Source organism: Chryseobacterium pennipullorum (assembly GCF_003384725.1).
In the GTDB taxonomy this organism is placed as follows: Bacteria; Bacteroidota; Bacteroidia; order Flavobacteriales; family Weeksellaceae; genus Chryseobacterium; species Chryseobacterium pennipullorum.
In genome coordinates, this window is record NZ_QNVV01000021.1 from 57672 (window position 1) to 99567 (window position 41896).

General features: G+C 38.2%; 43 protein-coding genes and 1 pseudogene (1 of these 44 running past the window's edge). 19 read left to right on the forward strand and 25 right to left on the reverse strand.

Going from position 1 to position 41896, the window contains the following annotated elements; genetic code table 11:
• The 4 genes from DRF67_RS18370 to DRF67_RS18385 all read left to right on the forward strand — a co-directional run.
• Positions 1 to 1078, forward strand: the final stretch of a protein-coding gene (locus DRF67_RS18370) for a M16 family metallopeptidase (protein WP_115929757.1). It extends 1862 nt beyond the left edge of the window; the window shows 1078 of its 2940 coding nt (coding positions 1863–2940); its start codon lies beyond the left edge, outside the window; its stop codon occupies positions 1076 to 1078.
• 146 nt (positions 1079 to 1224) lie between these two features.
• A complete protein-coding gene (locus DRF67_RS18375) occupies positions 1225 to 1857 on the forward strand; it encodes a peroxiredoxin (protein ID WP_089733937.1) in 633 nt (210 codons plus the stop codon).
• A gap of 126 nt (positions 1858 to 1983) precedes the next feature.
• Positions 1984 to 2292, forward strand: coding sequence for a thioredoxin family protein (locus tag DRF67_RS18380; protein ID WP_076355737.1), 309 nt, complete (start codon positions 1984 to 1986; stop codon positions 2290 to 2292).
• The gene (locus DRF67_RS18385) at positions 2292 to 2540 is read left to right on the forward strand and encodes a DUF6952 family protein (protein ID WP_027375263.1); all 249 of its coding nucleotides are present in this window, start codon (positions 2292 to 2294) and stop codon (positions 2538 to 2540) included. The genes DRF67_RS18380 and DRF67_RS18385 overlap by 1 nt, the downstream gene beginning before the upstream one ends.
• A 427-nt stretch (positions 2541 to 2967) precedes the next feature.
• Here the strand turns inward: DRF67_RS18385 and DRF67_RS18390 are convergent, their stop codons facing one another.
• Genes DRF67_RS18390 through DRF67_RS18400 form a run of 3 tightly spaced genes read right to left on the reverse strand, consistent with a single transcriptional unit; the run spans position 2968 to position 5217 of the window.
• Positions 2968 to 3657 (reverse strand): Bax inhibitor-1/YccA family protein, encoded by a 690-nt coding sequence (locus DRF67_RS18390; protein WP_115929758.1) that lies wholly within the window; start codon positions 3655 to 3657, stop codon positions 2968 to 2970.
• A 31-nt stretch (positions 3658 to 3688) separates the two neighbouring features.
• Complete coding sequence (locus DRF67_RS18395; protein WP_228435852.1) at positions 3689 to 4135, reverse strand: peptidylprolyl isomerase; 447 nt, start codon at positions 4133 to 4135, stop codon at positions 3689 to 3691.
• A gap of 47 nt (positions 4136 to 4182) precedes the next feature.
• Positions 4183 to 5217 carry an acyl-CoA reductase gene (locus DRF67_RS18400; RefSeq protein ID WP_115929760.1) on the reverse strand — a complete coding sequence of 345 codons (1035 nt, stop codon included), beginning with the start codon at positions 5215 to 5217 and terminating at the stop codon, positions 4183 to 4185.
• A gap of 59 nt (positions 5218 to 5276) precedes the next feature.
• Here DRF67_RS18400 and DRF67_RS18405 point away from each other — a divergent pair, with 59 nt between their 5' ends.
• From DRF67_RS18405 to DRF67_RS18440, 8 genes are all read left to right on the forward strand, one after another.
• Positions 5277 to 5627, forward strand: coding sequence for a 4Fe-4S binding protein (locus DRF67_RS18405; RefSeq protein WP_115929761.1), 351 nt, complete (start codon positions 5277 to 5279; stop codon positions 5625 to 5627).
• Between the two features lie 109 nt (positions 5628 to 5736).
• Positions 5737 to 6801: a 3-phosphoserine/phosphohydroxythreonine transaminase gene (gene serC, locus DRF67_RS18410; protein WP_115929762.1), complete on the forward strand. Its 1065-nt coding sequence runs from the start codon at positions 5737 to 5739 to the stop codon at positions 6799 to 6801.
• A gap of 112 nt (positions 6802 to 6913) precedes the next feature.
• Entirely contained in the window at positions 6914 to 7879 is a 966-nt protein-coding gene (locus DRF67_RS18415; protein ID WP_115929763.1) for a D-2-hydroxyacid dehydrogenase, read from the forward strand.
• 2 nt (positions 7880 to 7881) lie between these two features.
• Positions 7882 to 9126 (forward strand): DUF1015 domain-containing protein, encoded by a 1245-nt coding sequence (locus tag DRF67_RS18420; protein ID WP_115929764.1) that lies wholly within the window; start codon positions 7882 to 7884, stop codon positions 9124 to 9126.
• Between the two features lie 55 nt (positions 9127 to 9181).
• Positions 9182 to 10588 (forward strand): M28 family peptidase, encoded by a 1407-nt coding sequence (locus DRF67_RS18425; RefSeq protein ID WP_115929765.1) that lies wholly within the window; start codon positions 9182 to 9184, stop codon positions 10586 to 10588.
• A gap of 1 nt (position 10589) precedes the next feature.
• Positions 10590 to 11948, forward strand: coding sequence for a M20/M25/M40 family metallo-hydrolase (locus DRF67_RS18430; protein ID WP_115929766.1), 1359 nt, complete (start codon positions 10590 to 10592; stop codon positions 11946 to 11948).
• Position 11949: 1 nt separating this feature from the next.
• Positions 11950 to 13308, forward strand: coding sequence for a M28 family peptidase (locus DRF67_RS18435; protein ID WP_115929767.1), 1359 nt, complete (start codon positions 11950 to 11952; stop codon positions 13306 to 13308).
• Between the two features lie 831 nt (positions 13309 to 14139).
• Positions 14140 to 14385, forward strand: a complete 246-nt coding sequence (locus DRF67_RS18440) for a hypothetical protein (protein ID WP_123912778.1) — start codon at positions 14140 to 14142, stop codon at positions 14383 to 14385.
• A gap of 866 nt (positions 14386 to 15251) precedes the next feature.
• Here the strand turns inward: DRF67_RS18440 and DRF67_RS18445 are convergent.
• The 5 genes from DRF67_RS18445 to DRF67_RS18465 all read right to left on the reverse strand — a co-directional run bounded on the left by DRF67_RS18445 (position 15252) and on the right by DRF67_RS18465 (position 19738).
• Entirely contained in the window at positions 15252 to 15473 is a 222-nt protein-coding gene (locus tag DRF67_RS18445) for a hypothetical protein (protein WP_115929769.1), read from the reverse strand.
• A gap of 90 nt (positions 15474 to 15563) precedes the next feature.
• Complete coding sequence (locus DRF67_RS18450; RefSeq protein ID WP_115929770.1) at positions 15564 to 16730, reverse strand: retropepsin-like aspartic protease; 1167 nt, start codon at positions 16728 to 16730, stop codon at positions 15564 to 15566.
• A 111-nt stretch (positions 16731 to 16841) separates the two neighbouring features.
• Positions 16842 to 17879 (reverse strand): peptidylprolyl isomerase, encoded by a 1038-nt coding sequence (locus tag DRF67_RS18455; protein WP_228435853.1) that lies wholly within the window; start codon positions 17877 to 17879, stop codon positions 16842 to 16844.
• Positions 17880 to 17960: 81 nt separating this feature from the next.
• Positions 17961 to 18473, reverse strand: a complete 513-nt coding sequence (locus DRF67_RS18460; protein WP_115929771.1) for an FKBP-type peptidyl-prolyl cis-trans isomerase — start codon at positions 18471 to 18473, stop codon at positions 17961 to 17963.
• Between the two features lie 194 nt (positions 18474 to 18667).
• Positions 18668 to 19738, reverse strand: coding sequence for a branched-chain amino acid aminotransferase (locus DRF67_RS18465; RefSeq protein WP_115929772.1), 1071 nt, complete (start codon positions 19736 to 19738; stop codon positions 18668 to 18670).
• Positions 19739 to 19823: 85 nt separating this feature from the next.
• On the opposite strand from DRF67_RS18465, the gene mnmD reads away from it, so the two are divergent.
• Complete coding sequence (gene mnmD, locus DRF67_RS18470) at positions 19824 to 20498, forward strand: tRNA (5-methylaminomethyl-2-thiouridine)(34)-methyltransferase MnmD (protein ID WP_115929773.1); 675 nt, start codon at positions 19824 to 19826, stop codon at positions 20496 to 20498.
• A gap of 221 nt (positions 20499 to 20719) precedes the next feature.
• Entirely contained in the window at positions 20720 to 21136 is a 417-nt protein-coding gene (locus tag DRF67_RS18475) for an NUDIX domain-containing protein (RefSeq protein ID WP_115929774.1), read from the forward strand.
• A 43-nt stretch (positions 21137 to 21179) separates the two neighbouring features.
• Here the strand turns inward: DRF67_RS18475 and DRF67_RS18480 are convergent, their stop codons facing one another.
• Positions 21180 to 21884, reverse strand: coding sequence for a DUF4294 domain-containing protein (locus DRF67_RS18480; RefSeq protein ID WP_115929775.1), 705 nt, complete (start codon positions 21882 to 21884; stop codon positions 21180 to 21182).
• 51 nt (positions 21885 to 21935) lie between these two features.
• Here DRF67_RS18480 and chrP point away from each other — a divergent pair, with 51 nt between their 5' ends.
• Together chrP and rpe are read left to right on the forward strand one after the other, a co-directional pair.
• The gene (gene chrP / locus DRF67_RS18485; protein WP_115929776.1) at positions 21936 to 23009 is read left to right on the forward strand and encodes a chryseobasin maturation metalloprotease ChrP; all 1074 of its coding nucleotides are present in this window, start codon (positions 21936 to 21938) and stop codon (positions 23007 to 23009) included.
• A 115-nt stretch (positions 23010 to 23124) separates the two neighbouring features.
• Complete coding sequence (gene rpe / locus DRF67_RS18490; protein WP_115929777.1) at positions 23125 to 23775, forward strand: ribulose-phosphate 3-epimerase; 651 nt, start codon at positions 23125 to 23127, stop codon at positions 23773 to 23775.
• A 215-nt stretch (positions 23776 to 23990) separates the two neighbouring features.
• Here the strand turns inward: rpe and chrI are convergent, their stop codons facing one another.
• Genes chrI through chrA form a run of 3 tightly spaced genes read right to left on the reverse strand, consistent with a single transcriptional unit; the run spans position 23991 to position 25830 of the window.
• Complete coding sequence (gene chrI, locus DRF67_RS18495; protein WP_228435854.1) at positions 23991 to 24473, reverse strand: chryseobasin maturation helper ChrI; 483 nt, start codon at positions 24471 to 24473, stop codon at positions 23991 to 23993.
• Between the two features lie 36 nt (positions 24474 to 24509).
• Positions 24510 to 25646 (reverse strand): MNIO family chryseobactin maturase, encoded by a 1137-nt coding sequence (chrH, locus tag DRF67_RS18500; RefSeq protein ID WP_165851835.1) that lies wholly within the window; start codon positions 25644 to 25646, stop codon positions 24510 to 24512.
• Positions 25609 to 25830: an MNIO class RiPP chryseobasin precursor ChrA gene (gene chrA / locus DRF67_RS18505; RefSeq protein ID WP_123912779.1), complete on the reverse strand. Its 222-nt coding sequence runs from the start codon at positions 25828 to 25830 to the stop codon at positions 25609 to 25611. Before chrA ends, chrH begins: the two co-directional genes overlap by 38 nt.
• A gap of 208 nt (positions 25831 to 26038) precedes the next feature.
• Between chrA and DRF67_RS18510 the strand changes: the two genes are divergently transcribed.
• Positions 26039 to 27886, forward strand: coding sequence for an alpha-L-fucosidase (locus DRF67_RS18510; protein ID WP_115929781.1), 1848 nt, complete (start codon positions 26039 to 26041; stop codon positions 27884 to 27886).
• A gap of 75 nt (positions 27887 to 27961) precedes the next feature.
• Here the strand turns inward: DRF67_RS18510 and DRF67_RS18515 are convergent, their stop codons facing one another.
• The 9 genes from DRF67_RS18515 to DRF67_RS18555 form a co-directional block, all read right to left on the reverse strand.
• Positions 27962 to 28378 (reverse strand): nucleoside-diphosphate kinase, encoded by a 417-nt coding sequence (locus DRF67_RS18515; RefSeq protein WP_034687444.1) that lies wholly within the window; start codon positions 28376 to 28378, stop codon positions 27962 to 27964.
• 583 nt (positions 28379 to 28961) lie between these two features.
• A complete protein-coding gene (gene rsgA, locus DRF67_RS18520) occupies positions 28962 to 29888 on the reverse strand; it encodes a ribosome small subunit-dependent GTPase A (protein WP_115929782.1) in 927 nt (308 codons plus the stop codon).
• Positions 29889 to 30060: 172 nt separating this feature from the next.
• Positions 30061 to 31143 carry a chorismate mutase gene (locus DRF67_RS18525; protein WP_115929783.1) on the reverse strand — a complete coding sequence of 361 codons (1083 nt, stop codon included), beginning with the start codon at positions 31141 to 31143 and terminating at the stop codon, positions 30061 to 30063.
• Positions 31144 to 31536: 393 nt separating this feature from the next.
• A complete protein-coding gene (locus tag DRF67_RS21855) occupies positions 31537 to 32118 on the reverse strand; it encodes a hypothetical protein (RefSeq protein ID WP_228435855.1) in 582 nt (193 codons plus the stop codon).
• A gap of 32 nt (positions 32119 to 32150) precedes the next feature.
• Entirely contained in the window at positions 32151 to 33236 is a 1086-nt protein-coding gene (gene dnaX, locus DRF67_RS18535) for a DNA polymerase III subunit gamma/tau (protein WP_115929784.1), read from the reverse strand.
• A 97-nt stretch (positions 33237 to 33333) separates the two neighbouring features.
• A complete protein-coding gene (locus tag DRF67_RS18540; RefSeq protein ID WP_115929785.1) occupies positions 33334 to 33960 on the reverse strand; it encodes a TetR/AcrR family transcriptional regulator in 627 nt (208 codons plus the stop codon).
• A 6-nt stretch (positions 33961 to 33966) separates the two neighbouring features.
• Complete coding sequence (locus DRF67_RS18545; protein WP_115929786.1) at positions 33967 to 35223, reverse strand: aminotransferase class I/II-fold pyridoxal phosphate-dependent enzyme; 1257 nt, start codon at positions 35221 to 35223, stop codon at positions 33967 to 33969.
• Positions 35224 to 35824: 601 nt separating this feature from the next.
• Positions 35825 to 36181 carry a helix-turn-helix domain-containing protein gene (locus DRF67_RS18550; protein WP_115929787.1) on the reverse strand — a complete coding sequence of 119 codons (357 nt, stop codon included), beginning with the start codon at positions 36179 to 36181 and terminating at the stop codon, positions 35825 to 35827.
• Positions 36182 to 36276: 95 nt separating this feature from the next.
• Positions 36277 to 37014 carry a response regulator transcription factor gene (locus tag DRF67_RS18555; protein ID WP_115929788.1) on the reverse strand — a complete coding sequence of 246 codons (738 nt, stop codon included), beginning with the start codon at positions 37012 to 37014 and terminating at the stop codon, positions 36277 to 36279.
• 89 nt (positions 37015 to 37103) lie between these two features.
• Here DRF67_RS18555 and DRF67_RS18560 point away from each other — a divergent pair, with 89 nt between their 5' ends.
• Positions 37104 to 37751, forward strand: a complete 648-nt coding sequence (locus tag DRF67_RS18560; protein ID WP_115929789.1) for a DUF1349 domain-containing protein — start codon at positions 37104 to 37106, stop codon at positions 37749 to 37751.
• An 859-nt stretch (positions 37752 to 38610) separates the two neighbouring features.
• Positions 38611 to 39540, forward strand: a pseudogene (locus DRF67_RS18570) (aminotransferase-like domain-containing protein); the annotation flags it as partial.
• Between the two features lie 46 nt (positions 39541 to 39586).
• Here the strand turns inward: DRF67_RS18570 and DRF67_RS18575 are convergent.
• The 4 genes from DRF67_RS18575 to DRF67_RS18590 are packed head-to-tail and all read right to left on the reverse strand — an operon-like array spanning position 39587 to position 41548.
• The gene (locus DRF67_RS18575) at positions 39587 to 40183 is read right to left on the reverse strand and encodes a Crp/Fnr family transcriptional regulator (protein ID WP_115929791.1); all 597 of its coding nucleotides are present in this window, start codon (positions 40181 to 40183) and stop codon (positions 39587 to 39589) included.
• Positions 40183 to 40560 carry a bacillithiol system redox-active protein YtxJ gene (ytxJ, locus tag DRF67_RS18580; RefSeq protein WP_115929792.1) on the reverse strand — a complete coding sequence of 126 codons (378 nt, stop codon included), beginning with the start codon at positions 40558 to 40560 and terminating at the stop codon, positions 40183 to 40185. The genes DRF67_RS18575 and ytxJ overlap by 1 nt, the downstream gene beginning before the upstream one ends.
• Positions 40557 to 41018: a DUF1569 domain-containing protein gene (locus DRF67_RS18585; protein ID WP_228435856.1), complete on the reverse strand. Its 462-nt coding sequence runs from the start codon at positions 41016 to 41018 to the stop codon at positions 40557 to 40559. Before DRF67_RS18585 ends, ytxJ begins: the two co-directional genes overlap by 4 nt.
• On the reverse strand, positions 41012 to 41548 hold the full coding sequence (locus tag DRF67_RS18590) for a YfiT family bacillithiol transferase (RefSeq protein ID WP_115929793.1): 537 nt from the start codon (positions 41546 to 41548) through the stop codon (positions 41012 to 41014). Before DRF67_RS18590 ends, DRF67_RS18585 begins: the two co-directional genes overlap by 7 nt.
• Positions 41549 to 41896: the final 348 nt, after the last annotated feature.

The window sequence follows — 41896 nt, forward strand, 5'->3', positions numbered from 1 at the left end:
CAATGTAAGTGCCGGAAATGAGGAAACCTATGTAACGCTTGAAGGCCTTAATGAAAACTTTGATCAGACCATTGCCTTATTTGAAGATCTGATTAAAAACTGTCAGGCAGATCAGGCAGCACTGGACGCCTACAAAGTACGATTGAAGAAAGCCAGGGCCAATGCAAAACAGAACAAGGCTTCCATTATGGCAGGCTTGAGAAGCTATGCCCAGTATGGTGCTCAAAACCCATTCAATAACGTGCTGAGTGATGCGGAACTTGATGCTGTAAAGGCGGAAGACCTGGTCAACGTTCTTCATGACCTGTTTAATTTTAAACATAAAGTATTGTATTACGGTCCGAAATCAGGAAACGAAACAGTAGCCTCCCTAAAGCCGGTTCACGTTCTTCCTGCCAGTCTTAAAGATCTTCCTAAAACCAAGACGTTCGCTCAGATTCCTACAGATAAAAACAAGGTATTGTTTGCCCATTATGATATGGTGCAGGCGGAGGTATTCTGGGTAAGAAACTCAGATCAGTACAACCCTTCTGTTACCCCTACCGTGAGTCTGTTCAACAACTATTTTGGTGGTGGTATGGGATCGATCGTATTCCAGACCATCAGAGAATCCAAAGCATTAGCCTACTCCACATATTCTTATTTTGCACTGCCAAGCAAGAAAGCAGATAAAGATATGATTATGGCTTATGTAGGAACCCAGGCAGACAAATTCAATGAGTCCACTACTGCGATGAATGAACTTCTGACTACCCTTCCTAAATCTGAACAGCTATTTGAAACCGCAAAGAGCGGATTGAAAAAATCGATTGCTTCCGAAAGAATTACACAGGACGGTATTATTTTCTCTTATCTGAAGTCCCAAAAACTTGGTAATGACTTTGATATGAGAAAGAATGTCTACGAACAGGCACCCAAACTGTCTTTTGCGGACATCAACGCTTTCCATGACAAGGAAATGAAAAATAAGAACTATACCTACTGTCTGGTAGCCTCTCAAGATAAAGTAAATGAGGCCGATATGCAGAAACTGGGCGAAGTTAAAAAGCTTAACCTGACCGAGATATTCGGTTACTAAAATACACAATAAAAGCCCTGTTTTCAGGGCTTTTTCTTGTAATACTGTCAAAAACAATTATAGATTTTATTTATCAACATCTGTTTGTTCGATAGATAAACCTTTGTATATTTGCATCAGAAATTTAAATATAAAAACAGAAAATTATGTCTTTAGTAGGAAAAAAATTCCCGAATTTAACAATCGACGCAATGTCTGAAATGGGTGATGATTTAAGAATCAACATCCTTGAAGAAGCAACCAACAACCAACAAAAAGTTCTTTTGTTCTGGTATCCTAAAGATTTCACTTTCGTATGTCCTACTGAGCTTCATGCTTTCCAGGAGGCTTTAGGTGAATTCGAAAAAAGAAACACCAAAGTAATCGGTGCGTCTTGTGATACCAACGAAGTACACTTCGCATGGCTAAACACTCCAAAAGATAACGGAGGTATCGAAGGAGTAACGTATCCACTTTTAGCTGATACGCACAGACAATTAGCGAATACTTTAGGTATCGTTGATCAGGATTTCGAATACAATGAAGAAGGAGAAGAAGTTTTCACAGGATCTAACGTAACATACAGAGCGACTTACCTTATCGACGAAACTGGAAAAATCTTCCACGAAGCGGTAAACGATATGCCTTTGGGAAGAAACGTAAAAGAATTCTTAAGATTAATTGATGCTTACACTCACGTTCAAAAGCACGGTGAAGTATGTCCTGCAAACTGGGAAGAAGGAAAAGATGCCATGAAAGCAGACAGAACTTCTACTGCAGAATACTTAGCGAAGAACTAATATAATGTGTTAATTTGAAAATGAGATAATTTGAAAATCAATCTCAGGATGGTTAAAAATTATCTCATTTTCTTCTTTACAAAGCATTGACACATTTTCAAATTAACAAATTTTCAAATTAGAATCATGTACACAGAATTAACCGAAGATACATTACAAAATATTGTAAACGATAACGAAAAAGTAGTTGTTCAGTATGGCGCAACATGGTGTGGAAACTGCAGAATCATGAAGCCGAAATTCAAAAAGCTGGCTTCTGAAAATGACGCAATTCCATTTTTATATGTAGATGCTGAAAAACTTCCTGAAAGCAGAAAATTAGCAAAAGTAGACAACTTACCAACTTTCGCAATCTTCAAAAACGGTGAACTGGTCAACCAGGTTCAGTCTAACCAGGCAGAAAGCTTAATTAACCTATTTAACGAATTATCATAATGAAATTACCCGTAATCAGACAGTTTTATCAAAATCAGACCCCTGAAAACCTTGAAAAGACCTTAGAAGTACTGGAAAGTTTCAGCGAATTCAGGGGAACAAGTGAAGAAGACCTTAATGTAGCAGGCGAATTGATTACCAACATCTGCGGCGCTTTGGAGGTTCACGCAAACGTACAGAACGGAATGAGTGAAAAAGATGCTTTAAACTCTTTTGCACAAAAGGTTCTGGGATCAATCGACAAATAATATTTTTCGATTGTTTATTAAAAGATTGTCTACACGACATACAATACCTGAGGTTTTCCTCATTACTATACTTTTTCTTTATTCTTTATTAGCGCTCATATTGATCATCTTCAAAGTCTCATTGGCAGCATGAAGAAAATGGATCGATGATCATAATCAAGAATAACCAAAAAATCCCGGTGAAATTGTCATCAGGATTTTTTGGGCTCTTAGTTAAAAAAACACAGATCCCACGAATACTCCTGCATTAATAGCATAGATATCTTTGGTCAAACAAACAAGTATTATGTGAGATTAAAAAGGATCTGCCAAATCCGCATAATCTGCGAGAGAAATAAAAGACGTCCCCTGGCTGTCCACTCTTTAAAATAAAAAATCCTGATGAAAAATCACCAGGACTATTATGTAAAGCCAAATATATTTCAAATTAACTTCTTCTGCTCATCAGAATACTCAGAATATACCAGAATAAAAGCATAATAGAAGCAAAAAGCTGTAAAGCAGCTCCTACATACTGGTTGGTAGCGAATCCGTCTTTCAGTTTGCTTGTCTGATATAGAATAGTAGCCGAAGCAAGAATAACCATTCCCACTGAAAACCACAGTCCTAGATTAAAACCGAACAACATCCCTCCAACGATCAGCCCGATAGCTATAAATCCGCCGATTACGATGATATTCCTTAAAAAAGAAAAATCCCTTTTAGACGTAAAAGCTACAGCAGAGATCCCCGCAAACATTGCAATCGTTAATGTTGCAGCCTGGAAAATCACATGGGTACCTCCTGTCATATTGGTGGCAATAAAAAGCAGAGGCAAAAAGATAACGGCCTCCAGCAGAATATAGAAACCAAGTCCTAAATACTGGGTGGATTTACTTTGTGAAAGCGACCATTTGGAAGCCAGCACAGAAGCCAGCCAGAAAACACCGATAATCAGCAACCAGATATACCTCTGGCCAAACATCATTGCGATAATTTCTACAGGCACAGTCTTTAATAAAACGGTTTCCACTCCAATGAATGCAAGAATCGACAAAGCAACATGCAAATACGTTTTCTTGTAAAAATTCGCCTTCTCCACCTCCGAAGAATGAGCGACTAAAACATCTGTCATCATAGTTAATATATTTTTATAATCGAAAATAAACTTATTGGTCTTTTTTACCGGGCATTACTCCGACAATCTTTCCGTCATTATCAAACACAGCACTGACAACCTCCTTGGCAGCAGGATCTCCGGCATATTTGTATTTAATATTCGGGTGGCTTACTCCATCCATGGATACATAATACCCTACTTTCAGAACCTCGAATTTTTTCTCGGGATCAACGCCTTCCTTCACTTTTTTAAGAACATCATCAGTCACAATTTCTTTTACTTTATCAGCAAGCAGCGCATCAATGGTTTTCCTGTCAGAAACCTGTACAGCAGCGATAAATTTATAGAAATTATCATTGAACAGATTGATCTTATCTTTGGTTAGTTTGGCAGGAAATTCTTTTTTCATACCATCGTCTGCTTTCAGACCTACCGTTTTTTGTGCAAACATCAGCTGTGCACTTATGATCATAAGACCTAAAAATAATTTTTTCATACTGTTGATTTTATTTCTGGTGAAATCAATGAGGGAAGATACGAAAATCAGACCAGTTCTAAAAATTTCATCGTATCCACATTATCTGCGTAGGTATCAAGCCCCGGATTCTGTGCTTCCCCAAAAGAAATCGTATCCAATCCCAATTCTTTTTTTCCTACTACACACTGGATATTCTCTTCGTTTTCAGCGATAAAAGCTTTAACATCATCCAAAGCTTCATACCTGCTGAAATTGATGACTGAAAGCGGACTGAACAGCTTATCATCTTCTTTAAGCATCACAAAATTATTATCCCAGAATTTTTCCTGGTTTAACAGATAAACAGCCCTGTTGTAATCATAATTGTTGGCGTATTTATGATGATGGATAATATCCTGAAAGTTTAAGAAATTTTCAAACAGGCGGTCGATGACAAAATCTTTCGGAATAAAAATCCGGGTTACATTCCTACATCCCAGCCCAAAATACTGGAAAATATCATTGGCAAGAAGCTGAAGCTCTGCGTCCGTTTCATTACCTTTTAGAACTGCCACAGAAGTCCTGTTTTTCCGGATAATGCTTAAATGATTTTTAAAATAGTATTCAAGATATCTTGCGGTATTATTGCTTCCCGTAGCGATCACAGCATCAAAATTTTGTAATTTTTCAACAAACTCAAACGCAACCTGCCCGTCAGAAAGCTCGTTCCATTTCTTTAATAAAAACGGAATCAGGTATCTGTCCTTCGAAGAAAGTTTAATCACCGGGATATGATTGCTCAAAACTACAGAGATCACATCATGAAAGCCTACCAACGGAATATTACCCGCCAGAATAAGACCTACTCTTTTAGAAATTTTCGAAACTGAATAATTTGCCAACCAGCTTTTGATGTGCTCTTCAGTAAGTAAATCCGCCCACTGCTGCAATGCAAATTTCTGATTATCAACAGTAAACCACGGATTTTCAATTTCAGATTTTTTTAATAATAATTCAATATCACCATCATCTTCATTGTGATTTTCCAGTTTCTTAGCTAAAAACGCTTTTATATAATTGCTTAATTTAATAAGTCCTAAAACTTGATTTTCGGTATTCATAATTACTGTAAAATTGGGGAATATTTTGTAATTTTGTGCAAATTTAAAAAAAATTAGCGATGGCTATTAAAATAACTGATGAATGCATTAACTGCGGGGCCTGTGAACCGGAATGCCCGAACAATGCAATATATGAAGGAGCTGTAGATTGGAAAGCTTCTGACGGTACGGCTCTTCAAGGTACGATAACAATGCCGTCGGGACTTACTGTAGATGCCGATGCCTCTCAGGAGCCTGTAAGTGATGACGTTTATTTCATTGTGACAGATAAATGTACGGAATGTAAAGGATTCCATGAAGAACCACAGTGTGCGGCTGTATGTCCTGTAGACTGCTGTGTTCCGGATGAGGACCACGTAGAGACTGAAGAAGCTCTGCTTAATAAAAAAGCATTCTTACACGGCGAATAAAAAATTTCCGTCTCATTGTTCTTGAGACGGCTTTTTTTTAACCAATAATCAAATAAAACAAAAATAAACAGAAGGAGTTTTACTCCGGAAGTAACCAAAAAATAAAAATATGAACAAAAAGCATAACTTCAGCGCAGGACCATGTATTTTACCACAGGAGGTATTCGAAAAATCAGCACAGGCTATTTTAGACTTTAATGGTATCGGATTATCCCTTCTTGAAATTTCTCACAGAAGCAAGGATTTCGTGGCAGTGATGGATGAAGCCCGCGCCATTGTGAAAAGGCTGATGAATCTTGGTGATGACTATGAGGTACTTTATCTGGGAGGTGGTGCAAGCTTACAGTTTGCCATGGTACCGTATAACCTGATGAAAGAAGGTGGAAAAGCAGCGTATCTGGATACAGGAACATGGGCTGCCGGAGCGATCAAGGAAGCCAAAAAACTGGGATCGGTAGACGTGGTAGGATCGTCAAAAGAAGAAAACTATTCTTTTATTCCTAAAGATTATGCCGTAGGTTCAGAATATGATTACTTTCATTGTACCTCCAACAACACGATCTATGGAACTCAGATGAAATCCTTTCCGGAAGTAGACACCCTGATGGTATGTGATATGAGTTCTGATATTTTCTCCAGACAGCTGGATTTTTCAAAATTTGATCTGATCTACGCCGGTGCCCAGAAAAATATGGGACCTGCAGGTGTTACTTTAGTGGTGATAAAAAAAGAAATTTTGGGTAAAACCGGAAGAGAAAATATGCTTTCCATCCTGGATTACTCTCAGCATATTGCTAAAGAGTCTATGTACAATACACCACCGGTATTCCCTGTGTATGCATCTTTGCTTACGCTTCAGTATCTTGAGAAAAACGGAGGTATCGCTGCAGCAGAAGAGAGAAATGAGGCAAAAGCCAAACTTTTATATGATGAGATCGACCGCAATCCTCTGTTCGAGACATTCTGTGTAAAAGAAGACCGTTCATTGATGAATGTTTCTTTTAAAATTACAGATGAAAGCAAAAAAGAAGAATTTGATACTGCATGGAAAGCGGCAGGGATCAGTGGATTAAACGGTCACAGAAGCCTTGGCGGATACAGAGCAAGTTTATACAATGCCTTAACTATTGAAAGCGTACAGGTTTTGGTGGATGTAATGAAGTCAATAAAATAGCTTATATTAGGCGACCGAAAAAATAAAAAGATTTCAGACAACAGATACCAGATAACGAGCTTACCATCGGAGTTCTGATAGCTTACCTCTAACATCTATAATAAAATAACACATGAAAGTTTTAGCAAACGATGGAATTTCAAAAGCGGGAGAGCGTACATTAAAAGATGCCGGGATTGAAATCCTGGACAATAGAGTGGCTCAGGATCACGTTATTAATTTTATCAACGATAATAATGTTGATGTGCTTCTTGTAAGAAGTGCAACAAAAGTGAGAAAAGACCTGATCGATGCATGCCCGGGCCTTCAGATCATTGGAAGAGGCGGTATCGGGATGGATAATATTGATGTGGAATATGCGAAAAGTAAGGGGATCAAAGTGATCAACACTCCTACGGCTTCGTCAAAATCAGTGGCAGAACTCGTTTTCGGTCATTTCCTTTCGCTGGCAAGATTCCTGCACGAATCGAACAGACTGATGCCCCTGGAAGGAGAGACTCACTTCAATGCCATGAAAAAGTCGTTTAGTAACGCGTATGAACTTTCAGGAAAAACATTAGGAGTAATCGGCTTTGGAAGTATTGGCCAGGAAGTCGTAAAAATAGGAATTGCTTTAGGAATGAAAATAGAAGTACTCACAAGAAGCCCGAGAACGGAAGTACTTAGCCTAAACTTCTTTGACGGACAGACCGTGAATTTTGAAATCACTTCTACCAACGATATGGACGCTTTCCTTCGCAATACGGATTTTATCAGCATCAATACTCCGAAAACGAATGAATATATTATAGACACCCCTCAGTTTGAAAAAATGAAAGACGGGGTCTATATTGTGAATACAGCAAGAGGCGGTGTCATCAATGAAGTGACCCTTATCGATTATATAGAGTCAGGAAAAGTGGCCGGAGCAGCATTGGATGTTTTTGAAAACGAGCCAAGCCCGGAATTACCGTTACTGATGAACCCTGCACTATCCCTTTCCCCACACGTAGGAGGAAATACCGTAGATGCGCAGGAAAAAATCGGTGTCGAACTTGCTGAACAGATTATTAAGCTACAAAAAGAAACTATAAGATAAATATGCCTGTTTTTAAACCTTTCCGTGGAATAAGACCTCATAGAGATATTGAGAGCACTTTCCCTACCCATCCACTGGATAATTTTACCCAGGAAGAGATCACTGAGAAAGCTCAAGTTGAAAATACTTACATCAACATGATTAAACCCTATGTTGTAAGCAAATCAAAAGATATTGACCGGAATCTCCGAAAGATCCGTTCTACCTTTGAAGAACTTCTGGACGAAAAGAAATTGGTCCAGGACAATTCCGCCTATTATCTTTATGAGCAGATCTATCCTAACAAACAGGTGTTCAGAGGGCTTCTGGGGCTGGCAAGCATTGAAGATTTCTGGAACGGGAAAATCAAAAGACACGAAAGTACCATTCCCCAGAAAAAAGAAAAACTCGCCCATTACCTGGAAAAAGTAAGCCTGCAGGCAGAACCTGTATTGCTTACCTACCCTGCCAATTCAAAAATTGAATTGCTGATGAACCACGAAGAGAAGAATGTTCCAATCTTCAATCATGTGGATTCTATTGGTATCAGACATAAAATATGGAGAATAGACAACCGTCTGAAACTGCAGCAGTTTAAAGAAGTGATCGATCAGATCGATTCATTCTACATTGCTGACGGACACCATAGAATCGGCTCTACAGCACTGAATGCAAAACGCCATAAGGATAAAAATAAAAGGCATAACGGAACAGAACTTTACAACTTTGTGTACAGTTTCATCGTTTCCAACCAGTCTATAAAAATCCATGATTATAACAGGATCTTACATGATATGAACGGCATTTCCGGTGAAGACTTCCTGAAGCAGCTTGAACAGTATTTCCTTATTCATGAAAAAGGGGAAACCCCGTACTACCCTTCTCAGAAATTCCATATCTCCATGTATATGGACGGGAAATTCTATTCACTTCACGTAAAACATGATCTGCGTTCCAAAGAAATGTCTCTGGATAATCTGGATCACCATCTTTTAGACAAATACATTTTCAAGACGATATTAAAAATTGAAGACCCGGATAGCTCCGAGCAGATTTCCTATGTAAAAGGAACCTCTAATATCAATGGCATTAATATTTTAAAAGAAAAAGTAGATAATGGTGAAGGTAAAGTAGGTTTCGGAATTTATCCGGTAAGCTTTAATGATATGATTAAAATTTCAGACTTAAAACTGAGTATGCCTCCAAAATGTACGTTCATCGAGCCTAAATTAATTACAGCCCTGTTAATGTACGACATGAAACCTTAAAAAATTCCTATTTTTTCCCTAATTTTATCAATGGAAAAAGAAAGGTAAACCATAAATGAAAAAAATATTCATTATACTTCCACTCTTTTTGAGTGGATTTTTATTTTCTCAAAAAAAACCTCAGAAAAAATCCGCCCACAAAGCGGCTATTCCGGTAAAGCTCAATTATCATGATGAATTTAGAAAGATTTCTGACGAGATCATGACCAATGGGCATGCCTATGAAAATCTTGGAGAGCTTACAAAAGGAATCGGTCCCCGCTTCAGCGCAACTCCCGGCTACACAAAGGCTGTAGAATGGGCTGAAAAAAAGCTCAAGGAAATAGGAATCGAAATGATCTGGAGACAGGAAGCCAAAGTTCCTGTGTGGATTCGGGGAAAAGAATCCTTACAAATAAAAACCGGAAACGGAGACTGGAAAAATATCAGAATGCTTTCTTTCGGAAATTCTCAGGGAACAGGTGGGAAAGACCTGACAGGCGAGATCGTCCTTATTAATTCCACGTCCGAACTTAACGCGATGTCTGTAGGCCAGCTCAAAGATAAAATTGTTTTCGTGAATGTTCCACTCGATCCGAAGATCATTAATACCAACGATTCCTACTTACTCGCCGCGAAATCCAAACTAATATCTGCCTCTGTTATTGCAACAACAGGTGCAAAAGCCTTAATTATAAGATCTTTAACAACAGCTAATGATGATACCCCTCATGCCAAAATGATTTACTATGAAGCAGATGATAAAGTAAAAATCCCAGCTTTGTCCATTGGCGTGAGATCTGCAGATGAACTGGAAAAAATCTTGAAAAAACAAAAAGTCACTGCAAAAATCAACATGACAGCCGAGTCTAAGGGGGAGACAACAAATCCTAATATCATTGCTGAAATCCAGGGTAAAAAAGACTCCAAAGTGATTGTACTGGGAGCCCAACTGGATTCATGGGATTTTGCAGAAGGAGCTCACGATGATGGTACCGGCGTGGTACAGTGTATTGAGGTTCTGAGAGCTTTTAAAGCATTGGGGATCACCAATAATCATACGATACGGGTTGTTCTCTATGCCAACAGTGAAAATGGAGGTCAGGGAAGAGATATGTATGCTTCCTATGTGAAAAAGAAAGACGAAAAACATGTTTTTGCCCTGGGAACGGATTCCGGCGGCTATTCACCGAGAGGATTCTCACTGGATATGTCTCCCCAGAGAAGAAGACAGGTTTTTGAATGGAAAAACTTTTTTTTGCCCTATGGAATTTATGATTTTGACCAGACCAATGCCATACAGGATATTGCTCCTTTAAAGAAACTCGATATTCCTCTGGCAGAGCTGGTCGTAGATACACAACGCTATTTTGATTATCATCATTCGGTGGAAGACAGTTTCGATAAAGTGAATAAACGGGAGCTTTTATTAGGAGCCGTAGCGATGACACAGTTAATTTTTATGATCGATAAAAACTGGTAATATGAAAAAGATGATAGGAACTTCATTACTTCTTTTTGGAGTGATAGCTTTCGGGCAGTCTAAAGAAGACTCTCTCCAGTTCAGAAAAATTTCCACAGAAATTCTGAATAACGGGAAAGGCTATGCCGAATTGAAAGAGCTCACTAAAACCATCGGCCACCGCTTAAGCGGTTCCGAAGCTTATGAAAAGTCTGTACAATGGGCAGAACAGAAACTCCGTGATGCCGGCGCCGATAAAGTATGGCTCCAGGAGGTAACGATCCCGGTATGGGTAAGAGGAAAAGAATCACTACATATCAAAACCTCAGGCGGAACCTGGAAAAACATAAAAATGCTTTCCCTGGGAAATTCGGAAAGGACCGGTGGAAAAGACGTTTTCGGTGAAATTATCATGGTTAAATCTATGGAGGAATATGATCTGCTTCCGGCAGAAAAAGTAAAAGACAAGATCGTTTTCTTCAACTACCCTTTCAATCAGGAGAATGTACAGACCTTTATCTCTTACCGCGATGCAGGCGCTTACCGAAGAACAGCTGCTTCTTTAACAGCTAAAAAAGGGGGTAAATTCGCCATCATCAGATCACTTTCATCAGCGTTTGACGACGTTCCTCATACGGGAAATATGCGCTATGACGAAAATGTTTCAAAAATTCCCGCTGTGACCATCGGGAGTACATCAGCAGATGAACTTGAAAGCCTATTGAAAGCTCATTCAGTAACCGCTAAACTTAATTCCAACTGTGGCATGAAAGGAGAAAAGCTCTCCCACTCCGTCATTGGAGAAATCAGTGGCAAAAAAGATCAGAGCGTTATTGTGGTGGGTGGACATCTGGATTCCTGGGATGTGGGCGAAGGAGCACATGATGACGGTGCCGGGATCGTTCAGAGTATTGAAGTACTGCGAACCTTCAAAAAATTAGGAATCCAGAATAACCATACGATACGCGCCGTCTGCTTTGCCAATGAAGAAAATGGAACAAAGGGCGGTAAACAATATGGAAAAACAGTCAAAGAAAAGAACGAGAAACATCTTTTCGCGATAGAATCTGATGCAGGAGGTTATTCTCCCCGCGGTATATCACTTGAAATGAATGATGATCACAGAAATCAGATCAAGAGTTGGGGGCATCTTTTTTTACCTTACGGAGTCTACAATTTCGAAGGAAAATATTCAGGATCTGATATCGCTCCGCTGCATGAAATGGGTGTACCTACTGCAGAACTGGTACCGGAACCCCAACGCTATTTTGATATTCACCATACTGCAGAAGATACATTTGAAAAGGTGAACCGCAGAGAGCTCCTTCTGGGCGCAACTGTTATGACACAACTTATTTATATGATTGATAAAAATTGGTAACATGAAAAAGATATTAGGAACTTCATTACTCCTTGTCGGAATAATCGCCTTGGGACAGTCCAAAGATGATTCTATCCGCTTCAGAAAGATTTCCACAGAAATTCTGAATAACGGAAAAGGCTATACAGAACTCAGAGAACTCACTAAAACCATCGGTCACCGTCTAAGCGGTTCCGAGGCGTACGAAAAATCGGTAAAATGGGCAGAGCAGAAACTCCGTGATGCCGGAGCCGATAAGGTATGGCTCCAGGAAGTCATGATTCCGGTCTGGGAAAGAGGCAAAGAATCCTTACACATCAAATCATCCGATGGAAAATGGAAAAGCCTTAAAATGCTTTCCCTGGGAAATTCTGAAGGAACCGGCGGAAAGGATATTTCAGGAGAAATTATCATGGTAAAATCTATGGAAGAATACGACAAACTGTCTCCCGAAATCGTAAAAGATAAAATTGTGTTCTTCAATTACGCTTTCAGCCAGTCATTCATAGAAACCTTCAAGGGCTATGGCGATGCTGCCAAATACAGAACAACAGCTGCGAGCCTAACGGCAAAAAAAGGGGGTAAATTTGCAGTTATCCGCTCTCTTTCGTCAGCTTTTGATGATGTACCCCACACAGGGGCAATGCGCTACGAAGACAAAGTCACCAAGGTACCAGCCGTAGCAATCGGCAGCACTACCGCAGATGAACTGGAAGCTCTATTGAAAAACCAGAAAATTACCGCTAAACTCAATTCCAACTGTGGCATGAAAGGCGAAAAACTCTCCCACTCTGTGATTGGGGAAATTACAGGTAAAAAAGACCAGAGTGTCATTGTTGTAGGCGGACATCTTGATTCCTGGGACGTAGGTGAAGGGGCTCATGACGATGGTGCCGGAATTGTTCAGAGTATTGAAGTCCTCAGAACTTTCAAGAAACTGGGCATACCGAACAACCATACCATCAGGGTCGTTTGTTTTGCCAACGAGGAGAATGGTGTTAAAGGAGGAATTCAGTATGGTAAAACAGTTAAGGAAAACAATGAAAAACATCTTTTTGCCATAGAATCTGACGCCGGTGGATTTGCACCCAGAGGCATTGCTCTGGATATGGATGATGCCAAGAGAAAACAAATTCAAAGCTGGTCAAAGCTCTTCCTTCCTTATGGCGTTTACAACTTCGAGGAACGGTTTTCCGGAACAGATCTTTATCCGTTACATGATATGGGAATTCCTGCGGCAGAACTGATGCCGGATTCACAACGGTATTTCGATATTCACCATACCGAAGAAGATACTTTTGAAAAAGTAAACCGCAGAGAGCTTTTATTAGGTGCAGCAGCCATGACACAGCTTATCTATATGATCGATAAAAACTGGTAATCTAAAAACGTACAAATATAAAGTCCATAGAAATCCTTATTGATCAGGATTTCTATGGACTTTTTTATATAAACTGCACAATCGGTTTCATAAGATTGCATTAATTAATTCAGTAGAAACAAACATTTAATCATCTGACAGAATAAAAAATAAATTGGGAGAAATGGTATTCCAAAACTTTATTTTTTCGAGATCCAGGAGATCACTGACACAACTATTAATTATATTTTCTAACTTTCTTTATTCACGTTGTAATATACTATTATTTCAAAGCAGAATATAAAATAAAAGGTTGTACTCTGAAATAAAACTTTTCTTCGTTTAATGAAATAACTCATTTAACCCACTGAAAAACTGCACAATACAAACACATAACTCAAACTGTTAACAGTAGACTTAATCACTTTGGCATGATATTAGCATTTAAAGTATCGAGAAAAAAAATTAAAAAAGCACTAACGATGAGAAAAGAGGTTTTCTGTGGATTTTCAGTTTTCCACTGATTCAAGTTCATATTGATGTATATGAATCCTTTTTTTTCTACGATGCCGTAAAAGATACGGGAACGTGATCAATCAACCATCCGTTGATTCTTCATAGCAATTTTATGCCCCGTATCTGACTGGTATCACTACCCTCGGATCCTATAGCAGGGATTCAAAAAAATTTTGATTTGTTCCGGGTTTATAATCCGGATTAATCATATTGAATAGATAGCAAAGCTGTCATGAACCTTAGCCCAGTAAGAGAGTTTATCCTCTTTTTACCATGACCAGTGTGCTTATTTATTCTGTCTAATTAATTTAATGTATAACCCTTAAAATGTAAGTAATGATGAGAGCCTTTTTTGAAATGATTTTTAAGAGAAATGAAGATGCTGCAAAAATGCATGTATGGAGCCTATTATTGGTGTTGAGTTTTGCTGCCTTTTCTGTATTGGTATACACCTTAAAACCAAGCTTTAACAGCTTAATAATATATCTGACCGCATTTGCCGCTTATATCGGCTTTGGTCTTGTGTTCATCAGTTCCTTAGCTGGAACCAGCATGAAGAAAAGATCCGGCAGAAACATATAACTTTTTAATCTTTCTTTTACTGAAAAACCACCCTTCTACAGAGGGTGGTTTTTTGATGCTTATTTTACCTTAAACCTACAGCTTCTTTAAATGAAATAGGATCAAGTACAAAAATTGTGGGGCCCAGGCAAAAGCTTGAGTTAATATGAATAGAAAAAATAATATAAGATTGTATACCAATCACTGTTTGACTCCGTAGAAATAACATTCATCGACTGAAGAGAGATAATCTTCGATTGTAGCATATAAGTAAAAAAAATTAACCACAGATAACACTGATTTTCACAGATTTTTGAGCATAAATTGAAAGGAAACTCAGTAGCAGGTCCATGGGAAATAGTTGTAAGTAAACCTTTAACCGACCTAGGAATCAGGAGCGTTAATAAACCTTTAAGGTTCGCCGATTCAAATTAAAATAAAAAATCAGAGGCAAAATTGGTCTTGAATCCGTTAAAAAATTTCCAGTGTCTGAGCATGGCTACCCTATTGAGTCGAAGAACCAATGTTGAATCCATGCGAGTTTGGAAATTTTAGGAGGCAAGGTCAATTTTTAGCGGATGATTCCAGTCTTGAATTTTTGTATACTTTTGCTTTAAGGCAAAAGTATAATAGGAAAAAAAATTCATACATGCTTCAAGAATGAATAGATTTTGGCGCTAAGTCATTTTCTATCACAGGTGAACGGACTAAAGTCCGTTCCTATTGAATATTGGCATCGTGGAGGATCAGGTAGAAAAAATGAGTAGTGCAGATTGTAAAGTATAGATATAAAAAACTCTCCACCACCTTTGTATCTGATCCAAAAAAAGCTGCTCCATCCGGAGCAGCTCTACGATAACACAAGGTTATCATCACATTATAAAAATTTACTCTTTAAAAATATCTTTCATCATCTTATCCAGGAATTGGGTCGTTTCTTCCTCGATCATTTTTTCAGATTTTGCAACTAATTCAAGTCTGAAAGGCTCACAACAGGCTCTTATACCAAATCCCTCCTCAGTTTTTACAAATTCCGGATGCAGATGATGCTCTTTACATGTTTCAGATTCTATTTCCTGTTTTATTAAATCATAATTCAGATCAAACATATCTCTGTTTTGTTTTTAGTGGTTGATAAAGATATAAACAATCAGCTTTATTGGAAATCCGTATTTCTACGGTATTTTAGATCTTAACCATCAACCTTTTATATATATTTTCTTTTTAAGATTCACATTCATTACAGTCCCATCTCTTCTTATTTTCAAATCAATCTCATCAGCGTCCTTTTCTATCCTGTTCAGAAAGTAATGACAGGCCCCTTCTTTATCAAGATGATCCAGATCTACATTATTAATACTGATGATAGAATCACCCACCTTTAATGGAAAATTTTCATCCTGATATATATAGGCTACAGTAGGTTTGGAATCTATGAAACGGTATCCAAAACCAAAGGATTCCAGCTTGTGAGAAGATTCCTTAATTTGTTTCATATAAATTGTATGCCCTTCCCAATCCAGGACAAAAACAAAATTTTTCAGAAAATCATTTCCTACCAAACTTGAATTTCCTGTTACCACAACTTCATTGTTAAAGTTTTTATTTCCAAAGGAAACAGCTGAAGCTTTAAAAATAGATCCAGAAATGGGACTTCCAACTCCGAAAGCTCCTACAGAGCTATTTCCATAAACATCTACCTTCTCGGTTATTTTTTTTACATTGTAATCACTATTTGCGATCTTTATGCTTCCTGAAAACCCTGTATCAAATATAAGGGCCACCTTCTTATCAACAATACGAGCGTTCATAATAGGTGTTTTCTGATCCTTTACATCAAAGGGAATGACAATATCATAGCCTGTAAGATCAAACTTAGAAAGATCCTGAGTAGCTTCCAATGAATTTTTATCATAATTAACCCTCCAGAAGAGTTTAGCCATCTGATTAGAACCCAGAATTCCATCCACTTTAAAACATCCGAATTCAGCTTCTTTAAGATCCATCACGATAACTCCAATATTCTTAAAAGTTAGCTGATCGACCATCATTTCAGGTAGTACTGTAAAGATCTGATCCTGTTTATTTTTTTGCGAGTCTTTAACACTGCTTTTATGCTTCTTTTCAAGGCCTAATTCGGTATAAATTGCAGAAGAAATAACGGTAGGTGCCCCTGTATCCAACAGAAAATTATATGCTTTTCCGTTAATATGTACTTTCACAAAAGGTAAATCGGTGGAATATTTTAAATTGATCTTTTCAACTGCTGACTTTAGGTAAACCTCTCCATTTTCAAAGAATTTTCTTCCCTGGGCTATAAGACTAAGATTAGAAAATATAAAAATAGAATATAAAAATTTTTTCATGAAGTAGTTTTTACTAAAGTAGTCATTTTTAGACCGTAGACAAAATCACCTTTAAAAGGTAAAACAAAAAAGCCGCCCATCAGGGCGGCTTCATATCTTAAAGAAATTCAATTATTTTACTTTTACAAGCTCAACATCGAAAACTAACCATGAGTTTGGCGGGATCACTCCTCCTGCTCCTCTTTCTCCGTAAGCCATTGCCGGCGGGATCAATAATGTAGCAGTTTCACCTTCTTTCAGCAACAGGATTCCTTCATCCCATCCTTTGATTACTCTTCCCATTCCGATTGGAATATCGATCGGCTCATTTCTTTTGAATGAAGAATCGAATTCAGTTCCATCTACCAGTTTACCAGCGTAATGTACAGAAACGTTATCACCTGCTTTTGGAGCTTTACCTTCAGCTGTCTTAGTGATTTTATAGTAAAGACCTGATTCAGTTTTCTGCATTCCGGCTTTTAAGTTTTCAACTAATTTTTCCTGGTTGGCTTTAAACTCTTCTTCTTTTTTCTTTTTGTCTGCTTCTTCCTTGGCGATGTACGCTTTGTTATTGTCAGCAATTTTAGCTTTTCCTTCGTTAAAAGTTTTAGCAGCATCATAGTTTTTGTACTCATCCCCTTTACCGAAGATAGAAACTTTCTCTAAAACAATATCTGTTTTAGGTTTATCCTGAGCACCTTTTTCAACGTTTGCAATCGCATCAATCACATCATTACCTTTTACAACTTTCCCGAAGATGGTATGTCTGCCATCTAGCCATGGAGTTGCTATTTCAGTAATGAAGAACTGAGAACCATTGGTGTTTGGACCTGAATTAGCCATAGAAAGAATTCCTTTCCCTGTGTGTTTAAGGTCATTTTTCTCGTCTTCGAATTTATATCCAGGATCTCCCATTCCCGTACCCTGAGGATCACCTCCCTGGATCATGAAATCTTTGATTACTCTGTGGAAAATAGTTCCGTCATAATAAGGAACTCCCTTAGCCTTAGCTTTGTTGTCGATTTTCCCTTCTGCAAGACCGATAAAGTTGGCTACAGTTACTGGTGCTTTCTTGTCTTCAAACTTCACAATCATGTTTCCTTTTGTGGTTTGAAGATTCGCATAAAGTCCGTCATTAAGACCTTCGTAAGTTTCTTTGTCTACGTTCATTTTTTTATAAATTGGGGTGCAACTCATCAGCGAAATACTTGCCGCTGCCAGAATTATATTCTTGTTAAACAATTTCATGTATTATAGAGCTTTTAATTTTATGATTAATGGAATGTCGTTATCTATTTTCTTTTCATCTCCAAAAGTTCCGTAAGCCAGAGAAGAGGGGACCAAAAGTGTAATTTCCTCTCCGTCCTTTATAAAGCGTAATGCATTTTCTACCACTTTCAGTTCATCAAAATGGCCAAACCTGGCATCTCTCTTTTCAATAGGCTGATCATAAATCTTGGTTTCATCAAAATCATACAGGTCATACGAATAGGAGATCAGTGTATTGTCTGCCCGTTTTTCTCTTTGATCAAAACCATCGACAGTTACCCAATAATTAAGCTGTGTAGGATAGTATTTTACAGACTGTCCGTTGATCCAGTCCTGAATCTGTCCTCTTTCTGCAGAGTTCAGATTCTTCATCCTTTCCCTGGAAACATCCAGATCTTTCTTGCTTAAAACCCCGCCTACCGGAGGGTGAGCTGTCTGAGCATTCCTGTTGCAACCGAACAGGCTTACCAATGATATGAAGAGCAATTTTTTCATAAACTTTTGCGAAAATACACAATTCGTGAATCAATTACAAAACTTGACGAAGAAATATACGAATGCATTACTGCCGTGATAAATTATTATGCCATCTCATCCGTCCCATTACATAATGAAGACGTGGATATAACCAGACCATACAAAAAAAGCCGGGAATACTTCCCGACTTAGTATAGTTTATTTAATTAATTTTAAACTGTTTCTAATACGTGGTCTACCACCACTCTCCATCCGAACGGATCTTCGGAAAGGTTGTTCTGAAGATCTACAAGATCTTTCTTCAGAAGAGCAGCATAGCTTTCATCATCAGATAATCTTGGAAGTGCAAGCTTTTCGCCCTGATATCCCAAAGCCTGGAATTGTGTCGTTACAACCGCTGTTCCTACTCCCCAAACCTCTTTAAGAGAACCGCTCTTTAAAGCTTCGATTACCGTTTTCACAGGAATTGGCTCCACTTTCACTTCGATTCCTCTTTTCTTAGCCAGCTGAATGAAGCTGTCTCTGGTTACCCCATCAAGAATCTTCTCAGATGTAGGCGGCGTGTATATGGTATCATTGATTCTTACAAATACGTTCATGGTACCACTTTCTTCGAAGTATTCATGAGTAGCATCATCCGTCCAGATGATTTGCTCATATCCTTCTTCGATTGCCAGTTGTGTAGGATAGAAAGAAGCGGCATAGTTTCCGGCTGCCTTAGCAGAACCTACTCCACCATTAGCGGCTCTTGAATAATGGTCGGAAATTTTTACAGAAACAGGCTCCGAGTAATAGCTCTTTGCCGGTGTTGCAACAATCGCAAACATATATTTGTTAGACACTCTTGCTTTCAAAGCTTCCTCGGTTGCAAAAATCAGTGGTCTGATATACAATGACATTCCTTCACCCTGAGGGATCCATTCTCTGTCGATATCCACCAACGCTTTTAGTCCGTCTAAAAACATCTCCTCAGTCACCTCAGGCATTGCAAGACGCTTAGCTGACTTGTTGATACGTTCAAAATTCTTTTCTGGCCTGAAAAGGAAAACCTGCCCGTCTTTGTCTTTATAGGCTTTCATACCTTCAAAACAAGCTTGTCCATAATTTACTCCCATCATGGCAGGGGTAAATGGTATCGGACCGTAAGGAACTAATTTTACATCACCCCATTTTCCGTCTTCATACTCACATATAATCATATGATCTATGAAAGTACCACCAAAGGAAAAATTGTTTGGGTCAAATGTAGAAATTCTGGAGTTTTCAGTTTTTTGAATTATCATTTTTTAAAATTTTTACGATGTTCTACAAATTTAATATAATTTTCTAAATATAAAAATTTTAGAGTAAATTTGACAAAAAAATAGCTTGAAAAGAGAAATAAAGACCACCAACGATGGAAGCAAAACATTGTTTATCAATGATTTAAATGAAAACTACCATTCTCATCATGGAGCACTTCAGGAAGCCGAACATGTGTTTATCAAAAATGGACTAAATTTAATAAATGATTACGAAATTAATATTTTAGAACTAGGTTTTGGAACAGGTTTGAATGTTTTGGTGACAATTAATGAATATTTAAAAACTGACAAAAATCATGTCATCAATTATTTTTCGCTCGAAAAATACCCCATAAATGAATCCGAAATTAAGGATCTGGCTTATTTTGAACTTTTTGATAACCCGGAGTTCAAAAATATTTATCAGAAAATTCATCTGGCAGATTGGGAAAAGTCAGTAGAAATTATTAGTGGATTCCACTTAAAAAAGATAGAATGTGACTTTTTCGACCTTAAAAACATAGAATTGCCAAAAATCAATCTTGTTTACTTCGACTGTTTCGGAGCCAGAGTACAACCTGACCTTTGGGAAAAACCTTTATTCGAGCTGGTTTCGGACAAAATGGCCGTTAACGGATTATTAACTACCTATTCTTCTAAAGGAAGCGTTAGAAGAATTCTTCAGGAGCTTAACTTTCAGGTTGAAAAAAAACAGGGACCTCCGGGAAAAAGAGAAATGATTAATGCTATCAAATTGTAGGAAGGAAGCTTGAAGATGGAAGTTGGGGGTTTCTACTCATTATAAAGATTAAGCTTTTGTTTTTTAAACATAATTAAACTCATTATTATATAAGGATAAGCGGATTGGGAAATTTTAGTAATAAAAACAAATGGTATAAAACTTCAGCTTCGTGCTTCCTTCATCCAGCTTTTTCAACAAAATTCCTTACATTAGCTATACAAATATTATACATTATATATATGATAGATAAGATCAACATTAGAGTGTATGCCTGTGCAGTAAAAGATAAAAAAGTTTTAACCTTATTTGAAGAATATGCCGGCGAACCTTTAATGAAATTTCCGGGAGGCGGACTGGAGTATGGTGAAGGTGTCCTGGATTGCCTACATCGGGAATTCGACGAGGAGCTCAATGTCAAAGTAGATATCGTTGAACATTTGTATACTCAGGAAAATTTTCTGGTTTCCCGGTTCAGGGAAAATGAACAGCTTCTTACCATCTATTACCTTGTGAATATTACAAATGAAGGCGATTTTCTTATTCTGGATCCCTGCATTGAAAAAACTGAATGGATCGAGATCGACCAGCCCGGCAACCCATTTCCACTGCCTGTAGATCAGATTGTATTTGATAAATTAAAAGAAAAATTCCTGTAAGCTGACCTTACAGGAATTTTATCCTATTATTATTGTTCTATTTTTATTTTCTCACCTTAAATTCGTTGGCCCCCGGATAAGGCTTCAAATACCCTGAATTCCAGTTAGACTGTAGCAGCGATTCCACAAATTCGTCAGTTCTGTTCTTGTGCGGATTATATTGCTCTTTCAAATCAATGTCCGCCATTTTTCCTTTCACATTCCACCAGAAGGCACTCCATCCTCCTCTCAGTTCTTTTATAATTTCATACACATTTTTGCCCGTTGCCCTGTTCATTAGTTTTGCAAAAACCTGACCTTCGGTAGTCGTAAGATCCCTCAGCTGCTTCTCATACTGATCGGCGAGCATACTTTGCCTCTCTCTCACAAACTTTCTCTTCGCCTTGCTGTCCATATCATTCATATCTTCCTGAATGTCTCTGTATTGCTGTAAAGCAGTGACAAATAAGGGATACACCCTGTACAGCTTTTTGTTCAAAAAATAATAGTAATTTTTATCCAGCTGGTTATTAAATCTCGGTTTATTTACTAAAACCAACTCATCCATTACTACAACAGGCTCTCCATTGACTTCATAGACCTTCACCTTCTGCTGCTCGTCGTAATAATATTTATTGCCAAATTCATCCACTTTAAGGGATTCAGCCGGATACTGATTAAGAGGTTTTGCAACCACAGAATCCTTCTGACCGAAAACACTAACTCCAAAAAAGAAGATAAAAAGGCAGATAATCTTACTAAAATTCATTATTTTTACACTTATAAGAACAAAAATTAAACGCAAAAATCATTCCTTTTTATGAAATTTGAAAAGAAATCTTTGAAATTTTTAGAAAAATACTTAAACACATCATCTCCAACAGGTTACGAACATAAAGGTCAGGAAGTATGGATGGACTATATAAGACCTTACGTAGATAAAATAGAAGTAGATCACTATGGTACCTGCTACGGAATCATCAATCCGGAGGCCGAATTTAAAGTAGTGATTGAGGCTCATGCCGACGAAATCTCCTGGTATGTTAACTACATTACGGACGAAGGACTGATCTATGTTATCAGAAACGGAGGCTCGGATCAGACTATTGCCCCTTCAAAGGTAGTACACATTCATGGTGAAAACGGTATCGTAAAAGGTGTATTCGGATGGCCTGCGATCCACACCAGAACGAATCAGAACGAGCCGACTCCGAAAATCGAAAATATCTTCATAGACTGTGGAGCCACCTCCAAAAAGGAAGTGGAAGACATGGGCATCTTTGTAGGCTGTATGATTACCTACCCTGACGAATTCTTTGAAATGAATGACCGCTATTTCGTCTGCAGGGCTTTAGACAACAGAATCGGTGGCTTTATGATTGCCGAAGTAGCCAGGCTTCTGAAGGAAAATAAGAAATCTATTCCATTCGGTCTGTATATCACTAACTCCGTCCAGGAAGAAGTGGGCTTATATGGCGCTGATATGATTGCCGATACCATCAAGCCCAATATAGCAATCGTTACCGATGTTACCCATGATACCACCACTCCTATGATTGAAAAGAAAAAAGAAGGAGATCAGAAATGTGGCGCAGGACCGGTAGTATTCTTTGCTCCAAGCGTTCATCATACCATCAGAGAACTAATCATCGACACCGCAAAAGCTAAAAAAATTCCTTTCCAAAGAGCAGCAGCAAGCAGAGCTACCGGAACTGATACTGATGCTTTTGCCCACTCCAACGGTGGCGTACCAAGTGCTTTAATTTCCTTACCTTTGCGCTATATGCACACAACGGTAGAAATGGTAGCTAAAGAGGATGTCGCCAATGTAATTAAACTGATCTATGAGACCGTTCTAAAGATCAAGCCGGAAATGAAATTGAAGTATCATTAATAGGAGAAAGAACAAAGAGTAAAGAGAAAAGACTTAAAGTTATGCATGATTAAACATCAAGTGTCTTTATTCTTTTCTCTTTATTCTAACATCTAATATTAAGTAAAAAGTAAAAATGAAAACGAAGCTTATTGCTCCATCCCTTTTATCTGCAGACTTCGGGAATCTGCAAAGAGATATTGAAATGCTGAACAATTCTCAGGCTGACTGGTTCCATATTGATGTAATGGACGGAAGGTTTGTACCCAACATTTCCTTTGGTTTTCCCGTAATGAAAACGGTGCAGCAGCATGCAAAGAAATTTGTAGACGTCCATTTGATGATCGTGGAGCCTGAAAAATATGTTGATGAGTTCATCAATCATGGTGCTGATCTTATTTCTATTCATTACGAAGCCTGTACCCATCTTCACAGAACGATCCATCACATTCAGAGCAAAGGTGCGAAAGCAGGGGTTGTTTTAAACCCGTCTACTCCGGTTTTAATGCTTGAAGACATTATTGCAGATGTGGACCTTGTTTTGCTAATGAGTGTGAATCCGGGATTCGGAGGTCAGAAATTCATTGAAAATACTTACAAGAAAATTGCCGAAACCAAAGACCTGATACTCAGTAACAATTCTACAGCTCTTATCGAAGTGGATGGCGGAGTAAATCTTGATAACGCCTCCAAGCTTTTTGAAGCAGGTGCTGATGTCCTGGTAGCTGGAAACGCTGTATTTTCAGCAGAAAGTCCGGAAAGAACAATTGAGCTTTTAAAAATATAAAAGAATCTCTTTTACCGTACAGAAAAGGCAGTCCGTCGGGGGCTGCCTTTTCTCATTGAATTCGAGTCGTCCTGGTTATTAGTGTTTCTTAAAAAAACATTCTGCATGTTTAATTTCTCTCCTGTGAACAAAACAAAGATCCAAATAAAATAGAACCCATGCATCAGTAGAAACACCTAATTTAACACTACGTATTTTTACTTATTATCCTCTATTTACACTTCCTTGTTCCAGATACATGCGCAAACGACCAGCGCAATGCTTATGATGGAGAAAACAGTTCTTATATTATTTAAAAAATTCCACCTGCGCTCAAAGTTTTCACGCATTTGCTTAATTGCTTCAACTGTTGATCCAGGGATATCAAACTGATTAAGCATATTATTCATCGGCACATTCCTGGCGACCGTAACTCCGAAAACACCAATCAAATAAGCCAATGCTGCCAGCAAAATAAAAATAAATGCAGGCTGTCCCCGGAACACAAATGCAGATACAGGCAAAAGAATAGCAGTTCCCATAAAACTCATAAAAAATACAGGGTTAAGGATTTCCCTGTTGATATGCTGCATTGCTTTAAGATATTCCGTATCGGATAACTTTCCAAGTCCTAGAACTACAGAGCATGAATACGCGTAAAACAGACCCCCGATCAAGGCTGTAAGAATAGTGGTGATCAATAGTAGTAAAGTTGTCATTTTCATATATTTTGATTTGTGATGATCAGAACCGAATCAATATGGATTCCATTTTTTAATGATATTTTGGGCAGTCCGTATCATTTCGGAATCCCAGTTGCGGGTGTTGAAAAAATGAAAATTCTCTTTTTTAAATGCAGCAGCATCAGCCCCTTCAAATAAAAGCCTGGTCAGTCTTGACTGTTCTTCAGCCAGTGCGAGATCTTCCAGAGGAACATCCGGAATTACCACGCCTTTCTTTATCCAGGAAGTAGTATTTTCTGTTAGCAAGCCCGGTGCTTCAAGCATTTTCTTAACTTTCTGAAAATCTTCTGTAAATCTTTTCTTTTCTTTTTCAGTGCTGATGGTGTGCCCCAGCCTCTCGATAATAACATATTGCAGATTTTTGCATTTCAGAAGAACAGATGGCAATACATCCAATAGACTTTCAGGAATGGCATCATCATGGGTATCTCTCCGAATCTGTTTTTTTCCGTAGGCACTCTCCTGCCAGCTTCCCCCTGAAAGATGAATTTCTCTGACTTTATCCAACGGGTATGAATTGATGATCTCTTCCATGGGGATTTCAAAATTGCAGGACTGACAATAAATATTATGCAGATCCAGAATCAGAAACCCATTGGTATCTTCAGTCAGTTTATCGAGAAACACCCCCTGCTCTTTGACATCATCTATGCCAAATGAAAAAGCGAGATTTTCTATTCCGACAGGGATGTTCACTGCGTCCTGAAGCCTAAAGAGCCTGTCCTTTCCTATTTGGAGTGTTACAGGATGTAAGGAAACCGGTAGTGGGACGCCCTGATGAAAGTTTTCGGTATTCATAAACCCGAAGTGCTCTGTGATATGGTTATAAGTTCTGGTCTGAACTTCTTTTTTCAATGTATCCAGCCATACCTCCTGTCTCTCAGTCCATTTGGCATCAAACAAGGAGTAATATACACCATGACCGGTAAGACGTCTGCTGTCTGAATAAAAATCCAGCAGATCATTGAGCCAATCCGGTTCTTCTGCGTGGAAAAAGGTATCAAATGACCATTCCAATACGTCCACCAAATTGCTTTGTAATAAGGGCAGGATAGCAGAAACAAACTCTGCTTCCGCCATCATTGATAATCCTAACAGTGGCTTTTTCATCTTATCCCATACCACAGGCGGGGCAGCTATAATTGCCACGCACCAGCGTATCTTTTTTTACGATAACTCTAGGGGTATCGGGTTTTGGCTTCTTGGTGGTATCCACTGCCGCAGCCTTTCTGACTTTCTTTACAGGCTTTTTTGTTTTACCAGCAGGTTTTGTGGTCTGTGCAGACACTCCTACTGCTAATAAACTAGCCATTACTATTGCTGGAATTTTCATAATTTTCTTTTTAACAGAATTTGCAATAAGCATTCCATTTAATTACATCCTAAAAATACAACATTTTCCCTTTCAAGTTTTTATCAATGTATTTTACCTAAAATCTCAGTTCGTTCTATAGTGCTGATATAAAAAAATTAACCCGAAAGAGTTACAGTATGTCTTCATAACCGGTATTCTTTATTATATTTAACCACAAAATAAAAGAATGAAAAACAGGATTATAAAAACTATTCTCCTTGGATTAACCTTATCAACCTCCAGCATCCATGCACAGGTTCAGGCGGCTGACCACAGCGAAAAAATGGAATGGTTTAAAAATGCAAAACTTGGTATTTTTATTCACTGGGGAATTTACTCTGTCAATGGCATCTCAGAATCCTGGTCATTCTTCAACAATTATATCAACCACGAAAATTACATGAAGCAGCTGGTTGGTTTTTCAGCATCAAAATATCACCCTGAACAATGGGCAGATCTTATTAAAGAATCGGGAGCCAAATATGCGGTCATCACCACCAAACATCATGACGGTGTTTCATTATGGAATTCGAAAGCTGAAAAAGCAACTACCATCCCCTATCATTCTCTGGCAAAAAAAGATGTGATAAGCCCATTTGTATCTGCTTTAAAAAAGTCAGGACTAAAAACCGGACTTTACTTCTCACTACCAGATTGGACACACCCCTATTATGACATCAATACCCGGACAAAAAAACGCTACGAAATAAAAGCTGAACCACAACGCTGGCAGGATTTTATCCGCTATTATCAGAGCCAGCTCACTGAATTGTCTACTCAATACACTCCTGATCTTCTATGGTTCGATGGGGATTGGGAACATACTTCTGAAGAATGGAATGCTTCTCAGACCTTAAACCTGCTGAAAAAGCATAACCCCAGCATTATCATTAATTCCAGACTCAACAATCATGGAGATTATGACACGCCTGAACAGGGTATCCCGGTAATCCCACCTGCAAATCCCTATTGGGAGCTTTGCTACACTATGAACGATTCCTGGGGATATCAGCCTTATGACAAAAACTACAAAACACCCAACATGATTGTAAGAACGCTGGCTGACGTCATCAGTATGGGAGGAAATCTTTTGCTTGATATCGGGCCCCGGTCGGACGGCACCATTCCGGAAGAGCAAATTGAAATATTGAAAAATCTTGGACGCTGGACTTCCAAAAACAAAAATGCCATCTATGAAACAACCCGTGGAGCTCCTTTTGAGAACTATAAAGGAAAGTCCTCTTTATCAAGCTCAAAAAAATCTTTATTTCTTTATCTGGAGGAAGCTAAAAACTTTACGAAGATCTATAGCCTGGCCACCCCTCCTGTTTCTGTCAAAATTATAGGAGATCCTTCAGCTGTGATTACTACGAACTACAATACTGAAAAAACACTGACACTTAATTTTTCCAAAGTAAAATTTGACCAGGATGTTACTGTGGCAGAACTCTCTTTTGACACCCCGCCTGCATTTCTTAGTGATTTAAAAAAGGAAAAGCCTTTACTGGCTGAAATTCTTCAAAATAAAAATACCCCGTTAGGAGCTTATGACCTCGCCAATACATTACATGATGGGATCAATCTTTTGCAAATCCATGGAATGACCGATGACGGCCTGGATATGAAAATCGGAAAAACACCTTCAGCCAATACTGAAACCCTCCAGTGGATCAGTAAACATGCTGAAGCTTTTTTTGAAACACAGAAAGGATTACCAGCCGGACATTACTCAGGAATGAGCGCTTTATCAAAAGACAGGCAGACCGTATACCTTTTTGTGGAAGGAAGACCTACAGGTCCTATTGCGCTGAAAGGAATAAAAAATGAAATTGCCAGAATAAGAGTTGTAGGCGAGGGTACGATACTTCCCCACAGAATTTATAATAAGCTTTACTGGAGCGAACGCCCGGGAATTGTATACATTGATATTCCGGAGGAAAAGCTTGATAAGCAGATGACCGTTATTGCCGTTTTACTGAACAAGCCTCTTGAACTCTACCGGGAAAATGTAGGAGCTGTTGAAAACAATCTGTAGCACCAGTACCAGGCCTAAAAAAACAAAATCCGAAGAAAATTCTCCGGATTTTTTTATGGTATGAGGTCGTCTTTTTTAGAAAATCTCTCTTCCTGAAAAATGGAACTGAGCCTCGATCAAAGCATTCTCGTCAGAGTCTGAACCGTGAACTGCATTTTCTCCAATACTTCTTGCAAACATTTTTCTGATCGTACCTTCTGCCGCTTCAGCAGGGTTAGTAGCTCCGATTAATGTTCTGAAGTCTTCAACTGCATTATCCTTTTCCAGAACAGCTGCTACGATAGGTCCTGAACTCATGAATTCTACAAGCTCACCATAAAATGGTCTTTCAGCATGTACTTCATAGAATTTTTTAGCATCAGCTACTGTAAGCTGAGTTAATTTTAAAGCTTTGATTTTAAAACCTCCTTCAGCAATCTTACCTAATATAGCACCGATATGTCCGTCAGCAACTGCATCAGGCTTAATCATAGTGAATGTAATGTTAGACATAAATGTATATTTTTTTAATGGTGCAAAATTACAAAAAATATCTTTGATTTTTATTTTAATTTTTTTTTAACATAAAAATAACTTTTATTAAGAAATCTTACGCCATTCTTTGGCACAGTAATTGTTTGTTCTATTGCGATTCTCATGTTTAATTTGAGTTTTCATGGTTATTAGTTTTTACCCAGCTTCGGCTGGGTTTTTTATTGACAAAAAATCAATTGTTTTTTTATCAATTTCATAAAATTAAAATGGCTTAAAAACCATATTAATATTCAATTTCCAGTATTTCAATTAATAAAATAATCACCCTTTTTTAAAAATGTTTTTATCATGAAAAAACCGGATTATGACAAAAGTGGACTTATTGGTAAAAAAACCAAAAGCAAAACGTAGAGTTATTTTCCATACTCACTTTTTTTAAGAAAAAAATCAGAGCGTTTTCTCCCCCACCCAATGGAGAGTACCAATACAATAGTGTAATAAAAGAACTAATGAACCTGTCAGATTCTTTGTCGTCTATAACTGATTTATCGACGGATCTATTTGAAACAAATCTGAAATATTACCGGTAGATACTGGGGTATTATTTTTGAGAAGCTTCCTCTGCTTCATCCATAAGTTTGATATACGTAGAATAACGGGAATGCTGAATTTCCCCTGTTTCCAGGGAGTCAAGGACCGCGCATTTCGGCTCATTGATATGAAGACAGTTGTGAAATTTACATTCTTCCCTTTTTTTGAAGATCTCGGGAAAGTAATGCTGTACTTCTTCTTTTTCGATATCGATCATGGCAAATTCCCGGACACCAGGGGTATCGATCACATTACCGCCAAAATCCCAAAAATGCATCTGTGCAAAAGTAGTGGTATGTTTTCCTTTGAGATGGGTGTCAGAAATTTCTGAAGTCTTTAAATTAAGCCCCGGTTGTAAGGCATTGACAAGTGTAGATTTCCCACATCCTGAATGGCCGAAGAACACAGACGTCCTGTCTTTAAGAAGATCCTGCAACTGATCCAGGTTCAGTCCTGAATATGAGGAAATTTCCAAAGTATCATAGCCTATTTCCTGATACAGGGATTCTACATCTTTAACAATTTCAATTTCTTCTTCGTGCAAAACATCAATCTTGTTAAAAAGAATAAGTGGAGTAATATTGTAGGCTTCACAACATGCCAGAAACCTGTCCAGGAATCCTAGTGAAGTTTCGGGGTGTTTCAATGTGAAGATAAAGCAGGCAAGATCAATATTGGAAGCGATAATATGGGCTTCCTTTGAAAGGTTGACGGATTTCCTGATCAGGTAATTGGTGCGGGGTTCTATTTTGGTGATCCACGCAATATCATCCTGTTCCAGCTGAAATTCAACATAATCTCCTACAGCGAGCGGATTAGTAAGCCTCGTTTTGATTAATTTGAATTTACCTCTGATTCTGGCTTCGAAAATTGTATTGGTTTCCGTTTCCAAAACCTGGTACCAGCTGCCTGTAGATTTAATGATTTTTCCTTTCATAGATAATGCTGATGCAAATATAAGCAATTAGGGCTTAGGGTTTAGAAAATAGGATCAAACAAATAGGTAATTCTCCCGTTTTTCAACACCTAAGCCCCAATTTTTTATTCACCGTGTTTAATTCCAGAGGCTGAGCAAAGCTTATGAATTTTTACCACGTGACCTGAAGATTTTAGTCTCTGTCGATCATAATATTATTCTGTACTTCAATAGATTCTTCGTGGATCGCCTTGAATACTTTCTCAATAAACTCATTAGACATTCCTGTTTCTTTTGCTTTTTGATTGGCGTATTCTGTGATTACCTTCCAACGTTCAGGCTGGAAAATGGCAATATCATTCTCTTTTTTAAGTTTTCCGATTTTCTCGGAAATTTTCATTCTTTGAGAAAGAAGTTCGATCAGCTGAAAGTCAAGATCAGAAATTAAAGTCCTGTGTCTTCCCATCTCTCCTTCAAAACCTGCAAGATTTGAATTTCTTACCTTAAGGTTTCCGATTAATTCTGCAAGAACTTCCGGAGTAATCTGCTGAGCGGCATCACTCCATGCTTCGTCAGGGTTAGAGTGGGTCTCGATAATCGCCCCCTGGTATCCAACGTTTAGAGCTTCCTGGGTAATATCTGCCAATCCTGTTCTGTTTCCACAGATGTGCGAAGGGTCAATCAGCATGGGAATATCCGGAAACTGGCTCTTGAAATCCAGAGCGATTTGCCAGTTCGGGTTGTTTCTGTATTTTGTTTTCTGGTAGGTTGAAAACCCTCTGTGGATCACCCCCAAATTTTTAATATCCTGTCCTAAAAGTCTTTCCAGAGCTCCTATCCATAAAGCAAGATCCGGATTTACAGGATTTTTTACGAATACGGGTTTGTCTGTTCCTCTCAGAGCCATAGCAATCTCCTGTACAGTGAAAGGATTCACAGTAGAACGGGCTCCGATCCACAGGACATCTACATCAGCTTCCAAAGCAGCAAACACGTGGTGCGCATTGGCAACCTCAGTGGCGGTTTTGAACCCATATTCTTCTTTTACTTTTTTCAGCCAGTTGAGTCCGATCACACCTACCCCTTCAAAACCGTTCGGCTTCGTACGCGGTTTCCAGATTCCTGCGCGGAATACCGATACCTGAGCATTGGATTCTTTGATTCTTCTTGCCGTTTCAAGCATCTGAGCTTCACTTTCCGCACTGCATGGTCCTGCGATCATTAAAGGCTGTGTAAGCTCATTGATCCACTCGTTTTTTAAATCTTTTAAATTCATTATTCTAAATTTTGTTGTTTTTTTATTTTTAAAGTTGACAGCAATAGCCCTTTGATTATAAAATTTACTTTATAATTCTTTTCAAAAAATGCCGTTCAAAGTTTTTTAAAGGAATCAGGAAAATAATAGGGCTCTACTTTTCCTGTATTTTTTGGAAAGAAATTCAGTTAGCAATACCAATAAAATCGGTAATAGGTTCTGAAATTTCTATAATAAGAAGCAGAAAAGCTAAAATAACCGCTAAAATAATTAGCGGGTGCAAAAAAAGACAGGTATGAATTAAATAATTTTTCCATTTTTCTACTGGAAATGTCTTGTTTCAGCGTTTCTGTTGATGATTTGCTTTTGTTGAAAAAGTAATTTTCACAAAAATATTTGACAAATATATAAAAATTATGTCAAATCAAACTTCATTAAATCATCAAGATCTTTCAAAAGTGGATTTTTTTCGATGAATTTCTCGAATATTTTTCGTTTTGTAACCACCTCAATCTTTAGATTTTCAACGTCTCTCTCGTATTCTACCTCGATCAGATGGTTCTGAACTTTTCTTCTGAAATGATTAAAAAATTCTCCACTTATTTTATCAAATTCCACTTTTGCAGAGTCTGACGGGAAGAGAACTTTGATTTTATTTTCGTCTCCTTTTAGCAGTTTAAAAGTTTTTACCGCATTGAAGACAAAATTATTTTTCACCTGCAATTGCTTAAGCATGATCTTCCATTCCATCTGAAGATCTGTATCTGTAAAGTGATTTTGAGGGAGGTCTTCGGCTTTTACCGCGACATTTTCATCGACTTCCACCTTATCTTCTTTGTTTAAAAAAGAATTGATGCTGAAGCCGGAAGATATTCCAGGTCTGGATAAGGGTTTGGTTGTTTTTGTTACCGTAGTGTCCTGAGTGGTTTCCACTTTTGCAGGTTGTGCTGCCGGAGCAATCTCTTTTTTCTCAGGAGCTTTTTCAGGAATTTTCACTTCCTGCTTCTCACTGAGAAACGGAGCCAGTATCAGGAACTTTTTTTTTTAGTATCACCTGAATTAGCTGTCAGAGAAGCCAGCTGCATCAGTGCAATTTCAACCGTGAGTCTTGGGTTTTTTGAATTTTTATAATTGATGTCTGCATGATTGCAGATTTCAATACCATCGATCAGCTGCTGGGCATTCCATTTCTGCCCCTGTTCTACAAATTTTGCCCTGGTGCGCTCTCCTACTTCAATAAGATCTATTGTAGAAGCACTCTGCGCCATCATCAAATCCCGGAAGTGATTTCCGAGCCCGGCGATGAAAATATGAGGATCAAATCCTTTTTTAACAATTTCATTAAATGCGGAAAGGACTTCAGGAATTTTATTTTCCTTGGCCAGGTCCACGATATTCAGGTACTGATCGTAATCCAGAATATTGAGTACTTCGGCCGCTTTTACCAGAGTTATATTCTTTTGGGAAAATGTAGAAAGCCGGTCAAAAATAGAAAGGGCATCTCTTAATGCACCATCTGCTTTCTGGGCGATCAGGTACAAAGCATCGTCTTCGTAAGCAATATTCTCCTTATCGGCAATATTTCTAAGGTGTGCCTGAATGTCTTCAATGACAATTCTTTTGAAGTCATAGATCTGGCAGCGGGATAAAATAGTGGGAATAATTTTATGCTTTTCTGTCGTTGCCAAAATAAAGATGGCATGAGCAGGCGGCTCTTCAAGTGTTTTTAGGAAAGCATTGAAAGCGGCAGAAGACAGCATGTGAACCTCATCGATAATATAAACTTTATATTGACCGACCTGAGGTGCAAACCGCACCTGATCTATCAGTTCCCTGATATCATCTACAGAGTTATTGGATGCAGCATCCAACTCATAGATATTATAGGCAAAGCCGTCTTCTGAAACCGAGCCGTCTTTCTCATTGATCTTTCTTGCCAGGATTCGGGCACAGGTAGTTTTTCCCACACCCCGAGGACCACAAAAAAGCAATGCCTGAGCCAGCTGGCTCTCTTCAATTGCATGTTCTAAAGTATCCGTAATATGGGATTGGCCCACTACCGTATCAAATTCCTGAGGACGATATTTTCTTGCAGATACTATAAAATTTTCCATTGGTCAAAAATAAGAAATATAGTTCTAATTTGAAAATTAAAAGTTTTCAAATTATCAACAAAATCTGATTTCTGTTTCAATTGGAAAACTCTTAATATCATTTTTTCTCGTACGCGAATCCGATCATTTCGACGATGGCATTTTCAATTTCTTTCCTACCTTCTTCTGTTTTCAGATCTATCCCGCAGAATTTACTTGCATTGTGACCTGTATAAAGATTCAGATAGTAAGCACCGGAAACAATCAGCGCGATAATAGCTCTGTGTCTGTTGGCGCCTTCTCCAAAATAAGGATCTGAAATATTTTTAAACAAAACTTCCCCTACTTCTTCACGCTGCTCAACTAATTTTCTAAGGATAGGTTTGCTTTCGGAAAGCTCCCAAAGAATAATCTTCTGAAGTTCTTTATTTTTCTTCAGGTTTTCAAATTGGTTCAGAACCACCATTTTAGTAAGCTCCTGTCCGCCGTCAGAGAAATCTGAATCGAGACTTTGATTAACCTGGCTCCAGTAATCCTGCGATTTGATATACTCATCGATCAGCTTATCTGTGCTTCCAAAGTATTCATAGATCAGTTTTTTATCAAAGCCAGCCACTGCGGCTATTTTACTTACCTTTAATCCTGAGTATCCTTTTACTCTTAAAATTTTACCAACTGCAGCGAGCAGTTTCTGTTTTGTTTTTTCTTTGTCCCTAATGGGGCCCTGCACTACTTTTCTAGGCATAATTTATTATTTTTTCGCAATATGCAATTTTTTATTAATATCATCAAACGCATTGAGTGTTTTATCAAGATGTTCTTTTTCATGCCTTGCGGTCACACTCATTCTGATACGCGCATCTTTTCTGGCTACAGCCGGGTATAGAATGGGATTCGTATAAATTCCTTTTTCTATTAATAATTTTCCAACATCTCCGGTTACATAGGGATCTCCGATCTTCACGGGTACAATGGCTGAACAGGTAATACCGGTATCAAGTCCCAGATCATCCAGTCCTTTTTTGAAGTAGTTGATATTCTCCCAAAGTTTTTCTCTCCATACGGGCTCTTCATCGATAAGGTCGATTGCTTTAACAATTCCTGCCGATGACGGTGGCGCTGTTGCCGAAAAAATCTGTTGACGGGAATGAAACTTGATAAATGAGGCCATTTTTTTATCGGTGATCACATACCCTCCTAAGTTACCAAAAGTTTTGCTGAAAGTACCGGTCATAATATCTACTTTATCCAAAAGACCTGCCTGCTCCAGTGTTCCTCTTCCCGTTTCGCCTAATATTCCTACACCATGTACATCGTCTACCATAAGAAACGCATTGTATTTCTTCACCAGATTGTAAATATCATTGATATATGAAGTGTCACCATCCTGCGAATATACGCCATCTACCACCACCAGCCTTGTACGGTAAAGAGGTTCTGAAGTCTTCAGAATATGTTCCAATGCATCGAGATTATTGTGCGGAAATGTTTTCTTGTTGGTGAAAGCACAGCCCTCATATACACTTGCATGAACAGCCATATCTAAGATCGCCAGATCTTCCTTTTGCAACAAGCTTTGCAGGGTGGCACTGTTGGCAGTATATCCTGTGGTAAATACTACTGCTTCTTCCTCATTTCTTCCGAAGAAAGAAGATATCTTTTTTTCCAGGGCGTTATGATAATCAAAATAGCCACCGATAAGAGGTGTAGCTCCGGTGCCGGTACCATATTTCTCTATTCCTTCAATGGCAGCCTGCTTTACTTTCGGATGTTGAGTAAATCCCAAATAGTCGCTGGATACAAAGCTTACAAATTCCCTATTTTGATTGGCAATATTTACATTCAGGGTTGCGTTGGTTCCTGAAGTATTCTTCAGCCTGTAATTCATGTGTCCGTTAGACTTTACAAAGTCTAAATATTCGTAAAATATTTCTGCCCTTTGAGCCATATCGTGACCCTCGATATTCTCAAAATCTTTAATTGTTGCGGTAGTAAAATTGATGCTCATCCTTAATCTTGTTTGTTGTGGTTCAAGAAAACAAATATATAACTATTTACAGGGCTTAAGATTCACTGTGAGATTAAATATTATTAAAAGCACAACAAATAATTCTTAGCCACTGAAAACCAAACTATTTTATATATCGGTTAATTTTGACCCCCATTTTTTTATTATATTAATTAGTTTTTCTTATCTAAATTTAATAAAAAAAGTAAATGATAAAGCAATATCAATAAAGAAACAATAAAAAAAGACGATTATTTTTCACAACCGCCTCATTTATAAAAGATTATTTTTTATGATTTTTCTAACAGTTTTTAACAAAAATCCACATAAAGGTGAATACCACATATAATCAGATCCCCGGATATAGATCAAAACGTGGTGAAAAAAGTTATTATGTATAATTTTATGTGAAAATTCATGTAAAAATGAATCAGGAATTATCCGGGAAAAATTATTCTTTTGTGCCTAAGTATTCCCTGGAGATTGAAGGTTATCTCTCAGTGGAAGCGTATTGTTCGGCGGGCGAACAAAAAAATCGGGATCGGAGTCATGATCATTAGCTTTTTGTAGTTTCCTATTCCGGAACCTGATCCTAAAAATTTTATTGCTGGCTATTGCTTCTGAATTCCCCGGGAGTAAGCCCTGTCATTTTTTTGAAGAATTTAGAAAAATTGGAAGGGTCATATGTAAATAATCGGGCAATCTCAGCCACGGACCGATCCGAGTTCGCAAGGAAAAGCTTAGCTTCACGGATAATTTCCTGGTCATAAAAATAACAGGGATGCTGTCCCGTTTCCTTTTTAATAGTATCTGTAAGATGCTTATGGGAAACGGCCAGCTCACCGGCAATTTCGTTGACTTCCATAAATTCGGGTACGGTACCCGAAATCACATCCTGAATATGCTTTTTCAGAAAAGTAAAATACTGACCGGTAATTTCTTCGCTTCTTTTCATCATTTGTTGTTCTTAATACTGTTGATTTAAAATTATAAAATTAACAATAAGAATCAAAAAAATATGGTGAACTTTTCGGATATTCCGGATTGGAAATTTTAATAAAAACTATCCTTAAACGCCTGTATAGAGTTTTTGACCTTTAGTTTTTCAAGAATATTCTGACGGTGTCTGCTTACGGTATTGATGCTTATCGAAAGAAGACCGGCAATTTCTTTACTGGCATAGCCTTCGCCTATATATTTTAAAACCTCCAGTTCTCTGGGCGTCAAAATGCTTTTGTAATCTAATTTATCCTTTACCACCACTTCACCTTTTACGGTATTGATGATCAGAAAGTCCGGAACTGTAGAGTCCATGAGAGAGATATTGTAAAGGCAAAGCGCAAATCTTAATCTGCCATTATCAGGTGAATATATATAAAACATACGGTGCTTTACCCACCTGTATTCTTCCTTTTTATCTTTCATCCGGATTCGGGACATTACAGCATACTCTGCACGCAGATCAGGATCCACAGCATCCAGCAGCTTAAAGAATCGAAGTTCATGAATGTATTTTTTCACCCTGTCATCCGGATGGATCTTCTTCAACATCTCTTCTTCCCAGATGCTGTCAATTTCTGCGGGGTCCTTATCAATAGTCAAACCCAGCTCCAACGCTGCCTTGGATTTGTATATATAACTTTTATTTTCCTGCATATCGCTCAATACTGATATTGCTCCTTCCATTACCGAATAGGAAAGCGCCATTTGCCGGTACATCTCTACATTGAGCATGCATTTCTTAAAGCCATTATCCAGCAGCTTATTACTGAGCTGATCGCGAATCTCCATATGGTTATTTATCAGTATTGACGTGATATCAAGTTTGTTATTACTTTTGCTAAAATAACAATTTACCTAAGAATTTATCCCAAAAAAGAATGAAGAATTTGATTGTAAGCTTCTTTGCGCTGTCTTTCACCCAGCAGATTTATGCCCAGACCCTTGAGAAGATGACCTGGTTTAATGAACCTGAAAAATGGGAAATTAAAAACAATACTTTATCGATGTTTGTGACGCCGCAGAGTGATTATTGGCGTATTTCACATTACGGATTTACGGTAGATGATGCTCCGTTTTACTATTCCACTTATGGTGGTGAATTTGAAACGAAGGTAAAGATTACAGGCAGTTATAAAGCAAGGTTTGACCAGATGGGCCTTATGCTGAGGACGGATAAAGAGCATTATATCAAGGCAGGTATAGAATTTGTTGATGGCAAGTACCATCTTAGTACTGTGGCGACTGATGGCAAAAGTGACTGGAGCGTTATCACATTAGACAAAATTCCCTCAGCAGTCTGGATAAAAGCTGTCAGAAGACTGGATGCTGTTGAAGTATTTTATTCTTTTGACGATCAGAATTATAAGATGATGAGAAATGCTCCGTTTCCCGACAATACTCCGGTTATGGTAGGTCTGATGGCAGCATGCCCCGATGGAAACGGGTTTAATGCAGTTTTCGAAAATTTCAGCGTACGTCACCTGCCGGATCAGAGAAGACTGAAATGGCTGGAAAACAATAAATAACGGTTGAATTTTTATTCAATATACAGTCAATTTTTAATTCGCCTCTCTTTTATAAGGGAGGTTTTTTGTATCAAAATACCCTTTCAAGAATTGACCCGGCATCAAAAAAAATCCTTATCAAAAGCAAAAAACCTGTGAGAGAGGCTTTTCGCTAATGAGGATGATAATCTGTGTTCTTAGAATCATGAATGTAATGAAATGTCTTTCACTGTGTCGGAAACTGGGGCAAAAATAGGGATACCTCCCCAGTAAGATCAACGATTTCGTATAGAATTAACCCTGTCGGCATGTCAAATTTTTACTACAAAAAAATTCATGAACATTTTTCATCGTCATGAAGACTGCCAAAGACGATTTGAAGAATTGTCAGGACCATTACTGTATAAGCAGTTTTTTAATCCATTTTTCTCACCAATAAAGGAAATAATCAACCCTGCCATTTATTTTTTTCCAGGTTTTGTGGTACCCCATACAGATAAAACTCATATTAAAACAAATAACAACATAAGGTTTATGTCTATAATTTCACTATTTTTGCGGCATCAAAACAAAACACAAAAAGACCACGAAAGCTTAAAATGACAAAAATTTATTTTCAATCGTTCCTACCCTTAAAAAAAACTTCGACTTGTACAGAAACTATTAATAACCGTTTTTTGCGATGATGCAGAAAACATAGAACAGTTGTGCATATATGAGGGTTTGGGCATTGTTTTTTGCTTGCTTATATTTAAACATACAGGGACAGCATCACACTTCAACGTGGAATAGTATTAACAATGGACTTTTGCATAACAGTGCAGAAGCTATTGTCACGGATATCTATGGAGTAACCTGGATTTCTACGAAAGATGGCGTCCGTTCAATTCACTGGGGAGGAAACCTGAATGAAAATGACCTGGTTACCACAAACGGAGGAATGAATGCTTTGTCTTTCTGCCTCATGGCACTTGGAAAACCCGGTGATACAATAGCTATTGAAAGTCCCTGTTACCCGGGTATTTTACAGCTAGCCAACGGCCTGGGCTTAAAAGTTCTGGAGCTGCCCACCCACCCTACCACAGGGATAGAAATTGACGCTTTGAAAAAGGCAATTCCGAAAATAGACCTTTGCCTGCTCATCCCCAATTTCAATTCTCCATTGGGAAGCTGTATGCCTGATGAGAACAAAAAAGAAATCGTAAAAATCCTTTCGGAGCATAATATCCCACTGATCGAAGATGATGTCTATGGTGATCTTTATTTTGGTTCCGTCCGCCCGAAATGCTGCAAATCGTTTGATAAGGATGGAAATGTTCTATATTGCAGCTCTATTTCGAAAACACTCGCACCCGGATACCGTGTAGGCTGGATTGCTCCGGGAAAGTATAAAGAAAAGATCCTTAAGCTGAAACTCCTCCACTCTACGTCTTCCATCTCTATTGTAAATGAAGCCGTAGCGAATTTTTTAAAGTCCGGGAAATATGAGAAACATCTCCAGCAGCTCCGGAAAACCCTACAGGTTAATTACCAGAACTATGTACAGACGATTGCAGAATCTTTTCCTGAAGGAACAAAAACCAGCCGTCCACAGGGAGGATTGTCATTATGGGTAGAGTTTGACAAAAAAATCAGGACGACTGAACTCTATGACCTGGCGATCAAGCAGAACATCAGTATTGCTCCCGGAAGAATGTTCACATTTCAGGATCAGTTTGAAAACTGTATGAGACTTTGCATTGGGCTTCCATGGTCAGAAGATACACAGACCAAACTGAGACAAGTGGGAAATCTTGCCAGGAAGATTTAAAAAATTCCCATGATGCTTTCTTTCAGAACGCATCATGGGAAACTCATTATTTTTTGTCCGGAACGAAATTTTTTCGGGCAAGCTCCTTTCTTACACGGCTCAGGCTTTCGGGAGTAATACCCAGATAAGAGGCGATCATCCACTGGGGAACCCGCAACAGCAGATCGGGATACATTTTGATAAACTTCATATACCGTTCTTCAGCAGTTTCACCCAATAATGAATTGATCCTATTCTGCAGACTTCGGATATGGTTTTGCAGCAGAAAGTCACTTCTTTCTATACTGTTTGGGAATTGCTCTACCAGCTTATTGAAGAAATCGGGATGCAAAAACAAAACTTCCGAGTCTTCCACCGCTTCTATATAGTATTTAGACTTTTCATTAAAATAAAGACTGCTCCGGTCTGAGATCAGCCAGCTTTCCGGTGCAAACTGTATAATATGTTCCTTGCCGTTTTTATCTATTGAGTACATTTTCAAGAGCCCTCTTTCTACAAAGAATATATGCCTGCAGATCTCACCATACTGAAGAAGAAATTGGTTTTTAGGTATTTTCTTTACTTCATAGTGAAGACTGCATGTGTTCACATTTTGAAGTGGAACATTTAAAACTTTAGCTAAATAATTATTAATATTCTTCATTATTGAATCTGGCTTAGAGAGATATCCTGGTGCGAAGCGCTGTTAACGGGCTTTCCGTTTTCAATGACAATAAACTGAGGGCTTTCATGCCTTATTCCCAGGTCTTCGGCAATTTTATTGGAAATAGGTCTGTGAGCCAGCAGGTCCAGATAATACAAATCTGCCTTCCCGTCTGAATTCTGAACCTCTTTTTCAAAATTCCGAAGGACTGTTTTGCTGATGAAACAGCTTGTCGAATGCTTGAATATCGCGATCTTATGGTGAAAAGAATGCTCTATGGCTTTAGCCAGATCTTCTTCTGATTCTATCTTTTTCCAGAAAGATTTATGATCAGGGGTTTCCTCTTTACCACCGAATATTTTATCAAAAAAACTCATACTTTAAATTGTTTTAAGTGATGATCAAGATGTTTATATTCTAAAAATTGCCAGTCTTTTTCAGTCATGTTTCCGAATAGTCTGTGTCTTTCCGGCAGTCTCCCATTTTCACAGGCTGCCCGGAATTCTTCCAGCGTCTTCAGCAGATTGGTTTTTGATTCATCAAAATCACACTCAAAATTAACGATAAGTTTTTGAAAAGTGGGCATATTTCTGGGAATTCCGTTGTTGAAAACATACATTTCCATTTTCGTAATGACTCCTATGGTCTCAAGAAGAATATGAATCCTGGGAAGCTCTGTTTTTTGCAGGGCAACCTGAAGCACCAGATCACAATGCTTTAGCATCTGAGAAACATCCATCTTTCCCCATGCGCTCTGGCTGTTCATAGATAGCAGGGAAATTCTGTCTATGATTTCTCTGAAATATAGGGGATCATTTAACCTTTTCTTTACCAACCTTTTTCTTTCTTAAGGTTTTCAATATGGGCAAAATGATGATTGCAGTGCCATGCATACTGGGCAAGGCTGTTTCTGAGGGTATAGCTTTCCTGATGCTCCGGATGATAAAAAGTTCTCTCAAACTGTTTATTGGTAAGGCTTTTAAGAAGTATAGTCCAACGCTGATGGGTTCCCTTTAGCATTCGCATGGCAGCTTTTACCGGCATTTCGATACTGTCCTGAAGTTCTGCCCATCTGGCTTCGTCGTAAGGCTTTATGGTGGGATTATCTTCTGTAAGGGCCAGTTTGAATCGCATAAAGCTATTCATATGACTGTCCGAAAGATGGTTGACAAGCTGTCTTACTGTCCATCCTCCTTCCCGGTAAGGAGTATCCAGCTGCTCTTCTGTAAAATGCTCAATGAGGTTTTTCAGTCTGCCCGGAAAGTCCTTGATCACCTTAATGTAGGTATCCAGGGTTGTATCACAAATGCCTTCCGGAGCTTCAAATGGCCCGATTGGAAATTTCTTTTTTTCTAAATCGCTCATTGTTTTGGGTTTATTTTTTTACCGATTGGTCCGATGAATAGCGGTCGGACGGTCTTATTGCAGACAGTGTAAATTTATCAAAATTTTGAGAATTTAAAATAAAGTATATATTAAATGTAATTTTTATAGTATAGTTTCTATTTTTTTATCTAAATGGTTTAATATATCCGTGGATGTGGCTTTAAATGATCTTGAATCCATTAACATCTTCGCTGCCTGAACAGTACCATCAGAAAAAATCCGTACGCCTGGACTGCCCCCAAAAAGTTAGACACTTTTTAGGGGCATTTTTTATGTATAAAAAAGAAAAATTTAGCGTTGCGTTCAAACTAGAATGTATTAAACTTC

What these genes read in the sequence shown, in the direction of transcription:
- DRF67_RS18475 (WP_115929774.1), top strand. Translation starts at nt 20,720, where the DNA reads ATGATAGATAAGATCAACATTAGAGTGTATGCCTGTGCAGTAAAAGAT.
- DRF67_RS18415 (WP_115929763.1), top strand. Translation starts at nt 6,914, where the DNA reads ATGAAAGTTTTAGCAAACGATGGAATTTCAAAAGCGGGAGAGCGTACA.
- DRF67_RS18450 (WP_115929770.1), bottom strand. Translation starts at nt 16,730, where the DNA reads ATGAAAAAATTTTTATATTCTATTTTTATATTTTCTAATCTTAGTCTT.
- DRF67_RS18425 (WP_115929765.1), top strand. Translation starts at nt 9,182, where the DNA reads ATGAAAAAAATATTCATTATACTTCCACTCTTTTTGAGTGGATTTTTA.
- DRF67_RS18400 (WP_115929760.1), bottom strand. Translation starts at nt 5,217, where the DNA reads ATGAATACCGAAAATCAAGTTTTAGGACTTATTAAATTAAGCAATTAT.
- DRF67_RS18545 (WP_115929786.1), bottom strand. Translation starts at nt 35,223, where the DNA reads ATGAGCATCAATTTTACTACCGCAACAATTAAAGATTTTGAGAATATC.
- DRF67_RS18380 (WP_076355737.1), top strand. Translation starts at nt 1,984, where the DNA reads ATGTACACAGAATTAACCGAAGATACATTACAAAATATTGTAAACGAT.
- DRF67_RS18515 (WP_034687444.1), bottom strand. Translation starts at nt 28,378, where the DNA reads ATGTCTAACATTACATTCACTATGATTAAGCCTGATGCAGTTGCTGAC.
- DRF67_RS18455 (WP_228435853.1), bottom strand. Translation starts at nt 17,879, where the DNA reads ATGAACGTAGACAAAGAAACTTACGAAGGTCTTAATGACGGACTTTAT.
- dnaX (WP_115929784.1), bottom strand. Translation starts at nt 33,236, where the DNA reads ATGGAAAATTTTATAGTATCTGCAAGAAAATATCGTCCTCAGGAATTT.
- chrI (WP_228435854.1), bottom strand. Translation starts at nt 24,473, where the DNA reads ATGACAACTTTACTACTATTGATCACCACTATTCTTACAGCCTTGATC.
- DRF67_RS18390 (WP_115929758.1), bottom strand. Translation starts at nt 3,657, where the DNA reads ATGATGACAGATGTTTTAGTCGCTCATTCTTCGGAGGTGGAGAAGGCG.
- DRF67_RS18525 (WP_115929783.1), bottom strand. Translation starts at nt 31,143, where the DNA reads ATGAATTTAAAAGATTTAAAAAACGAGTGGATCAATGAGCTTACACAG.
- DRF67_RS18575 (WP_115929791.1), bottom strand. Translation starts at nt 40,183, where the DNA reads ATGAAGAATATTAATAATTATTTAGCTAAAGTTTTAAATGTTCCACTT.
- DRF67_RS18420 (WP_115929764.1), top strand. Translation starts at nt 7,882, where the DNA reads ATGCCTGTTTTTAAACCTTTCCGTGGAATAAGACCTCATAGAGATATT.
- serC (WP_115929762.1), top strand. Translation starts at nt 5,737, where the DNA reads ATGAACAAAAAGCATAACTTCAGCGCAGGACCATGTATTTTACCACAG.
- DRF67_RS18480 (WP_115929775.1), bottom strand. Translation starts at nt 21,884, where the DNA reads ATGAATTTTAGTAAGATTATCTGCCTTTTTATCTTCTTTTTTGGAGTT.
- DRF67_RS18465 (WP_115929772.1), bottom strand. Translation starts at nt 19,738, where the DNA reads ATGATAATTCAAAAAACTGAAAACTCCAGAATTTCTACATTTGACCCA.
- chrP (WP_115929776.1), top strand. Translation starts at nt 21,936, where the DNA reads ATGAAATTTGAAAAGAAATCTTTGAAATTTTTAGAAAAATACTTAAAC.
- DRF67_RS18555 (WP_115929788.1), bottom strand. Translation starts at nt 37,014, where the DNA reads ATGGAGATTCGCGATCAGCTCAGTAATAAGCTGCTGGATAATGGCTTT.
- DRF67_RS18405 (WP_115929761.1), top strand. Translation starts at nt 5,277, where the DNA reads ATGGCTATTAAAATAACTGATGAATGCATTAACTGCGGGGCCTGTGAA.
- DRF67_RS18440 (WP_123912778.1), top strand. Translation starts at nt 14,140, where the DNA reads ATGATGAGAGCCTTTTTTGAAATGATTTTTAAGAGAAATGAAGATGCT.
- DRF67_RS18560 (WP_115929789.1), top strand. Translation starts at nt 37,104, where the DNA reads ATGAAGAATTTGATTGTAAGCTTCTTTGCGCTGTCTTTCACCCAGCAG.
- DRF67_RS18540 (WP_115929785.1), bottom strand. Translation starts at nt 33,960, where the DNA reads ATGCCTAGAAAAGTAGTGCAGGGCCCCATTAGGGACAAAGAAAAAACA.
- DRF67_RS18375 (WP_089733937.1), top strand. Translation starts at nt 1,225, where the DNA reads ATGTCTTTAGTAGGAAAAAAATTCCCGAATTTAACAATCGACGCAATG.
- chrA (WP_123912779.1), bottom strand. Translation starts at nt 25,830, where the DNA reads ATGAAAATTCCAGCAATAGTAATGGCTAGTTTATTAGCAGTAGGAGTG.
- DRF67_RS18430 (WP_115929766.1), top strand. Translation starts at nt 10,590, where the DNA reads ATGAAAAAGATGATAGGAACTTCATTACTTCTTTTTGGAGTGATAGCT.
- DRF67_RS18435 (WP_115929767.1), top strand. Translation starts at nt 11,950, where the DNA reads ATGAAAAAGATATTAGGAACTTCATTACTCCTTGTCGGAATAATCGCC.
- DRF67_RS18460 (WP_115929771.1), bottom strand. Translation starts at nt 18,473, where the DNA reads ATGAAAAAATTGCTCTTCATATCATTGGTAAGCCTGTTCGGTTGCAAC.
- DRF67_RS18385 (WP_027375263.1), top strand. Translation starts at nt 2,292, where the DNA reads ATGAAATTACCCGTAATCAGACAGTTTTATCAAAATCAGACCCCTGAA.
- DRF67_RS18445 (WP_115929769.1), bottom strand. Translation starts at nt 15,473, where the DNA reads ATGTTTGATCTGAATTATGATTTAATAAAACAGGAAATAGAATCTGAA.
- DRF67_RS18590 (WP_115929793.1), bottom strand. Translation starts at nt 41,548, where the DNA reads ATGAGCGATTTAGAAAAAAAGAAATTTCCAATCGGGCCATTTGAAGCT.
- rsgA (WP_115929782.1), bottom strand. Translation starts at nt 29,888, where the DNA reads ATGAAAGGAAAAATCATTAAATCTACAGGCAGCTGGTACCAGGTTTTG.
- DRF67_RS18395 (WP_228435852.1), bottom strand. Translation starts at nt 4,135, where the DNA reads ATGAAAAAATTATTTTTAGGTCTTATGATCATAAGTGCACAGCTGATG.
- DRF67_RS18550 (WP_115929787.1), bottom strand. Translation starts at nt 36,181, where the DNA reads ATGATGAAAAGAAGCGAAGAAATTACCGGTCAGTATTTTACTTTTCTG.
- ytxJ (WP_115929792.1), bottom strand. Translation starts at nt 40,560, where the DNA reads ATGAGTTTTTTTGATAAAATATTCGGTGGTAAAGAGGAAACCCCTGAT.
- DRF67_RS18510 (WP_115929781.1), top strand. Translation starts at nt 26,039, where the DNA reads ATGAAAAACAGGATTATAAAAACTATTCTCCTTGGATTAACCTTATCA.
- rpe (WP_115929777.1), top strand. Translation starts at nt 23,125, where the DNA reads ATGAAAACGAAGCTTATTGCTCCATCCCTTTTATCTGCAGACTTCGGG.